This window comes from Streptomyces polyasparticus (assembly GCF_014493765.1).
Lineage (GTDB): Bacteria > Actinomycetota > Actinomycetes > Streptomycetales > Streptomycetaceae > Streptomyces > Streptomyces polyasparticus.
Genome location: NZ_JACTVJ010000018.1, coordinates 1 through 57,671 on the forward strand (window position 1 = coordinate 1; position 57,671 = coordinate 57,671).

Below are 57,671 nucleotides of genomic sequence, written 5' to 3' on the forward strand. Positions count from 1 at the left end.
GCGCCCCCCGGGGGGGGGGGGTTTGGGCGGCGCCCCCCGGGGGGGGGGGGTTTGGGCGGCGCCCCCCTGGGGGGGTGGGTATTGGCCGCGCCCCCCGGGTGGGTGGGCCGCGGGGGCTTCGCCCCCTGCACCCCCTCTGGGGCTTCGCCCCTCGCCCCCACTGGGGGCTGCGCCCCCAGACCCCGCCTGCTCAAACGCCGCAGGGGCTGAAGTTGGGCTCAGCCCTTCAGGTGATCCGGGCCGAACGCCTGCGGCAGCATCGCCGACAAGGGGAGGACGCCCTCGGGGGTCTCCACCAGGAGGTCCGGGCCGCCGAACTCGTAAAGGAGCTGGCGGCAGCGGCCGCACGGGACCAGGACCGCGCCCGTGCCGTCCACGCACGTGAAGTGCGTGAGGCGGCCGCCGCCGCCCGCGACGAGCGAGGAGACGAGGCCGCACTCGGCGCACAGGCCGAGCCCGTACGAGGCGTTCTCGACGTTGCAGCCCGTGACCACCCGGCCGTCGGAGACAAGTGCCGCCGCGCCGACCGGATAGTGCGAGTACGGGGCGTAGGCCCGGGACATCGCGTCCCGGGCCTGCGCTCGCAGGTGCTCCCAGTCGAAGGGAGCCGTCGTCACTTGCCCTGGCCCTTGTAGTAGGGCAGACCGTCCGCCTTGGGCATCCGCAGGCGCTGGGCCGACAGTGCCAGGACCACCAGCGTCACCACGTACGGCGTGGCCGTCACGAACTGGCTCGGGACCTCGTCCGTCAGGAGGTACCAGACCAGGACGAGGGCCGCGACGGCCGAGGTGATCACTGCCGGGACGTACCGCTTGCGCCAGATCTGCCAGCCGATGGCGATGACCATCAGGAAGAAGAGCAGGAGCAGCAGCGCGTGGACGTTGGTGCCGCCGCCACGCAGGTTGAGGCTGTCGGTGTAGCCGAACAGGCCCGCGCCCATCGCCAGGCCGCCCGGCATCCAGTTGCCGAAGATCATCGAGGCGAGACCGATGTAGCCGCGGCCGCCCGTCTGGCCCTCGAGGTAGAAGCTGGCCGACACGATCGAGAGGAACGCACCGCCGAGGCCCGCGAAACCGCCCGAGATGATCACGGCGAGGTACTTGTACTTGTAGACGTTGACGCCCAGGGACTCGGCCGCGACCGGGTGCTCACCGCAGGAGCGCAGACGCAGACCGAAGGACGTGCGCCACAGCGCCCACCAGGTGAAGGGCACCAGGGCGATGGCGATCACGGTCAGCGGCGACAGGTTGGTCATCGCGCCACCGAGCAGGCCCGCGATGTCCGAGACCAGGAACCAGCCCTTCTCGTTGAGCGAGTCCAGCCAGGTGGACAGGCCCGGGATCGAGAAGGTGCCGAGGGTCTCGACCGGCGGGGACTGCTTGGAGGTGCCGCCCTCGACGTTCTCGAAGGCGAAGGTCGACATGTAGCGAGTGGCACCGATCGCGAGGATGTTGATCGCGACACCGGAAACGATGTGGTTGACCTTGAAGGTGACCGTGGCGATCGCGTGGATCAGACCGCCGATCGCACCGCCGACCACGCCCATGAGGAGACCGGTCCACGGGCCCCACTGGTAGCCGGCCCAGGCACCGAACCAGGTGCCGAGGATCATCATGCCTTCGAGGCCGATGTTCACGACGCCCGCGCGCTCGGCCCACAGACCGCCGAGACCGGCGAGGCCGATCGGCACGGCGAGCTTGAGCGCGGTGGACATCTGGCCGACGGAGGTGATGCCGTCGGCGCCGGTGATCAGGCGCACGATCGAGACGAGGACCAGCAGGCCCGCGACCCCGATCATGATCTTCGCAAGCGAGAGCTTGCCGCCCGTGGGGCGCGGCTGCACCTTGGGCTTGTTGACGTCGGTTGCCGTGCTCATCGGGCAGCCACCTCCTCATTGCTCTTGGTCTTACGGGCGGCCGCGGCGAGCTCTTCGCCGACGCGCTGCTGCTGACGCTTGAGGCCCCACTGGCGCACGGCCTCGTACGAGATGACGACCGCGAGGACGATCAGGCCCTGCATGATGACCGCGATCTCCTTGTCGTAACCGCGGTAGTCGAGGTCCTGCGAGGCCTTGTCGAGCCAGGCCCACAGAAGCGCGGCGAACGCGATGCCGACCGGATGGTTGCGGCCGAGGAGTGCGATACCGATGGCGGTGAAGCCGAGGCCCGCCGGGAAGGTCAGGCCGTAGGTGTGGGAGTCGCCGAGCAGGATGGGCAGGCCCGAGAGGCCGGCCAGACCGCCGGAGATCAGCATGGCCATGAGGACCATGCGCTTGGCGTTCACACCGCTCGCCGCGGCGGCCGACTCGGAGGCGCCGGTGGCGCGCAGGTCGAAGCCGAAGCGGGTGCGGCCGAGGACCAGCCAGTAGGCGATGCCGACCAGGACCGCGAGCACGATCAGGCCGTAGATCTCGCCGCCGGCGACCTCGATGCCGGGGATCCAGCCGGATTCCTTCATCTCGCCGGTGGTGGAGTTGTTGCCGACCGCGACACCGAAGTTCTCGGTGAGGGTCAGCCAGGCGATCAGGCTGGTCGCGATCGCGTTCAGCATGATCGTGGCGACGACCTCGCTGACGCCGCGGGTGGTCTTCAGGACGCCCGCGATACCGGCCCAGAAGGCGCCGGTGAGCATCGCGACCAGGATCAGCATCGGGACCTGCAGGAAGGACGGCAGCGCGACATGCGCGCCGACCAGTGCGGTGGTCATCGCGGCGAGGCGGTACTGGCCGTCGACGCCGATGTTGAACAGGTTCATCCGGAAGCCGACCGCGACGGCGACGGCGGCCAGGTAGTACATCGTGGCCTGGTTGATGATCAGGACCTGGATGTCGGAGAACGTGGCCTGCTCGAACATGATCGTGTACGGCTCGATCGGGCTCTTGCCCGAGACGAGCAGCACGACCGAGGTCAGCGCCACGGCCACGACCAGCGCGATGGCCGGTCCGGCGAGTGCGAGCAGCACCCGCTCCTTGTCGAACTTCTTCATCGGGCCTCGTCCTCCGGGGCGTCCTGCGGGTCCGGCGCGTCCTCGCGGGCCTGCTGCTCCAGCAGCGTGGCCTCGCTCAGCTCGGCGTCCTCGTCGTGCTCAAGGTGACCGGTGACAGCACCCGTCATGGCGGAGCCGAGCTCCTCGGGCGTGATGGTCGCCGGGTCGGCGTCCGCGACGAGCTTGCCGCGGTAGATCACGCGCAGGGTGTCGGAGAGACCGATCAGCTCGTCCAGGTCCGCGGAGATCAGGAGCACCGCGAGTCCTTCGCGGCGGGCCTCGCGGATCTGGTCCCAGATCTGGGCCTGCGCGCCGACGTCCACACCACGGGTGGGGTGGGCGGCGATCAGGAAGCGCGGCTTGTGGCTCATCTCGCGGCCGACGATCAGCTTCTGCTGGTTGCCGCCGGAGAGCGAGGCCGCGGTGACGTCGATTCCGGGGGTACGGACGTCGTACTCCTGGACGATGCGCTTCGTGTCCTCCTGCGCGGCCTTGAGGTCCAGCCAGAAGCCCTTGGCGTTGGGCTTCTCGGTGACGTGGCCGAGGATGCGGTTCTCCCACAGCGGGGATTCGAGCAGCAGGCCGTGGCGGTGGCGGTCCTCGGGGATGTACCCGATGCCGTCCTCGCGGCGCTTGCGGGTCGGCCACGCGGTGATCTCGGTGCCGGCCAGCTGGATCGTGCCGGAGTCGGCGCCCTTGAGGCCGATCAGCGCGTCGATCAGCTCCGTCTGGCCGTTGCCCTCGACGCCCGCGATACCGAGGACTTCGCCCTCGTGGATCGTGAAGGAGATGTCGTCGAGCAGCGCACGGCCGCCCTCGCCCTCCAGGCGCAGGCCCTCGACCTGGATCATCGGCCGGTCGGTGACCGTCGAGTCGCTGGTCTCGGGGGTGGGCAGCGCGGAGCCGACCATCAGCTCGGCCAGCTGGCGCGGGGTGGTCTCCGAGGGGACGGCCGTGCCGACCGTCGTACCGCGGCGGATCACCGTGATGTCGTCGGCGACGGCGAGCACCTCGCCGAGCTTGTGCGAGATGAAGATGACCGAGAGGCCCTCGGCCTTGAGCTCGCGGAGGTTGGCGAAGAGCGCGTCGACCTCCTGCGGCACGAGCACCGCGGTGGGCTCGTCGAGGATCAGGGTGCGGGCGCCGCGGTAGAGGACCTTGAGGATCTCCACGCGCTGGCGGTCGGCCACGCCGAGGTTCTCGACCAGGGCGTCGGGCTTGACCCCGAGACCGTACGCGTCGGAGATCTCCTTGATCTTCTTACGGGCCTGGCCGCCGATGCCGTGCAGCTTCTCGCTGCCGAGCACCACGTTCTCCAGGACCGTGAGCTGGTCGGCCAGCATGAAGTGCTGGTGCACCATGCCGATGCCGCGGGCGATGGCGTCGGCCGGGCTGCCGAGGGACACCTGCTCGCCGTTGATCGCGATGGTGCCCTCGTCCGGCTTCTGCATGCCGTAGAGGATCTTCATCAGCGTCGACTTGCCCGCGCCGTTCTCGCCGACCAGGGCGTGCACGGTGCCCTTGCGGACGCTGAAGTGGATGTCGTGGTTGGCCACGACACCGGGGAAGCGCTTGGTGATGCCCGCCAGTTCTACGGCAGGCGCCTGGCCGTCGGCCGGAGGGCTGCTGGACGCGTTGATGGCGACTCTCCTCAGGGAAGGGGCGTCCTGCGCAACGCCCCTGGTTCAACGACAGTGTTGAAACAGTGAGGGCCGCGCGTGCAGTGGCCCTCCGGATGGAAGGAAACGGGGTACGGGAGATGATGCTCGCCGTACCCCGTTCCCGTCCCGTGTCACGACAGTGAACGTCGTGACCGTCACGGCGTGAACGCCGTGACCTTCAGATCATTACGGGGTGGTCTTGACCTTGATGGAGCCGTCCTTGATGCCCTCTTCGGCCTTCTTCACGGCCTCCTGCACCTCGGTCATCTTCATGAAGTCGGGGTTGGAGTCGGCGAGCGCGACACCACCGGACTTCAGGTCGGCGCGGATCACACCGGTCTCGGGCTTGCCGTCCTGGACCGACTTGGCCAGGTTGAAGACCGCGTCGGAGACACCCTTGGTGACCGAGGTCAGGATGTAGTCCTTGTACTTGGCAAGGGCCTTCTGGTTGTACTGGTCCGAGTCGACGCCGATCGCCCACTTCTTGGCCTCGGCGGCGGCCTCGATGGTGCCCTGACCGGCCAGGCCCGCGGCGTGGTAAACCACGTCGGCGCCACCGTCGATCATGCCCTTGGCGGCTTCCTTGCCGAGGTCGGGCTTCGAGAAGCCGTCGAAGTTCGGCGGCTGGGTCAGGTACTGCGAGCGGACCTTGACCGACGGGTCCGTGTCCTTGACGCCCTGCTCGAAGCCGGCCTGGAACTTCTTGATCAGCGGGGTCTCGACACCGCCGACGAAGCCGACGGTCTTCGACTTGGTGGTCTTGGCGGCGGCCACACCCGCGAGGTAGGAGCCCTGCTCCTCGGAGAAGACGAGGTCCGCGACGTTCTTCGCCTGGACGGTCTCGTCGTCCACGACGCCGAAGGTGGTGTCCGGGAACTTCGCGGCCACCTCCTTGACGGCCGGGGCGTAGGCGAAGCCGATGCCGATGACCGGGTTGTAGCCCTGCTTGGCCAGCGAGGTGAGGCGCTGGATCTTGTCGGCGTCCGACTCGCCGTCCGAAGGCTCGACGTCCTCGCCGCCGATGTTCAGCTCCTTCATGGCGCGCTCCATGCCCGCGTAAGCGGCATCGTTGAAGGACTGGTCGCCCTTGCCGCCGATGTCGTACGCGATGGCGACGCCCTTGCCCTTGGAGTCGTCCGAGGACGAGGAGCCGGAGTCGGTGGACTTACCGCCACAGGCGGTAAGGGAGACAGCGAGTGCGGTGGCAGCAGCGCCTGCAACCGCGAATCGGGACACCCGGTTCATGGGGAGGTTCTCCTTCGTACAGCGCCTACATGACGCATGTTTCGCCGCAGCGTAACGCGCGTAGACAAAAGTTAAAACCGCTTGGGAACACCTGTTATCTGCTTGTGCCTGGACTCACAGCTTGCGGCTTTTGTCCCATGCGCCAAAGCAATGCGCCGGACCAGCGGAAACAGCCGGTCCGGCGCAGTGAGTAATGCCGAGGTGACGAAAGGTTACGGAGCGGACTTCACCGTGATGGTCCCGTCCTCGATGGCCTTGCGCGCCTTGTCGACGGCCGCGACGAGCTCGGCCATCTCCTTGTACGCGGGGTTGGAGTCGGCCAGGCCCACTCCGTTGGCCTTGAGGTCGAAACGCTGCTCACCGGTGAGCGGCTTGCCCTCGACCACGGACTTGGTGAGGGCGTAGACCGCGCCGCCCACGTCCTTGGTCATCGAGGTGAGGATGTAGTCCTTCTGCTTGTCCAGCGCCTTCTGGTTGTACTGGTCGGAGTCGACGCCGATCGCCCACTTCTTCTCGGCGGCGACGGCCTCGATCGTGCCCTGCCCGGCGAGACCGGCGGCGTGGTAGATCACGTCGGCGCCCGCGTCGAGCTGGCCCTTGCCCGCCTCGCGGCCGAGGTCCGGCTTGGAGAAGCCGTCGAAGTTCGGCGGCTGGGTCAGGTACTGGGTCTTGACCTTGACCGACTTGTCCGTGTCGGTGACGCCCTGGACGAAGCCCGCCTCGAACTTCTTGATCAGCGGGATCTCCACACCGCCGATGAAGCCGACCGTCTTGGTCTTGGTGGCCTTCGCGGCGGCGACGCCGGCGAGATACGAGCCCTGCTCCTCGTTGAAGACGAGGGACGCGACGTTGGGCTCCTTGACGGTGGAGTCGTCGATGATCCCGAAGGTGGTCTTCGGGAACTTCTTGGAGACCTCGCCGACGGCCTTGGCGTAGACGAAGCCGACACCGATCACGGGGTTGTAGCCCTGCTTGGCCAGCGAGGTCAGGCGCTGGATCTTGTCGGCGTCCGACTCGCCGTCGGAGGGCTCGACGTCGACCCCGCCGATCTTGAACTCCGCCTTGGCCTTCTCGTACCCGGCGAACGCGGCGTCGTTGAAGGACTGGTCGCCCTGGCCGCCGATGTCGTACGCGAGCCCGATGCCCTTGCCCTTGTACGAGGAGGAGCCCGCCTTGTCGCCGCCCTTGGTCTCCTCGGGCGTGTTGCTCTCGGTGCTGGTCTTGCCACAAGCGCTCGCCGCGAGGGCCAGGGCGGAGACCGCCACAGCCACTCTGGAGAGCCTCGATATCCGCCGCTTCTGCCGCATTGGAAGCATCCCCTTCATCCCAACGACCCCCACGATCCCCAACGCGCCGCTGCGGGCGCTGATTTCAGCGCGCAGTGACGCTGGTTTCGGCGCACAGTAACGCGCGTAGAAAAGCAGGGGAACGGGGTTTCGCCGGGACGTTACCGAAACGTGGTGAGGGCGTACGACGGCGAGTCGGCGGTGTGCCGGGGGCGTTACGCGCAGGTGACGCGGGGAACGGAACGGGTGGCGCTCATTCCGTTTCGATCCGGCGCACTCGCTCCGCGTCGCAGACGCGCGGGCACGTGGCGCAGGCCCGGGCCGGTTCCGCGGTCGAGTCCGGTGCGCTACGGATGGCGTAGTAGAGACAGCATCCGGCCCGGGTGCGGGTCAGGTGGGTGCGGCCCGAACTGCCTTGCAGACGGCGGAAGTCGGCGCCGGAGGGGAAGGGCGCGATACCGGTGGGCAGGAGCGTGGTCGCGGACCGCACGGACTGCTCCTCCTGGCCGAGCATCCGGCCCAGGTACCAGACGCCGGAGACCAGGTCGTCGCCCGCCATGCCCCACAGGGCGCGCGGGCCGCGGCGGATCGCGGGGCCGATGGCGGTGAGCAGCGGGCGCATATGGTCGGCGTAGGCGGCGCGCAGTTCGGCCCGCAGAGCCTCCTCGTGCGCGACGACGCGTACGCCGGGAAGGCCGGCCGCCGGATCCCCGGGCAGGCAGGTGAACCCGCCGGGCGTGAGCGCGAGTTCGGCGGTCGCCAGGTCGATACGGATGTCGCGCGGGCGGATCCGCGGCACCCGGCGGGTCAGGTACCAGGGGCCGCTCAGGAGCAGTCCGACGCTCCACAGGTAGTGGTGGAGCAGCCGGGAGGCGGCGACCTCGCGGCGCGGAGCGGGCCCGAACTTCGCCTGGATACGGGCCACTTCACCGTCGATGGCGGCGTCGAGGAGCTCCGGGCGTGCGGCCAGGGCGGACCCGTCGGCCGACTGCTCCCCGTACGGCATCGGCGGTCGGCCGATCTCGACCTGCAGCGACTCGCAGGTCTCCAGGAGGAGTCGGTACGTGCCGGACAGCGACGAGGCGTCGTTTTCAGCCGAAATCGCCGGCAGAGTGGCCGGTCCTGTGCTCAACTGCGCCCCCTCGTCGACAACGCCATAAGGCGAGGCTTACCTTAGCCATAGCCCGAAGATCTTGACCGCAAGGGCGTGGCCGCGCGTCGACGACCGTCTCACAGCAAGTTGACAGACTTAGGTATGCCTAACCTAAAGTCCACGTCGTGTCCAAATCCGCAACGGGTGTCGCCGCCGGCGCTCCCCCCACCTCCGCCCGGCGGATACCTCTCCTCCTGGCCGGGGTGGCCTTGTTGGCGCTGTGCGCCGCGCTGAGCCTCGCCCTCGGAGCGCGGCCGGTGCCGCTGTCCACCGTGGCGGACGCCCTGTTCGGGGGCGCGCAGGGGAAGGAAGCCCTGGTCGTGACCGGTCTGCGGCTGCCCCGTACGGTCGTCGGTCTCGCCGTCGGCGCGGCGCTCGGGGTGGCGGGGGCCGTGGCCCAGGGCATCACCCGCAATCCGCTCGCCGCGCCCACCACGCTCGGCATCAACGCGGGTGCCGGGTTCGCCGTGGTGGTCGCCATCTATGCGCTCGGACTCAACCAGCCTGTCCAATATGTGTGGTTCGCGTTCGCGGGAGCGGCGGGCGCGATGTTCTTCGCGCTGCTGCTCGCCCGACGCTCCGGTGACATCGAGCCGGTGCGGCTCGCCCTCGGCGGTACGGTCCTGCAGCTCGTGCTGCTCTCCTGGACCTCCGCCGTGATGCTGGCCAGCGAACGCACCCTGGACGAGGCCCGCTTCTGGCTGGCCGGCTCCATCTCGGAGCGGCCCCTCGACGTGCTCTATCCGGTCCTTCCGACGCTGGTGCTCGGCCTGCTCGTCGCGCTCGCCGTCACCCCGGCACTCAACGCCCTTGCCCTCGGAGACGACTCGGCCCAGGCGCTCGGCGTCCCGGTGGCCCGTATCCGGCTCGCGGGCGCGGTGGCGGTGGTGCTGCTCGCCGGTTCCGCGGTCGCCGTCGCCGGGCCCATCGGCTTCATCGGACTCGCCGCGCCCCATCTCGTACGGCCGCTCCTCGGCGGCGACCACCGGCTGCTCGTGCCCGGGTGCCTGATCGCCGGGCCGCTGCTGCTGCTCGCCGCCGATGTGCTCGGGCGCGTGGTCATCCGGCCGTCCGAGCTCGAAGTGGGCATCGTCAGCGCCTTCCTGGGGGCGCCGCTGCTCGCCCTGCTCGCGCGGAGGGTGGCCCGATGACCGGCCTTCTCGAAGCTTCCGCCCCGGCGCGCGCGGTGAGCGCGCGCACCCGGGTCCGCCGTCGCGTGCTGCTGCTCGGCGCGTGCGCCGTCGCCGCGCTCGTGGCCCTGTCCGTCGTCTCGCTCACCGTCGGCCAGATGTCCATGGAGGCCTCCGTGGCGCTACGGGCGCTCGTCGGACTCGGGGACCAGGGCGATGTGTTCGTGGTGCAGGAGTTCCGCGCGCCCCGGCTCGCGGCCGCGCTGATCGCGGGCGCCGGGCTCGGTGTGGCGGGGTCGCTGCTTCAGCGGCTGTTCCGCAATCCCCTGGCATCTCCGGATGTCATGGGCATTACCGGCGGCGCGTCCTTCGGGTCCGTGGTGCTGCTCGCGACCGGTGCGTCCGCCTCGTTCATCCCGCTCGGCGCGCTCGGCGGAGGGCTGCTCGCCGCGCTGCTGCTCGGTGTCTTCGCCTGGAGCTCGGGCCTGACCGTCACACGGCTCGTGCTCGTGGGCCTCGCGGTCCAGGCGGGTCTCGCGGCGGCCGTGAACCTCATGGTGGTGCGCTTCCCCGCCGAGCTCGCCGGGGCGGCCCTGCAGTGGACGACCGGCTCGCTGTACGGGCGCACCTGGACCGAGGTCGGCGCGGCCGCCGTGGCCGGTGTCGTGGCGCTCGCCGCCGCATTCGTGCTGCACCGGCGGCTCGCGGTGCTCGACCTCGGGGACGAGTCGGCGGGTGCGCTCGGCATCAAGGTGTCCAGCGCCCGGCTCCAACTGCTGCTCACCGCCATCGCGTTGGCCTCCCTGGCCGCCGCGCTGACCGGTCCCGTCGCGTTCGTGGCCCTGGCCGTACCGCATCTGGTGCGCTTCGTCGCGGGTCCGCCCACGGCCGCGACCACCGCGCTGTCCTGCCTCGTGGGAGCCGTGCTGCTGCTCTCCTCCGACCTGGTGGTGCAGCACCTGCTTCCGGTCGAAGGACTGCCCGTCGGGGTGGTCACCGCGACGCTCGGGGCCCCCTGGCTCCTCGTCTTGATGATCCGTCAGAGCATGCCCGCCAACAGGAGCTCCGTATGACGTCCGAGCAGCTGGCCGCCACCGAGCATCGGGTTCCCCGGGACGACGCGTCCGCTCCCCGGCGCAACGAGCTCTCCACCCGCGGGCTCGATCTGCGCTACGGCGACCGCGTGATCGTGGACGGGCTCGACCTGGTCCTTCCCGGTGACGCGATCACCGCGATCGTCGGGCCCAACGCCTGTGGAAAGTCCACCCTGTTGCGCGGCCTGACCCGGCTGCTCGCCCCCGCGGGCGGCTCCGTGGCGCTGGACGGCACGGACATCCACCGGATGCCCGCCCGCGCCCTCGCGCGCCGGATGGGGCTGCTTCCGCAGCAGCCGGTGACGCCCGAGGCGATCACCGTCGAGGCCCTGGTCCGGCTCGGCCGCTATCCGCATCAGCGGCTTCTCAGCCCGTGGTCGACCGCCGACCAGGCCGCCGTGGACGCGGCCCTCGCCCGCACCGGCACCGATGTGCTGCGCGAGCAGCCCGTGGACCAGCTCTCCGGCGGTCAGCGCCAGCGCGCCTGGATCGCCCTGGCCCTGGCGCAGGACACGGATCTGCTGCTGCTCGACGAGCCCACGACCTTCCTCGATCTGCGGCACCAGCTCGATGTCCTCGATCTGGTGGCCGAGTTGCACGCCGAGGCCGGCCGCACCGTCGTGATGGTGCTGCACGACCTCGGACAGGCCGCCCGTTACGCGGACCACCTCGTGGTCCTCAAGGACGGGCAGCTCGCGGCGGCCGGCGCACCGGCCGACGTCCTCGACGCGGAGCTCGTGAAGTCCGTGTTCGACGTGGACTGCCGGGTGATCCCCGACCCGGAGTCCGGCACCCCGCTCGTCATCCCCAGACACCGGCCTGCCGGACGGCGCCCACCTGTCTGAACAGCGCCAAGTCCCCCAGCCCGTACGGCTCGTGCGCCTGCTGCCCGTACGGCTCCTGCTTCTCCTGCCGTACGGCTCCTGCTCCACCTGCCCGTACGGCAGAAACCCTCGATGACCGCTCACAACAGGAAAGAACCCTCATGTCCACCAGAACCACCCCGCGCGGCCTGCGCCGCCTCGGCACCGCTCTCGCCGCCCTCGCCATCGGCGTCACGGCGCTCACCGGCTGCGGCGGCAGCGAGGACAAGTCCACCGACTCCAAGGGCAAGGAGAACGTCGGCGCCGCGTCCGACGCCTTCCCGCGGACCGTCAAGCACGCCATGGGCGAGACCGAGATCCCCACGCAGCCCAAGAACGTGGTCGTGCTCGACACCGGTGAGCTCGACTCGGTCACGATGCTCGGCATCAAGCCGGTCGGCGCCGTCTCCCCGCACTTCAAGACCGCGGGCGGCTTCCCCGAGTACCTGGGCGACAAGGTCGAGGGCGCCAAGGACGTCGGCCCGCTCCTGGAGCCGAACCTCGAGCTGATCGCCTCGCTCAAGCCGGATCTGATCCTGTCCTCCAAGGTCCGCCACGAGAAGGTCTACGACAAGCTCAAGGGCATCGCCCCGACCGTCTTCACCGAGACCACCGGCGGCCCCTGGAAGGAGAACCTGAAGGTTCACGCCGAGGCCCTCGGTCTTGAGAAGGAGGCCGGCGACCGCCTGAAGGCGTACGAGGCCCGCGCGAAGGCGCTGGGTGAGGCCATCAAGGAGAAGTTCGACGGCAAGATGCCGTCCGCTTCGGTGGTCCGCTTCGTGGCCGGTCCGACGCGTCTCTACCAGAAGTCCTCGTACAGCGGTGTCGTCCTCGACGACATCGGCCTGCAGCGCCCCGAGTCGCAGTCCTCGACCGACCCCGAGGTCACGATGCTCGACGTCAGCCCCGAGCAGATCGACAAGGCCGAGGCCGACCTGGTGTTCGTGACGCTGGCCGACGAGCCGTCCAAGACCAAGCAGAAGGACGTCACGTCCAACCCGGTCTGGAAGTCCCTCGGCGCCGTGAAGAACGACAAGGTCTTCACCGTTCCGGACGAGACCTGGATGTCCGGCATCGGTGTCCAGGCCGCCGAGCACATGCTCGAGGACGTCGCGAAGGCCGCGGGCGTCGAGCTGCCGGAGGCGTAACGCTCCAAGGCGTAACGCCCCAAGGGTTCACGTCCCAAGGCTTCACGTTCCAAGGCTTCATGCCTCTCCCGGGCCGGGCCGCACTCCCCCATGGCGGCCCGGCCCCACCCCCTTGCTCACCCCCCACCCGGAAGGGGTTCAGCCCATGCGGCTGTTCCTGCTCGCCACCGTCCCCACCGACTCGGTCACCGAAGGCTTCCTGCCCGCGGCAGCCCGCCTCGGACTCGACGTCACCCTGCTCACCGACCGCCCCGAACTGCACCAACGCGCTTATGAGGGGCTCGACTTCGCCGCCGGGGTCGAGATCCTGGAGTGCGACGTACGGGACTTCCGCGCGGTGATCACACGGATCGCCACGCACGGCCACCGCCCCGACGCGGTGTTCACCAACAGCGACCATCTGCAGACCCAGGCCGCCCTGGCCGCCGACTACTTCGGCCTGCCCGGCAAGGACTGGCGGGCCGCGCTGCGCGCCAAGGACAAGGCCGGGATGCGCCGTCATCTGGCGGCCGAAGGCGTCGATACGGTCTGGTCGGCCGAGCTGCCCGCGGGCCAGGACCCGGCCTCGCTCACCTCGCTGCCCGTGCCGTACCCGTGCGTGGTCAAGCCGCGCGAAGGGGTGGCCAGCGAGGACGTCGTGCTCGTCGACGGACCGGCCGAACTCGTGCTGCGCTGCAAGGAGATCCAGGAGCGCAGGACCGGTGCCGCCCTCGTCGTCGAGGAGTACCTGCCCGGCGAGCTGTACACCCTGGAGACGCTCGGGGACGGTACGCGCCGCCATGTGCTCGGCGGGTTCCACACCGAAGTGTCCGCTCCCCCGGTCTTCATCGAGGAGCGCCTCACGTTCGTGCCGGCGCACCCTCCGGAGATCGTGGCGCAGGTGCTCACCCAGCTCGACGCGCTCGGGGTCGGCTTCGGCGCCTGCCACACCGAGTTCGTGGTGCACGAGGGCCGCGCGCGGATCATCGAGGTCAACTACCGCGCGATCGGCGACCAGTGCGATCTGCTGCTCGCGCAGCTTCTGGACATCCCGCTCTTCGAGCACATCCTCCGGACGCATCTCGGGACCCCGCTGCCCGATGACCTGGGCGCGCGCGATGACGGCCGTGCTCGCCTGGAGTACCCGTGCGCCACGTCGGCGGGCACGCTGCTCGCCGCGCCCCGGGCGCAGGATCTGGACGCCGACGGCGTACGCATGACGTACCGGCCGCTGCGTGAGGTCGGCGAGCGCCATGAGCTGTACGGCACCAACCGGGACTATCTGGGGGTGCTGCGGGCCATCGGTACCTCGCAGGAGGCCGTGGACCGGGTCGTGGCGGACTTCCTGGCCGCGCAGCGGTGGGAGATCGCGCCGTGAGCGCTGCATCCCGGGTGCGCCTGCCGGAGGGTGCGGCTTCGGTTGCGGCTTCGGTCGCGGCTTCGGACTGCGCCTCCGTCGAGGACGAGCTGATGCTGCGGGTCCTCGGCGCGCTGCTGCGTGAGGACGTGGTGGGGCTGCGGACCCGTGGCGCGGTGGTGCGGCGTGCGGACGGACCGTGGCTGCGCCTGGCCGCGAGGCGTGCGGTGGTCCCGGCGCAGGGCGAACGTTCCGACGCGCTCCTCCTTGCGCTCGCCGAGGACGGCTTCCAGAGCGAGTACGCCGCTCGGCTTCCGTATCTCGTACGGGAATCCGACAGCGCACATCTGACGGACACGGACAGTGTCCTGGCCGCCCTGAGCGCCCTGGCCGACCCCGTCGACCGGCCCGGCTTCGACGCCTTCGCCGCCGAGTGCCGGCAGACCCTGGCCACCATGCGGCTGCACGCGCGCGTACAGCCCGAGGTGCTCGGCGCGCTGAGCGCGCGGCACGGCACGGATCCGGCGCGCTGGAGCGGCCTCGGCTCCTCGCTCGCGTACGACACCCTCGCCGCCCATCTCGACCACCCCGTCTATCCCACCGCACGGGGCCGCTCCGGCCTGAGCGACGCACAACTGCACGCGTACGCCCCGGAGTTCCACCCGACGTTCGCGCTGCGCTGGATCGCCCTGCCCAAGGACGCGGTCACCGCGCGCGGGGGCCTGCCCGCCTTCTGGCCCTCCCCCGCCGACCTCGGCCTGCCCGGGCTCGCACAGTCCCATCTGGCCCTGCCCGTCCACCCGCTCACCGCAGGCGAACCGCTGCGCGAGGCCCTGCGCGCCACGGGCCTCGACGCGGACGCCGTGCTCGCCGAAGATCCGTATCTGAATGTCGTCCCGACCCTCTCGATGCGTACGGTCGCCCTCGCCGACGACCCGGCGGCCCACCTCAAACTGCCGCTCGCCACTGCCACGTTGGGCCTGCGCAACCGCCGCACCATCAAGCCCGGCACGCTCGTCGACGGCGCCGCGGGACAGCGGCTCATCGAGACGGTCCTGGACCGTGAGCCCCGCTTCCGGGGCGTGATCCTGCACGCCGACGAGAGCACCTACGCCCACGCCGGTCACGAGCTGCTCGCCGTGCTGCCGCGCACCTACCCGGCCGGTCTCGACGACTGCGTGGTGCTGCCGATGGCCGCACTCCTGAGCCGGGCGCCCGGGGACCGGCTGGTGATCGACCACCTCGCGGCCCGCTTCCACGGCGGCGATCCGCTCGCGCTGCTCGACGCCTGTCTCACGCTGCTCTTCGACTGGCAGACCACGCTCTTCTCGTACGGCATCGCCCTCGAATCGCATCAGCAGAACATCTCGCTCGTCCTCGACGAGGGCGCGGGCGGGGGCCGCACCCGGCTGCGGCTGCTGTTCAAGGACAACGACGGGCCGCGCATCAACACCGTCCGGCTGCGGCAGATGCTCGGTGAAGACGCCCCGGATCCCTGCGAGTTCGACGACGGGCGGATCTTCGGCGAGGACGACGAGGCCGTCACGGACCTCTTCACCACGATCACGCTGCACCTGTGCGCGGGCGCCTACGCCTTCGGGCTCGCCCGGCACGGCCGTGCCCCGCTGGACGAGCTGCTCGCCCTGGTGCGGGCCCGGCTCGCGCAGGCCGTGGCGCGGATGGATCCCGGGCCGGGCGCGGTGCTCCGCAAGCACGTACTGGACGCGGGGCAGCTGCCTGTCAAGGCGATGGTCACCGCGGGCAGTCTGCTCAGCAAGGAGCGTTCGGGCGCCGCGGACATCAACAAGCACTACACGAGCGGGCCCAACTACCTGCTCCGAGGAGTGTGAGCGGCGATGACCGCGACCACCCCGTCGGTGCGGCGGCAGAAGGAGCCCGACCGTCCTGCGGCCCTGGGCCGGCGGCAGGTGCACGCCGTGGCCGGCTGCTACTTCGTGGCCTCGTTCGCGGCGCTCGGACTGCCGCCGTATCTCACCGAGATCCTGCCGGAGCTGGGCGACAGGACCGCCCGCTGGGCCGGTCTGCTGTATGTCGTCCCGACGGTGTTCGGTGCGCTCGGCGCCCCGCTGTGGGGCCGGCTCGCGGACCGCTTCGGACGCAAACGGCTGCTTCTTCGCGCCCAGTTGGGCCTCGCGCTCGCCTTCGTGCTCGCCGGGTGGGCCGACTCGCTCGGCACGTTCACGGCGGCGCTCGTGCTCCAGGGCATCCTCGGCGGCACCTTCGCGGCCTCCAACGGCTATCTCGCCGCGTCCCTCGAAGGCCCCGGCCTGTCCAGGGCGCTCACCTTGATGCAGGGCAGCGCACGCGCCGCGCTGGTCGTGGCGCCCATCGTGGTCGGCGCGCTGTCTCCGTGGCTCTCGCCGCACCGGCAGTACGCGCTGCTCGCGGTGCTTCCGCTGGCCGCCGCGGTGATGCTGTGCCTGCTGCCGGAGCCGGGGAGGCCGCAGGTCCGTGCGGCCGAGCCCGTCGACGTCCCGCTTCCCACGGCGACACCCCTGCGCGCCCTGTACGTCTACGAGTTCACCTTCGTGTTCTCGACCGTCATCTCCTTCCCGTATCTGATCGCGCTCATAGAGGACCGAATACCCGGCATCTCACCGGCCGTCTCCGGAGTGCTCTTCGCCCTGCCGCACCTGTGCTACCTGCTGTGTGCGATGCAGGTGCACGGGCGCTTCGTGGAGCGTCCGCGCCTGGGCATCGCGCTCGGCTTCGGCTTCATCGCGCTCGGTCTCGCCGGGCACGGTCTCGCCCATTCGCTCGCCGCGTTCACCGCCGTACGGCTGCTGCTCGGCGTCGGGCTCACGCTCGGCCTGGTGTGTCTGTCCGTGCTCGCCGCCGACTGCGCCAAAGGGCGCCCGCCCGGCGGGATGTTCGGCTCACTTGAATTCGTCTCCAAGGGCGGCGCCGTGGCCGCCGGTCTGGCGGCCGCCGCGGGCAACAGCCTGCTCGGGCCCGCCGCCCCCGTCCTGACCGGCACGGCCGTCGCCCTGGGCACCGCCTGTGCCGTCGGTCTGCCCGCCCTGTTCCGCCGCTCGACTCGCATCCGCATCCGCGTCCGCGACCGCATCCGCTGGAGCCCCTGATGTCGCTGCCCACGGGCACCGTCCCCGCCGTACCGACCACGCCGCCCGAACTGCCCCGCGCCGACTGGGCCGTGGCACACACCCTCCTCAACTGCCTGCTCCGCGAAGTCTCCGCCCCCGAGCACCAGACCGCCGTCTGTGACGACCACCTCCTCCTTCGCCTGCCCCGCGCCGGCGTCCTGCTCCGCGTCGCGCTGCGCCGCACCTCGCTGCTCGGTGCGCACCGCTACACCGGCCCCGTGTACGTCCAGCGGGGCGACACCTGGGCGGAGGCGGACTGGCGGCTGCTCGCCGAATACACGCAGGCCGAGCTGTCGCTGCGGACCGGGGTGCGCAACGAGGAGTTCCTGGAGCAGATCGCGTCCAGCCACCAGGGGGTGCGGGCCGCGCTCGCCGGCGCCCGCTCCCGGGAGCTCACCGCGGACCCGTATCTGGCCTCCGAGCAGTCGCTGCTGTTCGGGCACCGCTTCCACCCCGCGCCGAAGGCCCGCAGCGGTGACGCCGCGTCCTGGGCCGCGTATGCCCCCGAGGCGGGTGCCTCGTTCCCGCTGCGGCTGTTCGCCGTACGGGAGCACCTCGTCGCCGAGGAGCTGGCGCGGCCCGACGCGGCGGCCGCCCTGGACCGCCTGCACCCGTCCGTGCCCGCCGGCCACCGGCTGCTTCCCGCCCACCCCTGGCAGCTCTCGCTCCTGGAGGACCACCCGGCGCTGCGCGCGGCGCTGGCGAGCGGCGACATGATCGACCTCGGGACCACCGCGCGGCCCTTCGCCGCCACGGCGTCGGTGCGCACGCTGTACGACGGCGACACGTTCCTGAAGTTCAGCCTGAACGTGCGGATCACCAACTGCCTGCGCAAGAACGCCAGTTACGAGCTGTCGGGCGCGGTGGCCCTGACCCGCTTCCTGGACGGGGCGCTCGCCGATCTGGCCGCCCGCTTCCCGGGCAGCGCGATGCTGCGCGAGCCCGCGTACCGCAGCCTGGCGCTGCCGGGACCGGACGGGAAGCCCGATGTGGCGCTCCTGGAGGGCTTCGGTGTGATCGTCCGCGAGGGGCTCTCGCGGCGTCTGCTCCCGGGGACGACTCCGCTGCTCGCGGGCGCGGTGGCCGACGAGTATCCGACCGGGCCCGGGCACATCTCGCGGCTCCTGGACGGTGCGGGCCCGCACGAGACTCTCGCGTGGTGGCGGGCGTATCTGAAGCTGCTCGTGCCGCCGGTGATGGCCGCGTACTTCGACCATGGGCTCGTCCTCGAACCGCATCTGCAGAATGTCCTGGTCTGCGTCGGCGAGGACGGGATGCCCGCCCAGGTCCTGTTCCGCGACCTCGAGGGCACCAAGCTGCTGCCCGAGCACCACGCCGAGACGCTGGCCGGCCTGCCGCCCGAGGTCGCGGGCCCGATGACCTATGACGCGCAGCGCGGCTGGGACCGGGTCGTGTACTGCCTGCTCGTCAACCACGTCAGCGAGCTGCTCGCCGCGCTCGCCGATCTGCACCCCTCGCTCGAAGCCGCGCTGTGGGCCGAGGTCCGCGCCGTACTGCAGGAGCACGCCGACGCGTACGGCTGCCCGCCGCGGCTCGCGGCGCTGCTCGCGGGGGTGCCGCTGCCCGCGAAGGCCAATCTGCTCACGCGCTGGGAGCGGAAGGCGGACCGCGCCGCGGGCTATGTCCCTCTGCCGTCGCCGCTCGCGGAGTCCGTCCTGAACGGAGCGTCCGCCCCACTCGACCCCTGGAGCACCCGATGACCGCCCCACTCGCCCCTTGGAGCGCCCGATGACCGCCCCGACCCCCGCCGTCCGCGAGCGGATCGACTCCCTGTCCGGCGAGGAACTGCCCGCTTACGTCTACGACTTGGACGCGCTGCGCACCCACGCCCGCGCCGTACGGGCTGCGCTGCCGCGCCAGGTCGAGCTGTACTACGCGGCGAAGGCGAACCCGGAGCCGGAGATCCTGTCCGCGCTCGGCCCGTACGTGGACGGCTACGAGGTCTCCTCGGGCGGCGAGCTGACGCATGTCGCCAAGGCGGCGCCAGGCCGTGCGCTGGCGTTCGGCGGGCCCGGCAAGACGCCCGCCGAGATCGCCACGGCGCTGGAACTCGGCGTCCGGCGCTTCCACGTGGAGAGCGCGTACGAGCTCCGCATGCTGGCGTCGCTGACCGCACGGCACGCCCCGTCCGAGCGGCCGGGCGTGCTCCTGCGCTTCAACCTCCCGCTGCCCGAAGCTTCCCTGGAGAGCAGCTCCCTGGCGATGGGCGGGCACCCGACCCCGTTCGGCCTCGACCCCACCGAGGCCGACACACTCGTCGGGCTCCTGACGGACGGCACGTATCCGCAGCTGGAACTCCTGGGCGTGCACGCCCACTTGGCCAGCGGCCTCGACGCGCCGGCGCTGCTCGCCCTGGCCCAGTCGGTCGTGACGTGGTCCCTCGACCTGGCCGGACGCCACGGCGTCCGCTTCGGGGAGATCAATGTGGGCGGCGGCATGAACGTGGACTACGCCCACCCCGCGTCCCGCTTCGACTGGACCGCGTATGGCGAGGGACTTGGCGAACTCCTGGCTCCTCACCCTGACTTGACCCTGCGCATCGAACCCGGCCGGGCCCTGACCGCGTACTGCGGCTGGTACGCGACCGAGGTCCTCGACGTGAAGCGGAGCCACGGCAAGGAGTTCGCCGTGGTCCGCGGCGGCACCCACCATCTGCGCACCCCGGCCACGAAGGGCCACGACCAGCCCTGCACGGTGCTGCCCGCGTCCGCGCCGTGGCCCCACCCGTGGCCGCGGCCTTGCGCGCAGGGCGCCCAGGTCACGTTCGCCGGTCAGCTCTGCACCCCGAAGGACGTCCTCTCCCGCGACGTCCCGGCACCCGGCCTACGGGCCGGCGACCGCGCGGCCTTCGCCCTGGCGGGCGCGTACGCCTGGAACATCTCGCACCACGATTTCCTGATGCATCCGCGGCCGACGTTCCACTTCCTGGGGAGGGACTGAGCAGTCCGGCCGCCGGTACCCTCGCGGCGGGGAGATCACCTGGGGGGGATCATGAGGATGCGACGGGCTGCTCCGGCCTGCTTCGGCGGGACGGTACTTGCGGCACTGCTGGCCGCCTGCACCGTGCCGGTGGCGGGCAGCTCCGGGATCTCGGTGACCGAGCACGGGCAGCCGCTCGGGGTCCTGGCCGTCTGCCACGACCACATCGACGGCGCGACGCTCTACACCGACCGCGAGGAAGCCGCGTCTCAGGGGAGGGCAAGGAGGACACCACGCAGACCGTCGCCTCCTGGTCCCGCGGCACCGAACCCGCGACCGGCCTGGTGACCTGGCCTCTCGCGGGCCGGCACACGGACTGGCGGGCCGAGAAGCCGCTGCCGTCCGCCCTTGATCCCCTGCGCAGTTACACGCTCTACGGGTGGACCGAGGGCAACTCCTGGTCGGCGTCCGGTGTGTCGTTCACGACCGCGCACCTCGCCGGGCTGAAGCCGGGCGAGGTGCGCTACGAAGCGGGCGAGACGGAGGGCGCGGACGCGGAGGGCTACCGGACGGTGAGCCTCGGCGAGTTCCGCGCCGCGGTCTGCGAGGACCGCTGACGCGGGACTCAGCCCGCCAGCGGCGCGGCCCCGTCCAGGAGCGCCGCCGCCGTGAAGAGTTCGACGCCCACCGCGATGGCGGACTCGTCCGCGTCGAAGTCGCCCTGGTGGAGGTCGCACGAGGTGCGTTCGCCCGGGGTGCGGACGCCCAAGCGGGCCATCGCGCCCGGGACGTGCTCCAGGTACCAGGAGAAGTCCTCGCCGCCCAGGCTCTGTTCGGTGTCCTCCACCGAGCCCGGGCCGCGGCGGGCCACCATCGCGTCGCGCAGGAGCTCGCTGACCACCGGGTCGTTGACGACCGGCGGGACACCGCGGATGTAGTTGATGGCTGATTTCGCTCGGTGCAGGTCGGCCACTTCCTGCACCGCCGCGTGCACCAGGTCCGGGGCGGAGCGCCACGCGTCGAGGTCCAGGCAGCGGACCGTGCCGGAGAGTTCGGCGTGCTGCGGGATCACATTGCAGGCGTGGCCCGCCTCGATACGGCCCCAGGTCACGGCGAGACCGGCCCGCGCGTCGACGCGGCGGGCCACCAGCGCGGGCACGTCCGTGGCCACCCGGGCCGCGGCCGTGACCAGGTCGGTGGTCAGGTGCGGGCGGGCCGTGTGCCCGCCGGCGCCGTCGAGGGCGATCTCCAGGCGGTCGCAGGCCGAGGTGATGGGGCCGTGCCGCAGCCCGATCTTCCCGGCGTCCACCTTCGGGTCGCAGTGCACCGCGATGATCTTTCCGACGCCGTCCAGTGCACCGCAGGCGATGGCGTCCGCCGCACCGCCCGGCAGCACCTCCTCGGCCGGCTGGAAGAGCAGCCGTACGGCATGCGGCAGTTGACCTGCGGCGGCGAGCTCGGCGAGCACCAGGCCCGCGCCCAGGACCGCCGTGGTGTGGACGTCATGGCCGCAGGCGTGCGCGCGGTCGGGGACCGTGGAGCGGTACGGCGCCTCGGTCTTGGTGTCCGGGATGGGGAGCGCGTCGATGTCCGCACGGATCGCGAGCATCGGACGGACGCCGTCCCAAGTGCCGATGTCACATACGAGGCCGGTGCCCGTGTCGAGCACCCTGGGCGCGAGGCCCGCCGCCTCGAGGCGCTTCTTGAGCGCGGCCGTGGTCCGGAACTCCTGGTTGCCGAGCTCCGGGTGCATGTGCATATCGCGCCGGAAGGCGATGAGCTCGGCGCGCAGCCGCTCGGGGAGCGCACCGGGCAGAGCTTCCGCGGCTGCGGGCTCGCCCTCTGAGCCCTCCGCGGGGTCGGTCGTACGGGACATCAGTTGGTTCACCCTCGCAAGCGTAAGGCGATGCAAGGGCCAACTAAGCCTCGATCAACAAAACTTCAGCCAGATTGGGGTAAGAAAATCTGGACGCTTGTGCATACCTGCACCGTATGAGGGGTAAGAAATTTTGCTTCACTCCGGCGGTGTGGCCCTGTCGTCACACCTGCCCGTGTACCCACCCGTGTCGGATCCATTGACAGGGCGCTGCGCCGCCCCGACGCTACCGACCAGTCAGTATTGGAATCGGTTGCGTACGGGGAGTGGAGGCAGGCGTGGGGGAGCAGGCGCACACGGCGGTACGTGGCGGCGGACCGCTGCGGAGCGGCAGAACGCGGCGAGGGGCGCTCGGCGCGCTGGCGGCCGGCGGAGCGGCGGCGCTGCTCGTCGCGGGTACGGCGGTCCCGGCGCAGGCCGGCCAGAGCGGGGCCGACGGCCGGCACGGACAGCACCGCGGCGAGCGCTATGTCGCGCTCGGCGACTCGTACACCTCGGGCCCCGGCATCCCGGACCAGGTGGACGCCAACTGCGCGCGTTCCAATCGCAATTACCCCTCGGTGGCGTCCTGGGTGCTGCGGCCCGCGTCGTTCAAGGACGTGAGCTGCGGCGGTGCGACCACCGTGCACATGTGGCAGCAGCAGGGCACCAACCCGCCGCAGCTGGACGCGCTCGACAAGCGGACCACGCTCGTGACGGTCGGGATCGGCGGCAACGACATCGGCTTCGGCGAGATCGTCGGCACCTGCACCCGGCTCAGCTTCACGGACCCGTACGGCAACCCGTGCACCAAGCAGTACACGGCGGGCGGCACCGACCAGTTGGCGGCGCGGATCGCGGACACCGCGCCCAAGATCGAGAAGGTCATCGACGCGATCCACGACCGCGCGCCGCGGGCCCGGGTGTACGTCGTCGGCTACCCGGTCATCGTCCCGGAGAGCGGCAAGGGCTGCTGGCCGTACGTCCAGCTGGCCGAGGGCGACGTCCCGTACATGCGCGACACCGGCAAGCGCCTGAACGCGATGCTGCGCGACGTGGCCCGCGACAACCGCGCCCGCTTCGTGGACACGTACACCCCGACGATCGGCCACGACGTCTGCCAGGCCCCCGACACGCGCTGGGTCGAGCCCTTGCAGCCGACCAGCCCGGCGGCCCCGTACCACCCGAACGCGAAGGGTGAGGCGGCGATGGCGGGGGCGCTGCTTCGGACCATCTGGCGGCACGGTCACGGCCACTGAGGCCCGCGGGGCGGCGATACGGGCGGTCACGTGAAGTGACCGCCCGTATACGGAAGTTGATGTACGGCAAGCGCTGAACGGCCCCCGAGCCGGCTGGCACCAGCGGCGAGGGCCTTCACTTCGAGACGCGCCAGAGCGACGAGGTGCTCAGGGCACAGCGGGCGCAGAAGCTGTGCGAATCCGAGCACCCTCCTGCCGGCGACCACCACGTCCACAGTGGACCCAGGAGGGCTCATGAGCCGCGGTTACCACACCAGCTGGAAGGTCCCGCCCGAGCGCCGCGAGGACCCCGCCTACCGGGCCGCAGGGCGCCGTATGGACTTCGCGCGGGCGGTGTACGAGCGGCGGGCGGCGCTGGGGTGGGATGTGGCGGAGCTCGCTCGGCGGGCCGGGATGGCCGACGCGGACATCGAGGCCATCGAGGAGAGCGCCGTGGAGCCGACGCTCGAGCTCATCGAGCGGCCGGCTGCCGCGCTGGAGTCGGGTGCCAGCAACGATCCCGGCCGCACGCCGGAGTTCCGGTTCGGGGAACGGGCTGCCTGACCGCTGGTGACCGAGCCCGAGTCAGTCGTCCGTGGATCGGCGCGTTGACCTCACGACGCAGGCCGGTCCATCGCGGTCACCCACCCCCGGGCCTGTGCGTCATCAAGGGTGCGGGCGGTCGTGAGGGCGCGGTCGAGGAGGGCGTGCAGGTGCGGCGGGCAGTGGCTCCGGGGCCGCGGGAGCTCGTGCATCAGCCGCCGCTGCAGCCGCACGTTCTCCGTCGTGGCGAAGAGTGTCAGGGCCGCCTCCAGCCAGGCCGCCACGGCGTCGCGTGACGCGTCGAGTGCGGGGTCGCGTACGCCGTCGGGGCCGTAGGCCGGGGAGCGGTCCCGCCGCACCGGCACCCCCGCGCAGTACCAGGCGCGCATGGCCCCCATGCGTTCCGCGTCCGTGCCGGTCCGCAGGTACGCGACCAGCGCCCACAGAACGCGCCGCCGCCCGAAGGCGTACACGGCAGGCTCGACGAACCAGAGGCAGAAGCTCGGGTCCGGGTCGTACACGGCCGCCGCCATCAAGGGTTCGAACAACTCCTCGGGCAGAGCGGCCCGTTCGAGCAGCGGCTTGCGCGCGGCGCCGGCGAGGCGGCGTGCCCCGCCGGCGTTCGTCCGACTCGGGGGCCGGCTCCTCGATCCCCAGCAGCCGTACCACTTCAGTGGCGCACGACAGGAAGGTGCGTGCCTCGGAGGGGAGTTCGTGCTCAGCGGTCACCCCGGCATTCTGGCCGGATGACCCGGCGGATGGTACGGGCGAGTGCGGCTACGCCGTGCCCACCGACCGCAACCGGTGCACATCGCGGGCCGTACCCGTCACCCCCGAGAGGAAGCCCTGCGCCCGGGGTGAGGCGTGCGAGGTGAGCCAGGACGGGTCGATGTCGCAGACGGCGACCTCCACACCCGTGCCCGCCAGAGCGAGCGGCAGGGTGTGGACGACCGTGGAGGGGAAGCTCAGGATGCGGTGGCCGATGGGGCCTCTGCGGGCGATGAGTTCCAGGGGCAGGTCGGGGCGGACGATCTCCAGGCCAGTCTCCACCGCGAGGCGGTGCAGCTTGGCCGTGGACTCGCGGCGGTGCGCGAAGTAGCGGGTCGCTCCGTGGGCGGCGGCGAGTGCGGCGACCGCGGTGAGGTAGTGGTCCGCGTCGACCACGCCCGTCTCGACGAGCGAGGTGCCCACCAGGTCGGCGCCCTTGGTGATGCGGGGCGGTCCGAAGCGGGTGCGGGTCCAGGTGAAGTTGTTCTCGACGAGCTCGATGCCCTCGGGCGCGGCCTGCACCGGCATGGAGGAGAACACCGAGACCGTACGGGAGGACGAGCCCGGTGTGAGACGGCGGCGCGCGGCCGCCGAGAACGGTGCGAAGGCGAGGTCGCGCGGCCCGGGCCGGCCGCCACGCCGATGCCAGCGCACCAGCCGTTCGCCGCCCGCCAGTTGGGACAGGAACTCCATCGTGGCGGTGCCGTCGTCGACCACCACGATGTCCCGTGCGCGGGTCAGGGTGAGCAGCAGCTGTACGTAGCGGCTGAACGGGTCGCCGATCACGACGCGCCCCGCCTTGCGCAGCAGCCGGCTGAGGCCGCCGATCGTCTGGAGCGGCGCCAGCGGGCCCTCGCGGGCCTCCTCCCAGCGCACGATGTGGCCCTCGCCGCGGGCGAGTTCGGCCATGCGGCGCAGCTGGCCGCGGGTCATCGGGTCCGTCGGGGACAGGACGACGACCGTCGTCCGGGCACCGCCGCCGGCCCCGTGCGCCCACTCCAGGATGTTGAGCAGCTGTACGGGGCTCTCGACGAAGGCGAGGACCGGGGCGGCGGACCCGGCGCGATCCCGCCCGGGCGCCGGGGCCCCCGCATCCGCCGGCCGTGCGGCGGCGGATGCGGCGGACCCGTCTGTGGACGTCATGACGTCACCGTCGAAGGAGGCGGCCGTCAGACCGCGACCGGCTCGCGGTCACCGGCGTCGGCGACGACACCCTGGACGCGGCGCAGCTTCTTCATCGGGCCGAGCTCCGACTCGTAGACCTTCTTGACGCCGTCACCGAGCGAGGCCTCGATCGTGCGGATGTCGCGCACCAGGCGCGTGAGGCCCCCCGGCTCCACGGACGCGGCCTGGTCCGAGCCCCACATGGCGCGGTCGAGGGTGATGTGACGCTCGACGAAGGTGGCGCCGAGCGCGACCGCGGCGAGCGTGGTCTGCAGACCGGTCTCGTGGCCGGAGTAGCCGATCGGGACGTTCGGGTACTCGGCCTGCAGGGTGTTGATGACGCGCAGGTTCAGCTCCTCCGCCTTCGCCGGGTAGGTCGACGTGGCGTGGCAGAGAAGGATGTTGTCCGAGCCGAGGACCTCGACGGCGTGACGGATCTGGCGCGGGGTCGACATGCCGGTGGAGAGGATGATCGTGCGGCCGGTGGCGCGCAGCGAGCGGAGCAGCTCGTCGTCCGTGAGGGAGGCGGAGGCGACCTTGTGGGCCGGCAGGTCGAACTTCTCCAGGAACGCGACGGCCTCGGTGTCCCACGGCGAGGCGAACCAGTCGATGCCGCGCTTCTTGCAGTGCTCGTCGATGGCGCGGTACTCGGACTCGCCGAACTCGACGCGGTGGCGGTAGTCGATGTAGGTCATCCGGCCCCAGGGGGTGTCGCGCTCGATGTCCCACTGGTCGCGCGGGGTGCAGATCTCCGGGGTGCGCTTCTGGAACTTCACCGCGTCGCAGCCGGCGTCGGCGGCCGCGTCGATCAGGGCGAAGGCGTTCTCGAGGTCGCCGTTGTGGTTGATGCCGATCTCACCGGTGACGTAGACGGGGCGGCCGGGGCCCGCGGTCTTCTTGCCGAGGGTGCGCAGACGGGACGTGCTGGTCATGGCAGGTGTTTCCTAACTGGGTTACCGGAACGGGGAGTTCAGTGGGAAGGGGTGGAGAGGGAGGGACCGAGCATCCACGTGGCGATCTCCCGGATCGCGCCGTCGCCCCCGTCCTGGGTGGTGATGGCGCGTGCGGCGCCGCGTACGACGTCATGGGCGCTCGCGACCGCCACGGGCCAGCCGACGAGGCCGAAGCACGGGAGGTCGTTGACGTCGTTGCCGACGTAGAGCACGCGCTCGGGCGCGATGCCCTGTTCCTCGCACCACTGCTTGAGCGCGAGGTCCTTGCGGTCGATGCCGTGCAGCACGGGGAGCCTGAGCTTCCGGGCGCGGGCGGTGACCACAGGGTTCTGTTCCGTGGAGAGGATCAGCATCTTCAGGCCGCTGTCGCGCAGGGCCGCGATGCCGAGTCCGTCGCCGCGGTGCACGGTGACGAACTCCTTTCCCTCCGCGTCGATCAGCACCCGGTCGTCGGTCTGGGTGCCGTCGAAGTCGAGGACGATGGCGTCCACGTCCGCGCGCCCCGGCCGCGCCCCGGGACGCTCGGCGTCCAGGAGCGTGGCGAGTGCGCGGGCGCGGGCGAGGTCGTGCGGGTCGTCGATCTCCAGGACCCGCGCGGGGTCGGTGCGCACGAGGTCCGTACGCCCGAAGAAGCGGTGGTTGTGCTCACGGAAGCCGGCCGCGTTCATCGCGTAGACCGCGCCGGTCTCCAGGAGGTCCTGGGGGCGGTCCTGGCGGCGGGGCCGAAAGGACTTGTCGTGGTTGACGCCGTAGCCGCCGGCGGTGACGGACGGGGCCTCGACCGTCGTCGTGCCGCCCTCGGCCGCCGTCCGCCGGTTCTCGACGACCTGCGGCTCGTCCCCCGCGTCCCGCCATACGAAGCCGTGGAAGGGCGCGACCGTCAGAGCACTGTCGGCGCCGCCGTCGACGACCGCGGCGGCCGCCTTGTCGACGTCCTCGCGGACCAGGAACGGGCTGGTGCACTGCACGAGCAGGACCACGTCCACGACCGAGCCGTGCAGCGCCTCATGGGCGTCGAGCGCGTGCAGTACGGCGGCCTCGGAGGTCGCGGTGTCCCCGGCGATCGCGGCCGGCCTGAGCACCACCTCGGCGCCCGCGGTACGGGCCGCGGCGGCGATGGCCTCGTCGTCGGTGGAGACGACCACATCCGTCACGTACCGGGAGGCCAGGCACTCGTGCACGGCGCGGGCGACGAGCGGCACGCCGCCGACGGGGCTGAGGTTCTTGGCGGGCACGCCCTTGGATCCGCCGCGTGCGGGGATCACGGCGAGCACCCTGCGTACCGCCGCGGCGGTGTCGTTCGTCATGGACAGATCTCCTTGAAGAGCACGGGAGGTGGTCACAGCTCCCCCATCCGCCGGATCACCGGCGCGACGCGCTGCACGCCGTGCCGGTAGGCGCCGCGCGCGGCCTGCCGCACGATCTGCCGCACGGGCCCCGGCTCCTTGGCCGCGGCCTGCGCCCCGGGCAGGGGCCGGCCGTCGGGCGCGAGGTGGTGGCGGGCGAGGATGCCGGGCAGATAGCCGGGCGCGGTGGTGAGCGTGTAGTACGGGGCGAGCGACGGGAGTTGAGATCGCCCGGTGAGCTCGGCGATGCGGGCGCGGGCCTCGTCGAAGGCCGTCTCGTACGCACCGTCGGCGGCCACGCCTTGGCGCGCGAGCCACTGTTCGTCGGGCGCGGGGACGTACCCCTCGTCGAGCTCGGTCCAGGAGGCGAGGCAGCCGGAGCCGGTGAAGTGGTGGTTTCCGAGCGCCTCGCGCACGCCGAGGTCGGTGAGGACCGCGGTGGGGATGCGCCGGTGCAGGGCTTCGAGCGCAGCCGTGGAGCTCACGGTCACGAGCAGGTCGGTGCGGTCGAGCACCTCGCCCATGTGCCCGTACACGAGACGGCAGTTGGGCGGCAGCTCATGCCGCTGCGCGAGCTTCTGGTACGGAAGCTCCTCGATGTGCGTGGTGTGCTCGCCCGGCTTGGAGCGGAGCTTGATGAGGACCTCGCGCTCCGGGTGGAGCTCGGCGTGCCGGATCATGCGCCGCAGGAGGTACGTACGGTCCGCGCGGCTCTCCGGTACGGAGGGCTGGGCGGCGAAGCACACTGTGTAGGTGGCCTGGTCCTTGGGCGCGTACGGCGCACCGCCGAGGAACGGCAGCGCGCACTCGGTGACCGCGCCGGCGTCCGCGCCCACTCCCTCGTACACGGCGCGGAAACGCCCCGCGTCCTGGCGGGAGTTGGCGAGCACCACGTCGGCGCCGTGCCGCAGGAGCAGTCCGTCGGCGAGCTTCTCGTAGACGACGCCGACATAACCGGTGACGACGACGGGGCGCTTCGCGCGCCCCTCCCATACGCGGGAGAGGCCGTGCAGCATGGCCTGCACCGCGCCGCCGACGAGCGCGAGGACGACCACGTCGTAGTCGCCCAACTCGTCGTCAGCCGTGCCGAGTTCCATGGCGCACAGGAACTCGGCCGCCGTGACCTCACGGAGGACGTCCGCCCGCACACCCACTTCGCTCAGCTGACGCGCGGTGGGGGTCGCACGTCCGCGCAGGAGGTAGCCGTCGAGCCGGATGTCCGTTTCCTCACCCTCGCCGAAAGCTACGATGCGCTGAGCGGTAAGGGCACCCCATTTCCAGCGGGTGTCGGAATCGGCGAGTACGGCAACTCGCTGCGTCTGCTTCTTGCTTGGCACGTCCCAGACGCTAGGAAGTCATTCGGGACTCGGGCCTAATCGAAAAACAACAGACGGTTAACAGCGCACCGACGAATGGCGAATCAGCCCAGGCCGAGGGCGGGTTCACATGATTGCCACGCTTCGTTCATCCCCCATTTCCACGCGGTCAAGTCCTCATGAGATCCGGACACCTAATGTCCCCCGTGTGGTTAAGTTCTCCGTCATCGTGCCGTTCTACAACGTCCAGCAATACGCGCCAGAGACACTCAGGAGCCTGTCTGCGAACGCGCGTTCCGATTTTGAATTCCTTCTCGTGGACGATTGTTCAAGAGATGGAACACCCGAGCTATTGGAGCGCGCGGCCAAGGAGATCCCCGGTGTCGTCCACATCCGGCACGAGCAGAACGGGGGCCTGGCCACCGCGCGCAACACCGGTCTCGACGCGGCACGCGGCGAGTATCTGACCTTCCTCGACGGCGACGACTGGGTCGCGCCCGGCTACTTCGCCCAGCTCGTCGACGCCATGGACCACCACGGCTGCGACTTCCTGCGCACGGACCATGTCCAGTTCACCGGTCGCAACCGCACCATCCACCGCGTCCCGCACGGGCTGCGCGATGTCGTGCTGCCCTCGCGCGAGGCGATCCTGCCCGCGCACCGCTCCACGTCCGTCGACTACGCGTACGCCTGGGCGGGGATCTACCACCGCCGGCTGCTCGACCAGGGCGTGCTGCACTTCATGGACGGGCTGCGCACGGCCGAGGACCGGCCGTGGATCTGGAAGCTGCACCGCGAGGCCGAGTCCTTCGCGGTCACGAGTCTGCTGGGGGTCTTCTACCGGCGCGGGGTCTCCAACTCCCTGACCCAGATCGGCGATGTACGCCAGCTCGACTTCATCCGTTCGTTCGACCGTGTCCTCGCGGACACCGCCAAGGACCCGGAGGCCGACAGGTTTCTGCCCAAGGCCGTCCGTACGTACTGCGCGATCATCGCCCACCATCTCGGCACCATCGACAAGTTCGAACCCCAGGTGGCGAAGCGGCTGCGCACGCTCGCTGCCGCGGCGCTCAAGCGGATGCCGCAGGAGCTGCTCGGCGACGTGCTCGACTCCATGGACCACGAGCGGTCCACTCAACTTCGCCGGCTGCGCAGGCGGCCGGTGCCCGCCGGGGAGGCAGCCGCCTGATGTCCACATATGCACGGGAGTCCAGAACCACCCAGCTCTTCTGCGCCTCCACGCTGTACGGCGCCGCCACCCTGGCCGCCGCGCTCGACGCGGACTGCTTCGCCCCGGCCGGCCGCCGCGTGCTCGTCGTCTTCAACAACACGATGACGCCGGAGACCTCGACCCCGCTGGACGCGATGCCCGGCTTCGAGCTCCTGCGGACGCGCTTCGACGAGGTGGTCTCGTACAACGAGGCGATCCGCCCCTTCCACCCGGGCGACTGGGCGCCGCGCCCGGACGATGTCCCCCTGTGGGAGCGGTACTTCCGGATGCTGTGGCAGCTCGGCGACGACCGTGTGGAGCTCGCCGTGGAGTCGATCCAGGTCAACCCGGCGCTCGCCTTCTGCCAGATCTTCCATGGCGCGCCCGTGCATGTGTACGCGGACGGCCTGATGTCCTACGGCCCCACCCGCAACAAGCTGGACCCGCTGACCGGCACCCGGGTGCGGCGGCTGCTCCATCTCGACCTGGTCGCCGGTCTGAAGCCGCTGCTCCTGAGCGAGTTCGAGGTCGAGCCGGAGATCATCCCGTCCGAGCACTTCCTGAAGGTGCTCGCCGAACTCGGCGCTGCCCAGGGCGACTTCCCGCTCCCCGAGGGCAACCCGGCCCTGCTGCTCGGCCAGTACCTCTCGGCGCTGAAGATCCTCTCCCCCGAGGAGGAGGAGAGACTGCACGTCCAGATGGTCAAGGGCGCGTACGAGCGGGGGCACCGGCGGATCGTCTTCAAGCCGCATCCGTCCGCGCCCGAACGCCAGGTCCAGCTCCTGGAGGCCGAGGCGGAGAAGCTCGGCGTGGAACTGACCGTCCTCGACGTCCCCGTACTCGCGGAAGTGGTCTATCAGCGGATGCGGCCCGCGCTGGTCGTCGGCTGCTTCTCGACCGCGCTGCTCACGGCCAGTGCGCTGTACGGGATCCCGGTGGCGCGCGTGGGCACCGAGCGGCTGCTCGACCGGCTCGCGCCGTTCCAGAACAGCAACCGCATCCCGCTGTCCATCGTTCACGCCCTGCTTCCGGACGTGACGGACGCGGCCGGGGTCGAGGCGCAGCAGCCGGCCGCCCCCGACGCCGAGGAGCTGTCCGGGCTCCTGACCGCGATCGGGTTCGCGATGCAGCCGCAGATCTATCCGGACCTGCGGCCGGCCGCGGAGACCTATCTGGCCGCGCACCTGGGCGACGACACCTGGAAGTACTTCAAGCGCAAGCGGCTCACCTCGCTCGGCCTGCCGGGCGGGCTGCCGTCCAAGCTGACCTCGCTGTCCCGCAATCCGGCCGCGCGCCGGGTGGTGCGGCAGGCGCGGGCGCTGCGGCGGGCGATGTCGAAGTAGCGGCCGCAGGAGCAGGAGAGGGTGGCGGGGTCCGTGGAGACCCCGCCACCCTCTTTTGTGCGTCTCAGCCGCCGGATCCTGTACGTCTCAGCCGCCGGATCCTGTACGCCTCAGCCGCCGAACAGCACCCGCAGCTCGGCCGCGTTCGCCTCGGTGATCTTCCACAGCTCCTGCTGTCGCCCGTGCACATCGGCGACGCTCGCCGCATGGTCGGCGAGCAGGGCGCCGGCCTTCTCGACGAGCCGGGCCGCGAGATCGCGGTCGTGGACGGAGACACCCCACTCGGGCCGCTCGATGTCGCGCAGAAAGTACGCCATCTTCGGGTGCGAGATCAGGCTCAGGACGGGGGTGCCGCAGCCGAACGGAATCATGCCCGCATGGCCGCGCATCCCGATGACCAGCTTCGTGCGCGCGTACAGATCGAGGATCTGCGGGTTGTCGAAGTCGTACATCGGGATCACCGGCAGCGAGATGCCGTGCTCGCGCCGCAGGTCGAAGGCGAGCTTCTCGTCGTCGAGCGAGTGCGCCACGCACTTGACCTCGGCGAGCCTGCCCAATTCCCGTACAGCAGCGGCCATTTGATCCAGGAAGAACCCGTAGTCATGACCGAAGCGCAGGCCCGCCCGGTCGTAGGCGGCGTTGAGGAGAATGGTGTCCTCGCGGGCCGCCGGGTCCTGCCAGCCGGGCACCAGCTGCCGTGTGACGGTGGTGGGGCAGGGCTGGAAGCGCACCTTGTCGTGCAGGTGCGCGGGCAGCATCGCGCGGACCTTCTCGATCGAGCCGTGGTTGCGCAGCCCGAAGAACGCGGACTTCTCGACGAGCAGCCGCAGCGAGGAACGGAACCGCTCGGCGCGGTAGGACTGCCCGTCGAAGGCGTTGAAGCCCACCGCGAAGACGGCGACGGGGACGTCGATACGGCGCATCAGGTCGTCCGGGACGTTCCACTGCCAGGCGCTGTTGCCGTTCGGCATGGTGTCCGGGATGAACAGGCCACCGCCGCCGATCACCAGGCCGCGCCGCGCGTTGACCCGCTCCAGGGCGGCCTCGTCGAACAGCCGGTGCGCGTGCACGGAATGCCAGCGGCGCCCGCCCGTCTCCGCGCCGCCGACCGCAAGGCGGACGCTCTCGGGCAGCAGCTTGTCGCCTGCGTTGCCCTGGCGGTCCATGTAGAAGGCCACATGGGCGAGTTGGTCCCCGGGGGATCCGGTCTGCTGCTGCGGAACGCCCGTGGTGCGCTGGTGCCACAGCCGGCTCGCGCGGTGTGTCGGATCGACCGTCAGACCTTCGAGCGCGTACGTACGGGCCGTCGCGTCCTCGCCGTGCACCCAGGCGATCTGGGCGAGCCGGGCGAACGCGGTCGCGGCCCGGTTGGGTGCCGCGGTCGCGAGCAGCAGCTGGGCGCGGGCCTCGTCGTAGCGCGAGACGCTCATCAGGGCGTGCCCGTAGACCTCGTGCACCCAGGCCTCGTCGACCGGCAGATCGGCCTGTTCGAGGACGTCGACGGCGGCCTGGTAGTCGCCGCGGCCGATCTGGGCGAGGGCCACCTTGCGGGCGGTGCCGGCGTCGCGGGTGCGGCGGACGTGCGCGGTGCCGTAGTGGATGAGGAGGTCGCGGTGGAGCTCGCCCTCCGACTCCAGGTAGGCGGCGTGCAGTTCGGCGTCGGTGAGCTCGTACTCGGCCCAGCGCTCCTGCGCCTGCGCATAGCCGGTCTCGCCGCCCTGCCAGGGCTTGTGGCGGCCGGTGAAGTGCAGCACGGCGGTGTCCTCGGGGACCGGCAGATCGCCGCTGAGCCGCCGCTTGACGAAGTTGTACTTCGCGTCGAGGTCGAGGAAGTCCCCGTCCAGGACGGCGTTGAGGATCCCCTGGTCGTGCTTGTCCAGCTCGTACGCGCCGCTGCGGCCGGTCTCGTCGATCCGGGCGCAGAACTCGTCGGTGAGGAACTCCTGCTGGATCACGAGGAGTCCGCTGTTGAGCAGCCGGGTCGTGTCCCCGTAGAAGAACTGCGGGACGGCGCCGAGGCCGCGGCGCAGCGTGAGGAGCTCGTCGATGGGGCCCAGGACCACCATGTCGGTGTCGAGGGTGATCACCGTGTCGTAGTCCCGTATCCGGAACACGTCGAGGATGAAGTACGCCTTGCGGACCAGGTAGTTGTCCTGGTCGCCCTTCGCGTACGTGTCGTAGTGGGCGGCGTTCACACGGCGGAAGCTCACGCGCGGGTGCAGGGCGCGGATCCGCGCCACGGAGGCCGGGCGCAGTTCGTCGTGCAGGACGAGGAAGTCCTCGCAGACTCCCGGGTTGGACAGGGCGAGCGATCTCAGCAGGGTCAGGAAGCCCGGCAGATAGTTCTCGTCCACGAAGCTCGCGAAGGCGACTCTGCGTTTCATCTCAGGGAGATCCTCATGCCGTTGCCGGAGACGCTCTGGGCCCGGTCCATGACCCATGCCTTCTCGCTGCCGTATGCGTGCACATTGGTGATCGCGAGCTTCATCGCCTCGGCGATGCGGTAGGCACCGCTCTCGTAGAAGTCGAAGCCGATCAGGTCGAGCGTGGGGCTGACGTCGAGGAAGTCGAGCAGCCAGGCCATGTTGAAGCCGGAGGTCGGGATGCCCGGGAAGTGCGCGGTGCTCGCGCCGCCGATGCCGCGTACGGGCCAGCGCAGCGACTCGTCGTTCACACAGGTCTGCGCACCCGGAAGGAGCTTGTTGCGCACCGACCACTTCCAGTCGGCCGAGTTGCCGCCGAAGACCAGACGGGTGTCGACCTTCTTGTCCCAGTTGTAGTGGTGCTTGTGGATGGTGACGTGCAGATCCGTCCTGCGGCCGGTGTGCGCCGGGTCGATCCGGTACGAGTTGAAGCGGACCACGAGGTCGTAGCCGTCGATCTCGTCGCCCATCCGGCTCTCGCCGACCTTGCCCGAATTGGCAATCAGGCAGACCGACTTGCCCGCGATGCGGTTGCGGAACTCGCCGAGGCTCAGCCACTGCACCCCGCCGAAGAGCGGGTCGGGGACCGGGCCCCGCATCCGGCCGCGGCGCGCGTCCGCGTACAGGGCGAGGGCCTCGATGTGGTCGGGCGTGGGCGCGGCGCCCGATCCCGTGGTCAGGCCCAGGTAGTGGCCGAGCGCCTCCTGGACCTCGTGGTCCGGGGCGCCCGCGCGGTCCATCGCGAGCAGCGCGCCGACCATCCGGGCCCGGCCGCCCTCGCGGTCGCCGGCGTCGTGCGCGGCGAGGCCGTCGGCCCAGACGGTGGTGGCGTCCTCGGCGGTGAACCGCTCGGCTCCGGGGACGGAGCGCCCGAGCAGGGCGAGGAGTCCGGCGCGCGCCGTGGTGGCCGTGCGCATGCCGGCGACGCGGGCGCGCACCCCGTAGCCGTCCTCGTCGACCAGCTCCAGATGCCGCTCGTACGCCTCGACGGCCTCGGCCGGCCGGCCCTGCGCCTCCAGGACACGGCCGCGGAGGCGCCAGCCCGCGCGGGAGTTCCTGCGGTGCTCGAGGACCGTGTCCGCGATGATCTCGGCGAGCCCGAGCTCGTCGTCGTATCCGCAGCGCAGCGCACGGTCGGCGACCGCGAGCAGGGCGTCGAGCAGTTCGTTGTCCAGCGGCGCTGCCGGGGTGGTGGCGCCGCGGACGGCGCGCTTGAGCTTGGCGGTGGCTCCTGGCGCCGGTTCGGCCACCGGCGCGGTGCTCCACAGGACGAGCAACTTGCGCAGCTGCTCCGCCAGTTCGATCCGTCTGCGGTCTTCGGTGGCGACCAGCTTGCCGCTGTGCGCGGCGCAGGCGCGCAGACAGTCGTCCAGCTCCCCGCCACGTGCGCGCACCCGCTTGGTGAGGACCCTCGTCATGGTGCTCCCGGTGTCGTCATGGTGTGACTTCGCTGTGGGTCTGTAGGTGGGGGGCTACGGCACTGCATGTGGGGGGCTGAGGCACCGCATGTGGGGGTGCCGAGAAAATTAGGAAGCGAAAGCGACACCCAGATGAACTGGCCGCGGACAGCGGGACAATCGTTGCCCCGTCTGCGGAGTCGGCCCCGGATTCGTGTTTACGGTGCAGGTGCACGTGTAGCGAAAAGCCGAGGGGAACTCCGTGACCAGCCTTGCCGTCCGTACGGCGTCCGACACCGTCCGGCCGGATCAGGGCCTGGAGCAAGGACCGCAGCAGTCGCCCGGGCAGCAGCCAAAACAGCAGGGTTCACGCCTGCGCGCCCTCGACGGACTGCGGCTGCTCGCCGCGCTGATGGTGGCCGGGTACCACTACGGCGGCCGGGGCGGCGCGATCTCCGACGCGTGGGGCAGCTCGCCGGAGATCCAGTTCCCAACCGCACACCAGTGGTTGGCCCTTGGTTGTCTGGGCGTGCAGATCTTCTTCGTGATCAGCGGATTCGTGATCTGCATGAGCGGCTGGGGCCGCACGCTGCGGTCCTTCTTCGCCTCACGCGCCTCGCGGCTGCTGCCCTCGTACTGGGCGGCCGTCATCCTCGTCACGGCCGTCTTCGCGCTGCCGCCCGTGGTCTATCACGCGGTGTCGCCCAGCGACTTCCTGGTCAATCTGTCGATGCTGCAGATGCCGCTCGGCGTGGACCGGGTGCTCGGGGTCTGCTGGACGCTGTGGGCGGAGGTCCGCTTCTACGCGCTGTTCGCGCTGTGCATCGTGCTGCCGGGGGCGACCCGGCAGCGGGTGGTGCTCTTCTGCGCGGTGTGGACGCTGGGCGCGGCGATCGCGGACGCGGCGGACTCGGCGCTGCTCGATCTGGTCCTGATGCCCCAGTACGCGCCGTTCTTCATCGGCGGCATCGGGCTCTACCTGGTCCACCGCGACCGGCGCGACCTCACGGCCTGGGGCATCGTCGCCGTGAGCTGGCTGACCGGACAGCACTACGCGGTACGGGAGTTGTACCAGCCCCCGTCGGACGAGCTGTTCGCGTACCGGCCCTCGCTCGCCATCATCGCCGTGATCACCCTCGGCTTCGCGGCGATCGCGGCGATCGCGCTCGGTCGGCTGCAGTGGGCCGACTGGCGCTGGCTGACGACGGCCGGGGCGCTCACGTACCCCTTCTATCTGGTGCACGAGCACCTGGGCTGGGTCGCGGTGCGCTTCCTGCACCGGGGCTTCGGCGTCCCGTCGTGGGCGACGTTCGCGCTGACGGTCACGGGCATGCTGCTGCTCGCCTGGCTTCTGCACCGCTACGTGGAGAGGTGGGCCACGCCGCTGCTGCGGACCCACCTCGGCCGGCCGTTCGGCTCGCGCTGACGGCCGTCTGCGCCCGGGGCGCGAAGCCTCAGCCCCGCAGTGTGACGCCGATGCCCGCGACGACCGCGGCCAGGCCTTCCTCGAACCCGGTGTCGTGGTCGCGGAACATCGCGTCACCGGCCGCGGACGCGTTCGGGTAGGCGGCGAGCCGCTCGGCGCGGGCCTCCAGGTCGTAGCCCTCGCCGTCCTGGGCCGGGTCCGGCCCCATGGACTGCTCCTCGATCACGTACCCGATGGTGTAGCTGTACGCGGTGAGCCAGGCGCGTGCGGCGGTCCGCGGCGTGAAGCCGGACGCCACGAGCGCGGCGAGCATCCGCTCCATCGGCTCGGCGTACGAGGTGTCCGTGAAGCGGGTGCCGCTGTAGACCTTGGCGCCGTCGCGGTAACGCAGGAGATGGGTGCGCAGGCCGCGCATCGCGCCGGTGAGGATCGCGCTCCAGTCGCCCGAGGTCGTCGCGGCCGTCATGTCGGCCGTCATCCTGCGCAGCATCTCGGTCGCCATCTCGTCGAGCAGCGCCTGCTTGTCCTTGAAGTGCCAGTACAGCGCGGGCGCCTTGACGTCCAGCTCCTTGGCGATGGCGCGCAGCGACAGGCCGTCGAGTCCGACGTCGTTCAGAAGACGCAGCGCGGTGTCGGCGACGCGGTGGCGGTCGATCTTCGCGGGGGGCACGGGCCCATTCTGCTCCATCCGCCTCCTCGCCATCTAACGCCGTTAAGGGTTGACACCTTAACGGCGTTAAGGGCACCCTCGGAGCATCGAACTTAACGACGTTAAGGAGCGGGTGATGGGCATCAAGGAGCGGGAGATGCTGGACGTACTGATCGTGGGAGCAGGCCCGACCGGCCTTGCCCTTGCCGTCGATCTGGTCCGGCGCGGGGTCGAGGCGCGCGTCGCGGAGAAGGCGCAGGGTCTGTTCCCCGGGTCTCGGGGCAAGGGTCTGCAGCCGCGCACCCTGGAGGTCTTCCACGACCTCGGCGTCCTCGACGAGGTGCTCGCGGCCGGCGGCCCCGCACCCGTCGGCATGGTGTGGGACGACGGCGTACGCCAGGGCGAGCACGACATGTTCGCGGGCGAGACCGTCGAGTCGACACCTGCGGAGCCGTACGCCGGGCGGCCCTGCATGCTGCCGCAGTGGCGCACTCAGGAGATCCTCCTGGCGCGACTGCGGGAGCTCGGCGGTGACGTCGCGTTCGGACGTGAGGTGAGCGGACTCGCGCAGGACGCGGACGGTGTGCGCGCGACCTTCGAGGACGGCTCGACGATCCGGGCCCGGTACGCCGTCGCCGCCGACGGCGGCCGCTCGACCGTGCGCCGGCTCCTCGGCATCGGCATGACGGGCGAGGAGCTCGACCCCGCGCCGACGCTCGTCGCGGATGTCCGCATCCCGGAGCTCGACCGGGACAACTGGCACTTCTTCCCCGCGTCCCCGGACGGCCTGCTCGCTCTGTGCCCGCTGCCCGGTACGGCCGACTTCCAGCTGATGGCCCCGTTCAAGGAGGGCACCCCGGACATCTCACCGGACGGCGTGCGCAAGCTGATCGCCGCCCGTACGCATCTGCCGGCGGAGGCCGTCACCGAGGTCCGCTGGTCCTCCGACTTCCGCCCCCGCGCCGCCCTCGCCGACCGCTTCCGCGTAGGCCGGGTCTTCCTGGCCGGCGACGCCGCCCACGTCCACTCACCGGCCGGCGGCCAGGGCCTCAACACCAGCGTGCAGGACGCGTACAACCTGGGCTGGAAGCTGGGCGGGGTGCTGAGCGGCCGGGCGCCCGAGGCGCTGCTCGACACCTACGAGGAGGAGCGCCGCCCCGTGGCGGCCGAGATGCTCGGCCTGTCCACGCGGGTCCACCGCGGCGAGCAGTCCCGCGGCCGCGCCACCCAGCAACTGGGCCTCGGCTACCGGGAGTCCTCCCTGTCCGTGGGCGTTGCGGGCGCGCTGCGCGCCGGCGACCGCGCGCCGGACGGAGTGGTCGACGGGGTGCGGCTCTTCGACCTGTTCCGGGGCCCCCACTTCACGCTGCTCGCAGTGGGAGTGGAGCTGCCGGACGTCGAGGGCGAGGACCTGCGCACGGCGCGGATCAGCGCGTACGAGGCGTACGGAGAGGGCTGCTTCCTCATACGCCCCGATGGCTATGTCGGGTGGGCCGACTCGGCCCCGCCGGCGTTCGAGGCGATCCGCACGAAGTTCGGATGCTGAGGCCCCGATCGCAGACAGACCTCACACGCTGCTCAGCGAAAGCTTCACCGCGAAGCCGATGAACAGGGCGCCCGCCGCCGAGGTCGCCCCCGCGGAGAGGGCGCGACGGCGCTGGAAGGCCGCCGCCAGTTTCGTACCGCTGAAGATCAGCGCCGAGAGATAGAGGAAGCTCGCGAGCTGGGCGAAGGCGCCGAGGACCACGAAGGACAGGGCCGGGTGCGCGTACGCGGGGTCGACGAACTGCACGAAGAAGGCGATGAAGAAGAGGATCGCCTTCGGGTTGAGCAGGCTCACCACGAAGGCGCGGCGGAAGGGGTTCTCCGCCTTTACGGGAGCTTCTTCCGCCGCCGTCTGCGCGGCCCGCTCGCGCCGCGTGCGCCACATCGACCATGCCGCCCGCAGCATCCCGATCGCGAGCCAGGTCAGATAGCCGGCGCCGGCGAATTTGACGATCGAGAAGAGCAGCGCGTTGGCCTGCAGCAGGGAGGCCACGCCCATCGCCGAGAGCGTCATGAGCACCGTGTCGCCGCACCACACACCGGCCGCCGCCGTGTACCCCGAGCGGACACCGCGGCGGGCGGCGACCGAGAGGACGTACAGCGAGTTCGGACCAGGGAGCAGGACGATGACTATGAGCCCCGCGAGGTACGTCGGCAGATCTATGACACCCAGCATGGGCGAAGTGTCGCATGGGGTCCGGAATCGGTGTACGGGCCATCCACAAAGTGGAATGCCTCAGGCCGCTCGTACGTCGCCCTCAATACGCATCCGCCGGCACATACGTCCCCCACACCTCCCGCAGCGCCCCGCACACCTCCCCCACCGTGGCCCGCGCGGCCAGTGCGTCCTTCATCGGGTAGAGGACGTTCGCGTCCCCCGCCGCCGCCTCCCGCAGAGCGGCCAGCGCACGGTCGACCGCGTCCTGGTCGCGCTCGGCGCGCAGCCGCCCGAGCCGTGCCACCTGCGCGGCCTCGATCGCCGGGTCCACCCGCAGCGGCTCGTACGGCTCCTCCGCGTCGAGCCCGAAGCGGTTGACCCCGACCACCACGCGCTCCCCCGCCTCGGTCTCGCGGGCGATCCGGTACGCGTTCCGCTCGATCTCCGCCTTCTGGAAGCCCTGCTCGATGGCCGCCTCCGCGCCGCCCAGATCCTCGATCCGGACCATGAGCTCCCCTACCGCCGTCTCCATGTCGTCGGTCATCTTCTCCACGGCGTACGAGCCCGCGAAGGGGTCCACGGTCGCCGTCACATCCGTCTCGTACGCGAGAACCTGCTGGGTGCGCAGCGCGAGGCGGGCCGCCTTCTCCGTGGGCAGCCCGATCGCCTCGTCGAAGGAGTTGGTGTGCAGGGATTGCGTGCCGCCGAGCACCGCGGCAAGGCCCTGGACGGCCACCCGTACGAGATTCACCTCGGGCTGCTGCGCGGTCAGCTGCACCCCGGCCGTCTGCGTGTGGAAGCGCAGCATCAGGGACTTGGGGTCCTGCGCGCCGAACTCGTCCCGCATGATCCGGGCCCAGATCCTGCGCGCCGCACGGAACTTGGCGACCTCTTCGAGCAGCGTCGTGCGCGCCACGAAGAAGAAGGAGAGCCGGGGCGCGAACTCGTCCACGTCCATCCCGGCCGCGAGCGCCGTGCGTACGTACGCGATGCCGTCCGCGAGCGTGAACGCGATCTCCTGCGCGGGCGAGGCCCCGGCCTCCGCCATGTGGTAGCCGGAGATCGAGATGGTGTTCCAGCGCGGCAGCTCCGCGCGGCAGTAGCGGAAGGTGTCCGCGACCAGGCGCAGGGAGGGCTGCGGCGGGAAGATGTACGTGCCGCGGGCGATGTACTCCTTGAGCACGTCGTTCTGGATCGTGCCCGTCAACTCGGCAGCAGGGACGCCCTGTTCCTCGGCCACGAGCTGGTAGAGGAGCAGCAGGACGGCCGCCGGTGCGTTGATCGTCATCGAGGTCGAGACCTTGCCGAGCGGGATCGCGTCGAAGAGCACCCGCATGTCGTCGAGCGAGTCGATCGCCACCCCGACCTTGCCGACCTCGCCGTGCGCGAGCGCGGCATCGCTGTCGTGGCCCATCTGGGTGGGCAGGTCGAAGGCGACGGACAGACCCGTGGTGCCGCTCCCGATCAGCTGCCGGTAGCGCGCGTTGGACTCGGCGGCCGTGCCGAAGCCCGCGTACTGGCGCATGGTCCAGGGGCGTCCCGTGTACATCGACGGGTAGACGCCCCTCGTGTACGGATATGCGCCCGGCTCACCCAGGCTCGCCGCGGGATCCCAGCCCGCCAGCGCCTCGGGCCCGTACACCGGATCGATGGGCAGTCCCGACTCCGACTCCCGCCCCGGCGTGCCCTTTTTCGACTGCCGTGCCATGGCCGTGTCTCCCTTCGGTAACGCATCGGAGATCCCGTAGGGCGTTCGCAACCAATCATGCGCGGGAATCATCTACAGGGACACGCGGCAGGTACGGGGCCTGGCGTGGTCTGACCTTGGGGGACGAGATGCAGCGGAATTCCGGCATACGGAGAGTTCTTGCCGCGGCCGCGGTGGTGGCGGTGGCCGCGGGGTGCACGGTGTCGGGTTCGGCCGGATCCGCGCCCACGAAACCGCCGGCCTCCTCGAAGCCCGCGGACGACAAGCCCTCGTCCACCCCGTCCGGCACCGCCGAGCCCGACGGTCCCGAGGCGCAGAGCGCGCTGTTCAGCAAGGGCGACAAGGGCAAGAAGGTGCGCGAACTGCAGGCCCGGCTGCGGCAGGTGGCCTGGCTCTTCGAGTACCCGGACGGCGTCTACGGGGACTCGACCGTCAAGGCGGTCGAGGGTTTCCAGGGCAAGCGGGGGCTGCCGAAGACCGGTGAGGTCGACGCGGTCACCTGGGAGCGGCTGCTCAAGATGACCTCGAAGCCGGGGTACTTCGAGCTGTACGCGGGCGGCGACCAGCCGGCCGCCAAGCCGGACGAGCGGTGCATGACGGGCCGCGTCCTGTGCATCAGCAAGACCAGCCGCACCCTGGTGTGGATGATCGACGGCAAGGCGCAGCTCACGGTGGACGTCCGCTTCGGCTCGGATCAGACACCCACGCGCGAGGGCGTGTTCCAGGTCGACTCCAAGAGCCGCTACCACCACTCGACGCTCTACGACACCCCGATGCCGTACGCGATGTTCTTCAGCCGGGGCCAGGCGGTGCACTACTCCTCGGACTTCAAGGCCCGCGGCTACACGGGCGCCTCGCACGGCTGCGTGAACGTGCGCGACGAGGCGAAGATCGCGTCCCTGTTCGGGCAGGTGCAGACCGGGGACAAGGTGGTTGTGTACTGGTGAGGTTGAGGGGCGCGGGCGGGTCCGGGGGAACGTGACCCGCCCGCGCCAACTGCACTGAGCCATGGGGTACGGGGGGAACCCCGGCTCGTGCACGCCGATGACCAGTCGGCTCACTTGTATCTGCGCCAAGGGCTCGAAAAGTGTCACACCTCGGCGGGAAGTTTTCCGCGCGTACCGCACACGTGGAGGAAAGCGCAGGTCAGACCGGGTCGGACGAGAGCCGGGCCGGACGCGCTCAGGCAGCCGCGCCGCTGGCGCCCGGTGTGGGGGCCACGCTCGCGGACGGGCTCGGGGCGGGCACAGCGGGAGCGACCGGGGGGACGGGAGCGCCGCCTATTTCTCCCTCACCGCCCTCGCCGTCCGAGCCGTCGCCCGAGGACGGTCCGCCGCCCTCGTCCCCGCCGGCCGTGCCGGGGCCCGTGTAGCCGCCCTCACCGCTCAGGCCGCCCTCGCCGTCCGTGTCCTGCCGTCCGGTCTGCCCCTTGAGCAGTTGCCTGCAGAACCGGTCGATCTCCGCGGTCCCCCTGGTCCCCTGGGCTTCCTTGGCCGCCGCCTCCAGGCGCCTGCGGCGGTCGCCGTCGAGCGGCCGGCCCGCCATATGGTCGCGGCAGGCCTGGACGACGCGGTCCTCCCACTCGTCCTTGGACCAGTCGTGCCGCTCGCCCTGGTCCGGGTCCTCGCCGCCCGTGCCGTCGCGGTCCTCGCCGCCGGTGCCCTGCGAGGTGCCGGGCGCCCCCGGCTGCGTCGGATCCGGCTCATCCCCGCCCGGTGTCGCGGACGGATCCTCGACGACGCCCGGCGTCGTGGCATCGGGTGCGGAGGAGTCCGGCGTGGGCGTGGCCGCGGCGGAAACAGAGGCGGCGGGCGAGGGATCGCTGTCTCCGAAAGGGGACGGCAGCACCCCTGTACCGGCCGCGACCGCCACCCCGCCGATCGTGCAGGCCGCGAACGCGGCGGCCAGGCCGAACCGCAGCGGGCGGCCCCAGAGCGTACGGCCGGGAGCGGCATGCGCGCCCCGGCCCGCGGCTGCGCCTCGTCCTGCGAGTGCGCCGCTTCCCACGCGTGCGCCGGCGCCGATCCGTACGGGAGAAGGGGACGCGGTCTCCCCCGCGCCGTGGCCGGCGGCCCGGAACGCCGCCAACGCGGCGGATTCACCGGGGAGTTCACCCGGCGCGTGACCGGTACTCGGGCGCACGGAGTCGAGGGCCTTCGCGAGCCGCTCGGCCCGCGCCGCCCCTTCGCCGTCATGGCGGCCGTCGCCGAAGGCGTCGACGGGCTCGCCGCGCAGCAACCGCTCCGCGGCATCCTTCGTCAACCACCGGTAGTGCTCGTCCGCCATCACATGTCCTTCTGCGTCCGCATCCGCGAATGCGTCACACCGCCGGGCCGGCCGTGCTCCGCATCGTCGGGACGTTCGTGCGTCACCCCGTCGTGCCCGCGCGGGCCCCGGGAGGAGGAGCCGGCGCGCTGCCCCGGGACGGCGCCGAGCCCGCCGTCGCCGGATCCGGAGCCGGGGCCGTGGCCCGTGTCCGGGCCGGAGTCCGGGTCGGCGCCGAGCAGTTCGGCGAGCCGTTTCAGACCGCGGTGCGCGGCCGTGCGGACGGCGCCGGGGCGTTTACCGAGGGCCTTCGCCGCGCTCTTGGCGTCGAGACCGACCACCACGCGCAGCACCACGGCCTCGGCCTGGTCCTGCGGGAGCTGGGCGATCAGCGCGAGGGTGTTGCCGGTCGCGAGGGCCTCCATGGCCTCGCCGGCGGTGTCCGACTCGCCCGGTTTGCCGGTGAGTTCGCTTTCGTCGCCGCCGATCAGCGGCCGGCGCCCGCGCATCCGCAGATGGTCGAGCGCGCGATTGCGCGCTATCCGCGCGGTCCAGCCGCGGAAGCGGTCCGCGTCGCCCTCGAAGCGGTCCAGATCGCGGGCGATCTGCAGCCATGCCTCGGAGGCTATGTCCTCCGCGTCCAGTTCGCCGACCAGTGTGCGGACATAGCCGAGCAGCCGCGGATGCACGGCGCGGTACACGGCGCGGAACGCGGTCTCGTCCCCACCCTGTGCCGCGAGTACCGCGGCGGTCAGCTCCGCGTCGTCCCCCAGCAATGCCTCATCCTGCCCGTGTCGCAGCCCGGTGCGATCCAGCACGCTACGGCGTCAACTGGTGTCGCGTCCATGTTTGTACAACGTGCAACTAGTGAGTCACACAGCGGGGTGTGATCCGGGTCGCAGGGGGTGTGACACAAACCGCAGCCGCGGCGCTGTACTTAGTGCGGGCGGCTCCCCCCAAGGACCGCCCGCACCCGGCGACAGCCGGAGGCCTCTCCTGTGGGGGGTGGCGGCCTCCGGCTGTTCGCTCGGGTACGCGCCTCACGCGTCGAGCAGACCGCCCGCCATGTCATCGGCCTCGACCACGAGATGGGCGGGCGGCGCCTGGACGCGCACGGGCGTGCCGTAGTCGGTGAAGCTCAGTTCGTCGCCGGACGCGCGCGTCGCGTAGCGCAGTTGCGGCGGACCTTCGGCGGCGACGTACAGCGTGCCGTCCGCCGCGTCCCTGCCGGTCAGCGGGATGACCCGGACCCCGTGCCGTACGGTCGGCGCCCCCGCCTCGACAGCCTCCGCCTCGAAGGGCAGGGACCGCGCGCCCGCCTCGAGGTTGCACTGTCTGCCGAACGTCCCGTCCGGATCGGACATCTTGAGGTACTTGCCGCGGATCAGCTCCACCCTGGGCTTCACCTCCGCCTCGGTGGCGGGCCCGCGCCGCTCGGCCTCGTCGAGGATCTCGGCGAGCGCCTGGGCCGTGTAGCGGATGTACGCGTCGCTCGCACCGCCCGGCCCGGTGACCACCAGGACTTCTGCGCGCTTCATGGGCCCCGCGTCGTACGTGCCGGTGCAGTTGCCCTTGCGGTCCATGAGCATGGCCTGCTCACGGGCGCCGCTCGTACGGGTCATCCGTACCGACGTGGCCTCCCTGAACAGCCGGAAGGACTCCGCGGCCAGCTTCTCGCCGCGCTCCTCGCCCCGCCCCTGCTTCTCGCCCTGCCCCTGCTTCGCCGCGCTGTCGCCCCGCGACCAGGTCCGCTCGCCGTCGGCCCCCGACTCGCCCGTACACCCCACGAGCAGGGCCGCGGCCAAAGCCACCCCCGCGGCCTGCCGTCCCCACATTCCGGCCTGCCGTCCCCGCATTCCGGCCTGCCCTTCCATCGGCCCGCGCCCGGCCGGCCGGCGCCTCGTCGCTCGCCGCGTCATCGTCCGCTCCCCTTCGGGTCCGGGCCCTGTGCGGCCCCCTCGTTCTGCGCCGAGCGGTGCGGCGGCACGTCATCGGGACCGATGCCGCCCCTGTGCCCCTGCCCGTCGGACGCCGCGGCGCCCCGCCCCCGGTCGGCTTCCGCCAACAGGCGCGCGCAGTACGCCTGTACGTGGCCCCGACCGCCCGCGGCTTCGGCGAGCCGCTGCCGCGCGGGGGCGTCGAGCGCCTTGCCGCCCACCCTGCCGGCGCTGCGGCACAAGGCCTCGTCGCTGCGCGCCTGGTCCGGGGTGCGCCCCGGTGCCGTCGAGGCATGTCGGCCGTTCCCGGCCCCGTCCTCGCCCTCGCCCTCGCCGCCGTCGGACTGCCGGTCGGGGGCGGCCGGGGTCGTGGGAGGCGTCGGCTCGGGCGCGGGGTCCGGGCGGCCGCCGGTCACCGCGAAGGCCGCGCCGCCCAGCGTCAGACCCGCGAGCAGGGCGCCGAGCGCCACCCGCCAGCTGTGCCGACGGGCCGCGGTACGCGGCCGCCAGTCGTCACGGCGCCGCGTCCGTACCGCACGGTGCGCACCGGCGTCCCGCGCTCCGCGGAACGCGGCCACCGCGGCGGCCTGCGCCGCCGGATCGATCGCGAGACCGGATACGGCACGGTGCAGGGCAGCCTCGGCAAGGTCCGCCCGGTCCTCCCCCGCACGCCCGCCCGGCGGGCACGCCGCACCCCCGGCTGCGCTCCCGCGCACCCGCTCGCCTTCGTCCACGCCCCGGCCCTCGCCCTCGCGTTCTCGCCCGCGCATCCCGTCACCGCTCATCTCGCACCCCCCAGCGTTCGCGGAGTCCCATCCGTCACACCTTGCTCCGCGAGCCGGGTGCCCAGACGCTTCAGTCCCCGGTACGCGGCCGTCCGAACCGCCCCTTGCCGTTTGCCGAGCACCCGCGCCACCGACGGCCCGTCGAGCCCGACCACCACCCGCAGGAGCACCGCCTCCGCCTGGTCACGGGGCAGTTCCGCGATCAGCGCGAGAGCCCGCTCGGTCGCCAGGGTCTCCAGCGCCTCGGCCGAGGTGTCGCCCGCGCCCGGGAGTTCGAGGAGTTCACTTCCGTACGGACTCTGCTGGGGCCGCACCTTGCGGCGGCGCAGCAGATCGAGGGCGCGATGGCGGGCTATGACGGCGGACCAGCCGCGAAAGCCGGTGCCGTCGCCCTTGAACCGGCCGAGGTCACGGGAGATCTCCAGCCAGGCATCACCGGCCACGTCCTCGGCGTCATCGCCCACGAGCCCACGCAGATACCCGAGCAGACCCGGCTGCACCATCCGGTACACCGTCTCGAAGGCCTGCTCGTCCCCGCCCTGCGCCCGGAGAACCGCAGCCCCCAGCTGCTCGTCCGCGGCGCGCGCCGACTGCCCCACCTATGTTCCCAACCCGCCCCTGCGGCACTGTGCACCGTGCCCGTGCTCCCCGGGGTACTGCGCCGACCGGCACAGAAATGTCACAGCTCTCTGACAGGAACCCCGTTTGCGGAGGCTATCGCGCACGCGACGACGCCCCTTCACCCGATGGCGATCCGCGGATGCGCACCGGGCTTGATCCACGTCATGATCGCGTCCATCGTCGTGCGCGGCACCGACACACAGCCGGCCGTCGCGCCCTTGCCGTTCACATGCAGAAAGATCCCGGCGCCGCGGCCGGGCGTCGCGGGCCACCGGTTGAAGTCGATGACCAGCGCCTTCGCGTACTGCGTCGGGTAGTTGACCAGGTGCTCGCTGCCCCGCTCGCCGCTCTCGGTGAGCGGGAAGTCGGCGCCGGCCTCGGTGTGCATCTGGTTGTAGAACTTCGACTCGGGGTCCTGCACCCACCAGTGCGTGGAGTTCACCCGCGTGTAGGGCATCGACGTGCCGCCCGCCTCGACTCCGAAGCCCTCGGTGAGCGTGTACGTGCCGCCGGGCGTCGTGTACGTGTTCTGCCGCCGCGTCGCACCGGGCACGACCCCGTTGGAGCCGACCCGGCCCGCGGTGGTGCTCAGGACGGACTTCCAGCCGGCCTCGCCCTTGGCCCAGGCGGTGACGGTCGCGTACGAGCCGGCGGACTTCACGGTGATGAGCTGGGTGGCGTTGCCGACCTCGACCGGGACGGGGAAGTCCGGTGCAGCGGGGGCCTGTTGGGCCGGCTTGTCGGGCGTGGCCGCGGCGCTCTTCGACGGTGAGGGCTTGGCGCTCGGGCTCGCGGAGGCGCTCTTCGACGGCGAGGCGTCGGTGGGCGAGGGAGAGGCCGGCTCGCTCGCCGCCTCGTCCGGCGTCGCACCCGCGCTCTCCAGCGCGTCTGCCTGCGCGACGGGATCCTCCCGTACGCCGCCGGCGGCCTTGTCCTCCATCAGCCGGTAACCGGAGACCGAGGCGAGCACGAGCACGCCCGCGGTCGCCGCGATGCGCAGCCGGGCCTTGCGGGCCCCGTCCTGCCGGCGCCGGCCCGCGCCGCCCTCATCCCGTCGCTTCACGCTCGCCCTTCCTGTCGCTCGGTTCTCGCGGTGCGTTCGGTTCTCGCGGTGCGTTCGCTTCTCGCGGTTCGCTCGATGATCAAGCCCGTACGGGATGTAAGGGATGTATGCCGCGGACAGGTCACGCGACTGCCTTACGGGATCGCCCGTGCAGCGTCAGATAGAAGGTCTGCAGCGATTCCTCGGCCCCGGCCTCGAACCGGTTCACGACCTTGCCCAGCGGATTCCACACCCGTCCGTCGGGCATCCGCACACCGACGGCCTGACCGAAGTACGCGCGCTGCGCCGCATCGAACTCGACCCACACGGCACCGGCCTGCCGCACGAGCACTTCCCCCACGTACGCGCCGAGCCCTGCCAACGCCCGTTCCGGTAAACGGACTTCGCCCGCACCCTTGCGCAGCCCGTCCACCATGAAGTCCACGACGCGCAGACTTGCCACCGAGTAGTCCAGCGGCAGCGGATTGCGCCGCGTCACGTGCGCGACGAAGGCCCGCGCGCGTGCGCGCATCCGAACCTCCACCGCGACCTGTCCGGAATCGCGCCCCTCGCCGGCCTTGCTCATCCCCGCCCCTTCGCCGTGCCACCGGGAAGCCCCTCGGCTTCCCACCGGACCCAGCGCGGCGGCTTGCACGATCGTCACGGGTTTCGGGCGTGCCCCTTCTCACGCCCCGACTTTCCGGAACCCGTACAACCGTTTCCGCTTCTCGGGTGTCTGCGGCGCCCGCCGCTCGACGGAGTCCGCCCTACTCGGGGTCCAAGTCCCCGCAGAAACCCACCGCGGCGATCCCGTGCCCTGGTGACGGTCCGCCAGAACTCCTCATCGGTGTGGACGAGGACCCAACCGTCGTGCGCGGCACCGATGTTCAGCGAATCCCCAGGAAGCCCCTTGCCCCGCCACAGCGAAATCCCGGGCATGCGTCACTGGTCACCCCGCCACGACGCAGCAGCAGTTCGGCGTCCGGCTCCCGGCCTGCCTCCCGTACCTGCTCCGGGTTCATACGGCGGGCCAAGGTCAGGGCCGCGTGAATTCCATCGCTCCGCACGCACCTCCAATTCCCTCGCGCCAATCCCTTCCGGGTATCTGCGCCATTCATCCTGCCGAGGCATTCAGCATCCCGCTTCCCACACTGGATCCCGATCTCGAGCGCTACCGAGCTCGGGGTGGCCGCACGACTGCCCGCGGCCGGGGTCCGCTTGCCCGTGAGCTCCTTGACCCGCCGCCGGACGTTCACGCCCAATGCCCTTTCCTTTCATGGGGAGTTCCCGGCGATTCATCCGATTCGTCCACCTAGTGGAATCCGCCGTTCCTCGTGCGGTATAACCGCCCGGCTCTCCCCACGAATACTTCGCGTGAGAAACGCACGCCCGACGAAAGCAAGGCCGATGTCATCGACGGAAAAGACGGAGCCGAGCGAGCAGGAAGCCCCTGCGAAGAAGGCTCGGGGAACCGAAAGGCCGGGGCTCATCGCCGCCGCCGCGGTGCTCGCCGCCTGCACCGGGCTCGTGCTCTACGGCGTGCTCAGCGGCCAGGAGGAGAAGCCGGAGCGGAAGGTGCCGACCGCCGCGGTGACGTACGAAGTCAGCGGCAAGGGCAAGGTCGAGATCACCTATCTCGCCCGCAGCGAGGCAGGCAGGGCGAGCATCGCGAAGGACGTCGAGCTGCCGTGGAAGAAGACCGTGCAGGTGCCGCTCGGCAAGCCGCCCACGGTCTACATCGTGCTCGACGAGCAGGGCGGCCAGGTCCGCTGTGCGCTCGCGATCCGCGGCAAGCACGTCCAGAGCGCCACCGCCTCCGGCACGTACGGCAGGGCCACCTGCCGTGGCGAGCTGCCGGCCCCGGCACCGACGGAAGAGGTCGCCAACTGATGGCCGGTACAAGGAAGTCGATGATCGCTCCGGCCCTGGTGTGCGGGCTCGCGCTCGGGGCGTCCGCGCTCGCCGCACCCGCCGCGGCGGCCCCCGGCCAGGCCGACGCGCACCGTCGGGCCGCTGCGGCCGACGCACACAGCGGCGAGGTGCACACCCTCGACATCCCCGGCGGCGACCCGCAGAAGCGCGCACTGAGCGCCCGCTCCACCCGGCCGTTCAGCATGCTCGGGCTCACCTGGGACGACCCGGACGCCCGGCTGACCGGTACCGCGGAGGTCCGTACGCGCTCGGCGCGGAACGGCAGTTGGTCCGGCTGGCGCGCGCTCGACACCGATGTACGCACCCCCGAGTCCGGGCCCGAGCACTCCGACTCCCGTGTACGGGGCGGCACTCAGCCGCTGTGGACCGGCGATTCCGACGGTGTGCAGGTCCGCACCGCGGGCAGCAGGCTGCCCGACGGCCTGCGGGTCGAGCTGGTGGACCCCGACGGCGGCGCGGAAGTCACCGCCGCCCCGCGCACTGCCGCCCCGGACACCGCCGCCCCGCGCACCGCCGCCCCGCTCCCCGAGGTCACCCCGCGCTCCGGCTGGGGCGCCGATGAGTCACTGGTCGCCGATCCGCCGACGTACATGACGGACACGAAGGCGATGTTCGTCCACCACACGGCGGGCACCAACTCCTACACGTGCGCCGAGTCCGCCGAGATCGTGCGCGGGATCTTCCTCTACCACGTGAAGTCCAACGGCTGGAACGACATCGGCTACCACTTCCTCGTCGACAAGTGCGGCACGGTCTTCGAGGGCCGCGCGGGCGGCATCGACAAGCCGGTCCAGGGCGCGCACACCTACGGTTTCAACACGGACACCAGCAGCATCTCGGTGCTCGGCGACTACAACACCGCGACCACCAACACGGCAGTACGGGACGCCATCGCGAAGGTCGCCGCCTGGAAGCTGGGCCTGTACGGGATCAACCCCTCCGGCACCGTCGTCCTGACCGCGGCCGCCGCCAACGGCAAGTTCACGGCCGGGCAGAAGGTCACGATGGGCCGGATCTCGGGTCACCGCGACGGCTATCCGACCGAGTGCCCGGGCCAGAATTTGTACGACGACCTTCCTGCGCTCCGTACCGCCGCGGCCGCGGCCAACTCGCCTGCCGGGCACGGCGATGCGAACGGTGACGGACACGCGGACCTCGCGGCGGGCGTGCCGAAGGCCACCTCGGGCGCCGGGCAGGTGACCCTCGTCCCGGGCGGGCGCTCCGGCCCGTACGCCCCCAACCGCTCCGTGATCACCCAGGAGTCCGAGGGAGTCCCGGGAGAGTCCGAGGCCGGCGACGGTTTCGGTGCGGCGGCCGCGTACGGCGATCTCGACCAGGACGGATACGAGGACCTCGTCGTCGGCTCCCCCGGTGAAGAGGTCACCGCGGGCGCGAGCGACGAAGGCGGTGTGAGCGTGCTGCGCGGCGGCCCGAACGGGCTGACCGGACAGGCCGGGATGCTCAACGAGCCGGCCGCGCAGCGCACGAGCGCCGCCGGGTTCGGCTCCGCGCTCGCGACCGGGGACTTCGACGGGGACGGCGGCGACGACATCCTCGCTCTCGCGCCCGGCGCAGGGCGTGCGTGGGCCGTCGACGGCGCCGACCGGGCGTTCTCCGCGCCCGCGCCGCTCGGGAGCGGCGGCCCGGTCACCGAACCGGCCGTGGCGGCAGGGGACTTCGACCACGACGGATACGAGGACGCCGCCCTCTCCTTCCGTACGGAAGGAGGTGAGCGTCCGCTGACACTGCTGCGCGGCTCCGCCACCGGTCTGCGCACGGACGAGCCCGTCACGCTGTCCGGCGCGGGCGGCCGTGCCCTCGCCGCCGGGGATCTGAACGGGGACGGGTACGACGATCTCGCGGTCGGACGGCCGGACGCGGGGGAGATCGCCACGTTCCACGGGTCCGCCGGCGGACTCACCACCACGGGCGCTCCCGTCGTCGCCGAACCGCTCGCCGGCGCCTCGCTCGCCGTGGGCGACAGCGACGGCGACGGCTACGCCGATGTGCTGGCCGGGGCGCCGGCGGCCGACGACGCGGCCGGGCGGGCGGTGCTGCTGCACGGCAGTGCGGACGGGATCGGCTCTCCGGCCGCGTACGCCCAGGGCGCGGGCGGGCTCCCCGGCAGTGCCGAGGCGGGCGACCGGTTCGGATCCGCTGTCGCGCTCGCCGACTTCACCGGCGACGGGATCGCCGAGCCGGCCTTCGGGGCCGGCGGTGAGGACTCCGGAGACGGTGCGGTCCTCACGGCGGGCGGTGTGCTGGCACCCGCCGCGCTGGGAGCGTCCGCGGCGAGCGGGGTGGGTGAGGTGTTCGGCCACTGAGACACCACACGTGCCGGCGTGGTCCGAGCCGTATCCGTACAACCTGAGCCGCCCTTCGGGAGTCGTAGCCCCGCAGGTCTGCGACCTGAGGGACGGCAGTGACAGTTGTGCCGGTCCGCGCGCTGGACAGCATGAGCCCTCGATACGTCGGGGGCGGATGAGCCCTCCCTACGTCGGGGGCAGTTGAAGCAGTCCGAAGGAACTTGCGAGGGGTGGGGCATTGAGCCCGCGGAACACTGAACGTTCGAGACACGCGCGGTCCGCGCCGACGAGCCATGCGTACAAGCCGCTGAGCCTGAAGCGGCGGGCCTGGCTGACGGTGGCGGCGGTCGTCGCGGGCGGGGCCGGCATCGCCACGTACGCGGTGGCGGGACCGACCGACGCCAAGTCGGGCCACTCCGGCCCGAAGGTGCGCGCCGCGACGGTGCGCACCATGGACCTCGAGGCGCAGGGCGCCGGTCGCGAGGGCGTGGACAAGCAGGACACCAAGCAGTTCAGCAGCCTGATGCTCACGTGGGACAGCGCCAAGGCCAAGCTCAACGGCAAGGCCGAGGCGCGGGTCCGCTCCATCGAGACGGGCGCCTGGTCCGCCTGGCAGGCCCTGGAGGTGGACAACGCCGCGGACGGCAAGGAGGCCAAGGGCATCCTCGGCGGCACCGAGCCGATGTGGACCGGTGGTTCCGACGCCGTCGAGGTGCGCGTGACCGCGGCCGACGGCACATCCACGGCCGGGCTCCCCGAGGGCATCGAGCTCAAGCTCATCGACCCGGGTGTCACGCCCAAGGAAGCGGCGGCCCCGCAGCTGGAGCCGGCCGCGTTCGCGCTGCCGGCCGAGGAGACCACGCCCGCCGCGGAGACCACGCCCGCCGCCACGGAGTCGTCCTCCGCGAGCGCCTCCCCGTCCCCGTCGGAGTCCGCCTCGCAGAGCCCGGCCCCCTCGGCCTCGGCGAGCGCCTCCCCGTCGCAGTCGGCCTCGCCCTCGGCGACCACGTCGCCCTCGCCCACGCCGACGGTCCCGGCCCCGCTGCCGTCCAAGGTGGTCCGGCCGCCGATCATCCCGCAGAGCCAGTGGGCCGACCCTGACGTCGAGCACAACGGGACGCCTGAGTACAACGCGGAGCTCAAGGCCGTCGTCGTCCACCACACCGGTGTGGACCTCGACAACAGCACCACCTGCAAGGACTCCGCCGTCCAGATCCGTGCCCACCAGGAAGCCCATCTGGCCAAGGGCTACTTCGACATCGGCTACAACTTCCTCGTCGACAAGTGCGGCCAGATCTTCGAGGGCCGCAGCGGCGGAGTCGACCTGCCGGTGCGCGGCGCCCACGACTACGGCTTCAACACGGACACGCTCGGCATCGCCTACCTGGGCAACACCGAGACGGTGCCGCCCACCCGGGCCGCACTCGACTCCATCGCGCGGATCGCGGCCTGGCGCCTGGGCCAGTACAACGTCAGCCCGACGAGCACCGTGACGCTGACCTCCGCGGGTGACCTCAACGCCCAGGGCAACAAGATCGCCAAGGGTCAGACGATCACCCTGCCGCGGGTCTTCGGCCACCGCGACACCAACGCGACGGCCTGCCCCGGCAAGGGCCTGTACGCCAAGCTCGGCCAGATCCGCTCCTTCGCGGCCCGGCCCGGCATCTCGCACGCCCTGCCCAGCACCGACATCCGCCCGGCCGCGGGCACCGTGCGCGACGGTCTCGCCGACCTCGTCGTCGGTGTGCCGAAGGCCTCCGGCGGCGGTTCGGTGGTCGTGGCCCCGGGGACGTCCGCCGGCGCCTCGAGCACGTACGACAAGACGTACCACCAGAACAGCACGGGTGTGCCGGGCGGCGGCGAGTCCGGTGACCAGTTCGGCGCGGCCACCGCGGTCGGCGACCTGAACGGCGACGGTTACGCGGACCTGGCGATCGGCGCCCCGGGCGAGGACGACTCCAGCAACGCCGACCGTGGTGCGATCACCGTCCTGTACGGTCCGCAACTGGCCTCCGGTACGCAGTACTTCAGCCCGACGGGCCGGACGCTCGCCCGGGCGCGCTACGGCGCCGCCGTGGCGGTCGGGGACTTCAACGCCGACGGCAAAGCCGATGTGTTCGGCGTCGGCGAGGGTGTGGGCGCCAAGGGCCTGTGGTCCGCGCAGTACACCGGCAAGGGTGCGGGCACCGGCGACCTGTCCACGGCCGCGATCCGCTACCCGGACGCCGCCTCCGGCGACTTCAACGCCGACGGCTACGCCGATGTCGCGGTGACCTTCACCGACTCCGGCGGCAAGGCCCGGGTGCGCTGGCTCAAGGGCGGCGCGACCGGTCTGACGATGGTCGGCCAGCTGTCCGTGCCGGGCGGCCGCTCCATCGCCGCGGCCGACTTCAACAACAACGGCAGCGACGACATCGTCATCGGCCAGCCGTACACCGCCGAGTCCGGCGCCAAGGCGGGCGGCCAGGTCACGATGCTCCTGACCAGCGGCGGCTCGTTCACCACGACCGGGATGCGGGTCCTGCACCAGGACAGCACGAGCGTGCCGGGCGGCGCCGAGGCGGGCGACGCCCTCGGCAAGTCGGTCGCGGCCGGCGACTACGACGCCGACGGCTGGATCGACGTCCTGGCGGGCGGGCCCGGCGAGGACCTGAAGTACACGGACGGCGGCTCCGTCTGGATGTTCAAGGGCACCTCGACCGGTATCTCCGGCACGGGCAGCGTCAGTTACAACCAGGACACCTCCGGTGTCGCGGGCGGCGTGGAGAAGAGCGACCGGATGGGCTCCGCGGTCTCGCTCACCGACTTCACCGGTGACGGCAAGGCCGATCTGATGGTCGGCGCGGACGGCGAGAACAGCGGCGACGGCACGCTGATGTACCTGCCGGGCCGCTCCCCGCTGGCTCCGTCGCAGACGGTCTACCTGGGCCGCTCGCAGTTCGGCACCGCGGCTGCCATGAACCTGGGTGGATATCTGGCGCCGTAGTCCCGGATGTTCCGACCACTCGCCGTGCCGCGCTTGTCCAGGCGGCACGGCGAGTGTCGTTTTTACGGGGAGCGGATCGGCGGCCGTTCAAGTGGGCCTGAGGGGCTCACGCCCTCCGTACGTCGGAGGGCTCACACCCTCCCGCGCTCCCGCCGCGACACCACCGCCCGCAGCACACGGCGCCCTTCCGTCGACAGGTCGAGCGCGCGCCGCAGCCCGCCCGCGCCCTCCTGCGTCAGGAGCTCCAACACGGCTGTCTGGCGCCGCAGTTCACCGGCCGCGAGCGGTCCGTCCCCGGACGGGTCAAGGGTGCGGTGGATCTGCAGCGCGGCCACCGAGCAGGCGTCCGCCCAGGTCCGCAGGCCCGGCTCCGAGCGCTCGGCCGGCACGCCGTCCAGCATCGCGAGCGTGAGCTCCGCGGCCTCACCGGTGCGCTCACGCGGCACCGATTCCCGTACGGAACCGAGGAGCGGCCCCCAGGGCGCGCCCTCCGCGAGGCCGGCCCACAGCGGTCGCAGGGTGTCGTCGGACGCACCGAGCACCGGCAGGCACCGGTCGAGGCACGCGAGACCGCTCGCGGCCAGACTCCGCTCATCGCTCTGCGCGATCAGCTCCACCAGACTCATGACGCTCTCCGTTCCGGACGCTGCACCTCCCCTTTCAGCGCCACCCGGTCCGGAAACGTCACCCGGCCAGGTCGCCTTCGAGCGTGGTCCAGGTGATCGGGGGGCGGCCCCACAGGGCGAGAATCTCGTTGGAGAGCTCCGTGATCTCCAGCGGATGGTGGTGCTGACGGGTCTCCACGGCGCAGGCCTTCAGGCTCGGCGGCACGGCCTTCGCGTCGAGCAGCACGCGCCAGTCCTCCGGTGCGAGCTCAAGGAACTCCAGGTGCTCCAACTGCCCGATCTCCAGCGGGTCGGCGAGCGTTCCCGGGTACGCGGACAGCGTGCGCAACCGAGGCAGTCCGAGGACCGGGGCGAGGCGGAACGGTTCACCGCTCCAGACGCCGAGGCTCAGGACCTCGAGGCCGGGGTGGGCGGCGGCTTCGATGCTCTGCAGGCAGGCACGGTTGACGTGCGCCACGGGGGACGGGCCCTCGGTGCCGCCTCCGCCACGGGACGTGCGGCGGCACACCAGGTCGGTGAGGGACGCGGCGACCAGGCCCGCGCCGGCGTTCTGCTCATGGTCGATGACGATGACCTGCCCGATGTGCCCGCCGGGCCCCGGCGTCAGGTCGAGCGCGATCCGGTCCCCGCCGCCGGTGTCACCGAACACGATCCAGCCCGGCGACCCCACGAGCTGCTGCACGGCCGCGTCGGGCGCGGTGTGCACCGCCGCCGTCGCCCCGTGCTGCCAGGGGGCGGGACGGCTCGCGGCATCGGCCACGTACACCCTGTCCAGCGGGAAGAGCTCACAGCCGACGGCCATGGCCTGCTGCTCCAGGTCCTCGTACCGCTGCTCCGGCCCCGACGCCCTGCGTGGCGCACCCGTGACCCGGTACAACGCCATGAGTTCCGCCGGCAGTTCGACCCCGAGCCGCGCCTCGGCCGCCGCGATCTCCGCCTCGCTCGCCCCGACGTCCCGCGGCAGCCGCTCCCGCAGCAGCCGCTCCAGCTCGACCGGGTCGGCGGACGGCGCGGGAACAGCACCCGGTGAGGGCTCCGGCAGCCGCCGCCACGGCTCGGGCACCGCGCCCTCGACCAGGATCAGCGCACCGGGATGCGCGCTGCCGATCCCCGCCGACACCGCCGTGTTCGGCTCCATGAGCCGCAGCACGGCCCGTCCCCCGGCCGAGATCTCCGCCATGAGGGCGATCTCCTCGACGCCGGCGTCCGCCACCAGACCGCTCAGCTCGCGCATCACATCGAACTTGTCGGGGCGGTCCTTGACCTGGGCCGCGCGCCCGGGCCTGGGGCGGGAGGGCGACAGCGGAAGGCTGAAGCCCCATCGCCCCGCCTGCCCCGCCACGAACCCGCCGGGCTCGGCCAACCGCTCCCAGTTGGCCTCCCACAGAAGCCCCAACACCGGCTCCCACGTGGCGAATTCACGTATCCGCGCAAGCGACAAGAGACAACCTCAGCTCTCAGGAACGCCGAGCCGCTCCAGGAACCGGAAGAACAACAGCTCGGCGGAGGGCTCGGCGGGTGCGTTCAGTACGGCCACGACATCAGCCGTCTGCACCGTATAACCCGCCTCCGACGCCCAGGCCGCCGCCCGCTCCGCCGCATCCTGCGCCGGCAGGAACAGATCGTCGGGCTCCTTGCCGTCCGCGGCGAGGAACTCGGCCAT

49 protein-coding genes (1 of these 49 running past the window's edge) are annotated in these 57,671 nt (G+C 71.5%); 21 read left to right on the top strand and 28 right to left on the bottom strand.

The features are described from left to right. Positions 1-218: 218 nt before the first annotated feature. From H9Y04_RS46995 to H9Y04_RS31810, 7 genes are all read right to left on the bottom strand, one after another. Positions 219-617 (bottom strand): cytidine deaminase, encoded by a 399-nt coding sequence (locus H9Y04_RS46995; protein WP_187817577.1) that lies wholly within the window; start codon positions 615-617, stop codon positions 219-221. Next, entirely contained in the window at positions 614-1,876 is a 1,263-nt protein-coding gene (locus H9Y04_RS47000) for an ABC transporter permease (RefSeq protein ID WP_187817578.1), read from the bottom strand. Before H9Y04_RS47000 ends, H9Y04_RS46995 begins: the two co-directional genes overlap by 4 nt. Continuing rightward, the gene (locus H9Y04_RS31790) at positions 1,873-2,985 is read right to left on the bottom strand and encodes an ABC transporter permease (protein WP_187817579.1); all 1,113 of its coding nucleotides are present in this window, start codon (positions 2,983-2,985) and stop codon (positions 1,873-1,875) included. The genes H9Y04_RS47000 and H9Y04_RS31790 overlap by 4 nt, the downstream gene beginning before the upstream one ends. Continuing rightward, positions 2,982-4,625: an ABC transporter ATP-binding protein gene (locus tag H9Y04_RS31795; protein WP_187817753.1), complete on the bottom strand. Its 1,644-nt coding sequence runs from the start codon at positions 4,623-4,625 to the stop codon at positions 2,982-2,984. The genes H9Y04_RS31790 and H9Y04_RS31795 overlap by 4 nt, the downstream gene beginning before the upstream one ends. Positions 4,626-4,832: 207 nt before the next feature. Then, the gene (locus H9Y04_RS31800) at positions 4,833-5,891 is read right to left on the bottom strand and encodes a BMP family lipoprotein (RefSeq protein ID WP_187817580.1); all 1,059 of its coding nucleotides are present in this window, start codon (positions 5,889-5,891) and stop codon (positions 4,833-4,835) included. A gap of 212 nt (positions 5,892-6,103) precedes the next feature. Beyond that, positions 6,104-7,198, bottom strand: a complete 1,095-nt coding sequence (locus H9Y04_RS31805; RefSeq protein ID WP_187817581.1) for a BMP family lipoprotein — start codon at positions 7,196-7,198, stop codon at positions 6,104-6,106. A gap of 232 nt (positions 7,199-7,430) precedes the next feature. Continuing rightward, entirely contained in the window at positions 7,431-8,309 is an 879-nt protein-coding gene (locus H9Y04_RS31810) for an iron-sulfur protein (RefSeq protein ID WP_187817582.1), read from the bottom strand. 146 nt (positions 8,310-8,455) lie between these two features. Between H9Y04_RS31810 and H9Y04_RS31815 the strand changes: the two genes are divergently transcribed. The 11 genes from H9Y04_RS31815 (at position 8,456) to H9Y04_RS47010 (ending at position 20,583) form a co-directional block, all read left to right on the top strand. Further along, the gene (locus tag H9Y04_RS31815; RefSeq protein WP_308801302.1) at positions 8,456-9,481 is read left to right on the top strand and encodes a FecCD family ABC transporter permease; all 1,026 of its coding nucleotides are present in this window, start codon (positions 8,456-8,458) and stop codon (positions 9,479-9,481) included. Then, a complete protein-coding gene (locus H9Y04_RS31820; protein WP_187817583.1) occupies positions 9,478-10,533 on the top strand; it encodes a FecCD family ABC transporter permease in 1,056 nt (351 codons plus the stop codon). The genes H9Y04_RS31815 and H9Y04_RS31820 overlap by 4 nt, the downstream gene beginning before the upstream one ends. After that, entirely contained in the window at positions 10,530-11,399 is an 870-nt protein-coding gene (locus tag H9Y04_RS31825; RefSeq protein WP_236071734.1) for an ABC transporter ATP-binding protein, read from the top strand. Before H9Y04_RS31820 ends, H9Y04_RS31825 begins: the two co-directional genes overlap by 4 nt. Before the next feature lie 140 nt (positions 11,400-11,539). Next, positions 11,540-12,565, top strand: a complete 1,026-nt coding sequence (locus tag H9Y04_RS31830) for an ABC transporter substrate-binding protein (protein WP_187817584.1) — start codon at positions 11,540-11,542, stop codon at positions 12,563-12,565. Between the two features lie 145 nt (positions 12,566-12,710). Continuing rightward, a complete protein-coding gene (locus H9Y04_RS31835) occupies positions 12,711-13,922 on the top strand; it encodes an ATP-grasp domain-containing protein (RefSeq protein ID WP_187817585.1) in 1,212 nt (403 codons plus the stop codon). A 92-nt stretch (positions 13,923-14,014) separates the two neighbouring features. Continuing rightward, positions 14,015-15,751, top strand: coding sequence for an IucA/IucC family protein (locus tag H9Y04_RS31840; RefSeq protein ID WP_187817756.1), 1,737 nt, complete (start codon positions 14,015-14,017; stop codon positions 15,749-15,751). Positions 15,752-15,757: 6 nt separating this feature from the next. Continuing rightward, positions 15,758-17,005, top strand: coding sequence for an MFS transporter (locus tag H9Y04_RS31845; protein WP_187817586.1), 1,248 nt, complete (start codon positions 15,758-15,760; stop codon positions 17,003-17,005). After that, positions 17,005-18,747, top strand: a complete 1,743-nt coding sequence (locus H9Y04_RS31850; RefSeq protein WP_187817587.1) for an IucA/IucC family protein — start codon at positions 17,005-17,007, stop codon at positions 18,745-18,747. The genes H9Y04_RS31845 and H9Y04_RS31850 overlap by 1 nt, the downstream gene beginning before the upstream one ends. Positions 18,748-18,775: 28 nt before the next feature. Further along, positions 18,776-19,987: a type III PLP-dependent enzyme gene (locus tag H9Y04_RS31855; RefSeq protein WP_187817588.1), complete on the top strand. Its 1,212-nt coding sequence runs from the start codon at positions 18,776-18,778 to the stop codon at positions 19,985-19,987. Between the two features lie 57 nt (positions 19,988-20,044). After that, a complete protein-coding gene (locus H9Y04_RS47005; RefSeq protein ID WP_236071736.1) occupies positions 20,045-20,314 on the top strand; it encodes a hypothetical protein in 270 nt (89 codons plus the stop codon). After that, positions 20,311-20,583, top strand: coding sequence for a hypothetical protein (locus H9Y04_RS47010; protein ID WP_236071738.1), 273 nt, complete (start codon positions 20,311-20,313; stop codon positions 20,581-20,583). Before H9Y04_RS47005 ends, H9Y04_RS47010 begins: the two co-directional genes overlap by 4 nt. Before the next feature lie 8 nt (positions 20,584-20,591). Here the strand turns inward: H9Y04_RS47010 and H9Y04_RS31865 are convergent, their stop codons facing one another. After that, complete coding sequence (locus H9Y04_RS31865) at positions 20,592-21,842, bottom strand: amidohydrolase (protein WP_187817757.1); 1,251 nt, start codon at positions 21,840-21,842, stop codon at positions 20,592-20,594. A 278-nt stretch (positions 21,843-22,120) separates the two neighbouring features. On the opposite strand from H9Y04_RS31865, the gene H9Y04_RS31870 reads away from it, so the two are divergent. Together H9Y04_RS31870 and H9Y04_RS31875 are read left to right on the top strand one after the other, a co-directional pair. Then, complete coding sequence (locus H9Y04_RS31870; protein ID WP_438818176.1) at positions 22,121-23,080, top strand: SGNH/GDSL hydrolase family protein; 960 nt, start codon at positions 22,121-22,123, stop codon at positions 23,078-23,080. 234 nt (positions 23,081-23,314) lie between these two features. Further along, positions 23,315-23,623, top strand: a complete 309-nt coding sequence (locus tag H9Y04_RS31875) for a helix-turn-helix domain-containing protein (RefSeq protein ID WP_187817589.1) — start codon at positions 23,315-23,317, stop codon at positions 23,621-23,623. Positions 23,624-23,673: 50 nt separating this feature from the next. On the opposite strand, the gene H9Y04_RS31880 is transcribed toward H9Y04_RS31875, so the two are convergent. From H9Y04_RS31880 to H9Y04_RS31900, 5 genes are all read right to left on the bottom strand, one after another. Then, positions 23,674-24,150, bottom strand: coding sequence for a hypothetical protein (locus H9Y04_RS31880; RefSeq protein WP_187817590.1), 477 nt, complete (start codon positions 24,148-24,150; stop codon positions 23,674-23,676). Positions 24,151-24,379: 229 nt separating this feature from the next. After that, complete coding sequence (locus H9Y04_RS31885; RefSeq protein WP_236071740.1) at positions 24,380-25,513, bottom strand: hypothetical protein; 1,134 nt, start codon at positions 25,511-25,513, stop codon at positions 24,380-24,382. Positions 25,514-25,539: 26 nt separating this feature from the next. Further along, complete coding sequence (locus H9Y04_RS31890; RefSeq protein WP_187817591.1) at positions 25,540-26,466, bottom strand: N-acetylneuraminate synthase family protein; 927 nt, start codon at positions 26,464-26,466, stop codon at positions 25,540-25,542. A 38-nt stretch (positions 26,467-26,504) separates the two neighbouring features. Next, positions 26,505-27,794 (bottom strand): acylneuraminate cytidylyltransferase, encoded by a 1,290-nt coding sequence (locus tag H9Y04_RS31895; RefSeq protein WP_187817592.1) that lies wholly within the window; start codon positions 27,792-27,794, stop codon positions 26,505-26,507. A gap of 32 nt (positions 27,795-27,826) precedes the next feature. Beyond that, positions 27,827-29,170, bottom strand: a complete 1,344-nt coding sequence (locus H9Y04_RS31900) for a DUF6716 putative glycosyltransferase (RefSeq protein WP_187817593.1) — start codon at positions 29,168-29,170, stop codon at positions 27,827-27,829. 187 nt (positions 29,171-29,357) lie between these two features. Between H9Y04_RS31900 and H9Y04_RS31905 the strand changes: the two genes are divergently transcribed. Together H9Y04_RS31905 and H9Y04_RS31910 are read left to right on the top strand one after the other, a co-directional pair. Then, entirely contained in the window at positions 29,358-30,338 is a 981-nt protein-coding gene (locus tag H9Y04_RS31905; protein WP_187817594.1) for a glycosyltransferase family 2 protein, read from the top strand. After that, positions 30,338-31,702 (top strand): alpha-2,8-polysialyltransferase family protein, encoded by a 1,365-nt coding sequence (locus tag H9Y04_RS31910; protein WP_187817595.1) that lies wholly within the window; start codon positions 30,338-30,340, stop codon positions 31,700-31,702. The genes H9Y04_RS31905 and H9Y04_RS31910 overlap by 1 nt, the downstream gene beginning before the upstream one ends. A 110-nt stretch (positions 31,703-31,812) precedes the next feature. Here the strand turns inward: H9Y04_RS31910 and H9Y04_RS31915 are convergent, their stop codons facing one another. Then, entirely contained in the window at positions 31,813-34,086 is a 2,274-nt protein-coding gene (locus H9Y04_RS31915) for a glycosyltransferase (protein ID WP_306660197.1), read from the bottom strand. Continuing rightward, on the bottom strand, positions 34,083-35,543 hold the full coding sequence (locus H9Y04_RS31920; protein WP_187817597.1) for a glycosyltransferase family 29 protein: 1,461 nt from the start codon (positions 35,541-35,543) through the stop codon (positions 34,083-34,085). Before H9Y04_RS31920 ends, H9Y04_RS31915 begins: the two co-directional genes overlap by 4 nt. A 295-nt stretch (positions 35,544-35,838) precedes the next feature. Between H9Y04_RS31920 and H9Y04_RS31925 the strand changes: the two genes are divergently transcribed. Then, on the top strand, positions 35,839-36,948 hold the full coding sequence (locus tag H9Y04_RS31925) for an acyltransferase family protein (RefSeq protein WP_236071769.1): 1,110 nt from the start codon (positions 35,839-35,841) through the stop codon (positions 36,946-36,948). A gap of 28 nt (positions 36,949-36,976) precedes the next feature. Here the strand turns inward: H9Y04_RS31925 and H9Y04_RS31930 are convergent, their stop codons facing one another. After that, positions 36,977-37,618: a TetR/AcrR family transcriptional regulator C-terminal domain-containing protein gene (locus H9Y04_RS31930; protein ID WP_308801311.1), complete on the bottom strand. Its 642-nt coding sequence runs from the start codon at positions 37,616-37,618 to the stop codon at positions 36,977-36,979. Positions 37,619-37,733: 115 nt separating this feature from the next. Here H9Y04_RS31930 and H9Y04_RS31935 point away from each other — a divergent pair, with 115 nt between their 5' ends. Further along, the gene (locus H9Y04_RS31935) at positions 37,734-39,143 is read left to right on the top strand and encodes an FAD-dependent monooxygenase (protein ID WP_236071741.1); all 1,410 of its coding nucleotides are present in this window, start codon (positions 37,734-37,736) and stop codon (positions 39,141-39,143) included. Between the two features lie 21 nt (positions 39,144-39,164). Here the strand turns inward: H9Y04_RS31935 and leuE are convergent, their stop codons facing one another. Together leuE and H9Y04_RS31945 are read right to left on the bottom strand one after the other, a co-directional pair. Continuing rightward, entirely contained in the window at positions 39,165-39,818 is a 654-nt protein-coding gene (gene leuE, locus H9Y04_RS31940; RefSeq protein WP_187817599.1) for a leucine efflux protein LeuE, read from the bottom strand. Positions 39,819-39,900: 82 nt separating this feature from the next. Further along, on the bottom strand, positions 39,901-41,508 hold the full coding sequence (locus H9Y04_RS31945) for an acyl-CoA mutase large subunit family protein (protein WP_187817600.1): 1,608 nt from the start codon (positions 41,506-41,508) through the stop codon (positions 39,901-39,903). A gap of 128 nt (positions 41,509-41,636) precedes the next feature. Between H9Y04_RS31945 and H9Y04_RS31950 the strand changes: the two genes are divergently transcribed. Next, positions 41,637-42,455 (top strand): L,D-transpeptidase family protein, encoded by an 819-nt coding sequence (locus H9Y04_RS31950; protein WP_187817601.1) that lies wholly within the window; start codon positions 41,637-41,639, stop codon positions 42,453-42,455. A gap of 235 nt (positions 42,456-42,690) precedes the next feature. On the opposite strand, the gene H9Y04_RS31955 is transcribed toward H9Y04_RS31950, so the two are convergent. The 7 genes from H9Y04_RS31955 to H9Y04_RS31985 all read right to left on the bottom strand — a co-directional run bounded on the left by H9Y04_RS31955 (position 42,691) and on the right by H9Y04_RS31985 (position 48,744). Further along, the gene (locus tag H9Y04_RS31955) at positions 42,691-43,794 is read right to left on the bottom strand and encodes a hypothetical protein (protein ID WP_187817602.1); all 1,104 of its coding nucleotides are present in this window, start codon (positions 43,792-43,794) and stop codon (positions 42,691-42,693) included. Then, entirely contained in the window at positions 43,794-44,549 is a 756-nt protein-coding gene (locus tag H9Y04_RS31960; protein WP_187817603.1) for an RNA polymerase sigma factor, read from the bottom strand. The genes H9Y04_RS31955 and H9Y04_RS31960 overlap by 1 nt, the downstream gene beginning before the upstream one ends. Positions 44,550-44,813: 264 nt before the next feature. After that, complete coding sequence (locus H9Y04_RS31965; protein ID WP_187817604.1) at positions 44,814-45,584, bottom strand: hypothetical protein; 771 nt, start codon at positions 45,582-45,584, stop codon at positions 44,814-44,816. A 104-nt stretch (positions 45,585-45,688) separates the two neighbouring features. Continuing rightward, positions 45,689-46,495, bottom strand: a complete 807-nt coding sequence (locus H9Y04_RS31970; protein ID WP_187817605.1) for a hypothetical protein — start codon at positions 46,493-46,495, stop codon at positions 45,689-45,691. After that, positions 46,492-47,094 carry an RNA polymerase sigma factor gene (locus H9Y04_RS31975; protein ID WP_308801315.1) on the bottom strand — a complete coding sequence of 201 codons (603 nt, stop codon included), beginning with the start codon at positions 47,092-47,094 and terminating at the stop codon, positions 46,492-46,494. The genes H9Y04_RS31970 and H9Y04_RS31975 overlap by 4 nt, the downstream gene beginning before the upstream one ends. Before the next feature lie 140 nt (positions 47,095-47,234). Then, positions 47,235-48,179, bottom strand: coding sequence for a L,D-transpeptidase family protein (locus H9Y04_RS31980; protein ID WP_308801317.1), 945 nt, complete (start codon positions 48,177-48,179; stop codon positions 47,235-47,237). A gap of 121 nt (positions 48,180-48,300) precedes the next feature. Then, positions 48,301-48,744, bottom strand: a complete 444-nt coding sequence (locus H9Y04_RS31985) for a hypothetical protein (RefSeq protein ID WP_438818177.1) — start codon at positions 48,742-48,744, stop codon at positions 48,301-48,303. 821 nt (positions 48,745-49,565) lie between these two features. Here H9Y04_RS31985 and H9Y04_RS31990 point away from each other — a divergent pair. The 3 genes from H9Y04_RS31990 (at position 49,566) to H9Y04_RS32000 (ending at position 55,382) form a co-directional block, all read left to right on the top strand. Next, positions 49,566-50,048, top strand: coding sequence for a hypothetical protein (locus H9Y04_RS31990; RefSeq protein WP_214661842.1), 483 nt, complete (start codon positions 49,566-49,568; stop codon positions 50,046-50,048). A gap of 20 nt (positions 50,049-50,068) precedes the next feature. After that, on the top strand, positions 50,069-52,414 hold the full coding sequence (locus H9Y04_RS31995; protein WP_236071743.1) for an FG-GAP-like repeat-containing protein: 2,346 nt from the start codon (positions 50,069-50,071) through the stop codon (positions 52,412-52,414). A gap of 220 nt (positions 52,415-52,634) precedes the next feature. Further along, entirely contained in the window at positions 52,635-55,382 is a 2,748-nt protein-coding gene (locus H9Y04_RS32000; protein ID WP_187817607.1) for an FG-GAP-like repeat-containing protein, read from the top strand. 131 nt (positions 55,383-55,513) lie between these two features. On the opposite strand, the gene H9Y04_RS32005 is transcribed toward H9Y04_RS32000, so the two are convergent. The 3 genes in view from H9Y04_RS32005 to H9Y04_RS32015 are tightly spaced (at most 58 nt apart) and all read right to left on the bottom strand, a layout consistent with a single transcriptional unit that may run on beyond the window. Beyond that, positions 55,514-56,008, bottom strand: coding sequence for a hypothetical protein (locus H9Y04_RS32005; RefSeq protein ID WP_187817608.1), 495 nt, complete (start codon positions 56,006-56,008; stop codon positions 55,514-55,516). A gap of 58 nt (positions 56,009-56,066) precedes the next feature. Continuing rightward, positions 56,067-57,404, bottom strand: coding sequence for an SMI1/KNR4 family protein (locus tag H9Y04_RS32010; protein ID WP_236071745.1), 1,338 nt, complete (start codon positions 57,402-57,404; stop codon positions 56,067-56,069). 54 nt (positions 57,405-57,458) lie between these two features. Further along, positions 57,459-57,671 carry the end of a hypothetical protein gene (locus H9Y04_RS32015; RefSeq protein ID WP_187817610.1) on the bottom strand. The gene runs 282 nt beyond the window's last position, so 213 of the gene's 495 nt are visible here — the last part of the coding sequence; its start codon lies off the right edge, out of view — the gene reads right to left on this strand; the stop codon is at positions 57,459-57,461.

Coding starts and splice junctions, on each gene's coding strand:
- H9Y04_RS31885 (WP_236071740.1), bottom strand. CDS start 25,513: ATGACGTCCACAGACGGGTCCGCCGCATCCGCCGCCGCACGGCCGGCG.
- H9Y04_RS31820 (WP_187817583.1), top strand. CDS start 9,478: ATGACCGGCCTTCTCGAAGCTTCCGCCCCGGCGCGCGCGGTGAGCGCG.
- H9Y04_RS31800 (WP_187817580.1), bottom strand. CDS start 5,891: ATGAACCGGGTGTCCCGATTCGCGGTTGCAGGCGCTGCTGCCACCGCA.
- H9Y04_RS31935 (WP_236071741.1), top strand. CDS start 37,734: ATGGGCATCAAGGAGCGGGAGATGCTGGACGTACTGATCGTGGGAGCA.
- H9Y04_RS31840 (WP_187817756.1), top strand. CDS start 14,015: ATGCTGCGGGTCCTCGGCGCGCTGCTGCGTGAGGACGTGGTGGGGCTG.
- H9Y04_RS31910 (WP_187817595.1), top strand. CDS start 30,338: ATGTCCACATATGCACGGGAGTCCAGAACCACCCAGCTCTTCTGCGCC.
- H9Y04_RS31835 (WP_187817585.1), top strand. CDS start 12,711: ATGCGGCTGTTCCTGCTCGCCACCGTCCCCACCGACTCGGTCACCGAA.
- H9Y04_RS32005 (WP_187817608.1), bottom strand. CDS start 56,008: ATGAGTCTGGTGGAGCTGATCGCGCAGAGCGATGAGCGGAGTCTGGCC.
- H9Y04_RS31890 (WP_187817591.1), bottom strand. CDS start 26,466: ATGACCAGCACGTCCCGTCTGCGCACCCTCGGCAAGAAGACCGCGGGC.
- H9Y04_RS31985 (WP_438818177.1), bottom strand. CDS start 48,744: ATGAGCAAGGCCGGCGAGGGGCGCGATTCCGGACAGGTCGCGGTGGAG.
- H9Y04_RS31790 (WP_187817579.1), bottom strand. CDS start 2,985: ATGAAGAAGTTCGACAAGGAGCGGGTGCTGCTCGCACTCGCCGGACCG.
- H9Y04_RS31995 (WP_236071743.1), top strand. CDS start 50,069: ATGATCGCTCCGGCCCTGGTGTGCGGGCTCGCGCTCGGGGCGTCCGCG.
- H9Y04_RS31950 (WP_187817601.1), top strand. CDS start 41,637: ATGCAGCGGAATTCCGGCATACGGAGAGTTCTTGCCGCGGCCGCGGTG.
- H9Y04_RS31945 (WP_187817600.1), bottom strand. CDS start 41,508: ATGGCACGGCAGTCGAAAAAGGGCACGCCGGGGCGGGAGTCGGAGTCG.
- H9Y04_RS31915 (WP_306660197.1), bottom strand. CDS start 34,086: ATGAAACGCAGAGTCGCCTTCGCGAGCTTCGTGGACGAGAACTATCTG.
- H9Y04_RS31920 (WP_187817597.1), bottom strand. CDS start 35,543: ATGACGAGGGTCCTCACCAAGCGGGTGCGCGCACGTGGCGGGGAGCTG.
- H9Y04_RS31855 (WP_187817588.1), top strand. CDS start 18,776: ATGACCGCCCCGACCCCCGCCGTCCGCGAGCGGATCGACTCCCTGTCC.
- H9Y04_RS31895 (WP_187817592.1), bottom strand. CDS start 27,794: ATGACGAACGACACCGCCGCGGCGGTACGCAGGGTGCTCGCCGTGATC.
- H9Y04_RS31990 (WP_214661842.1), top strand. CDS start 49,566: ATGTCATCGACGGAAAAGACGGAGCCGAGCGAGCAGGAAGCCCCTGCG.
- H9Y04_RS31955 (WP_187817602.1), bottom strand. CDS start 43,794: ATGGCGGACGAGCACTACCGGTGGTTGACGAAGGATGCCGCGGAGCGG.
- H9Y04_RS31875 (WP_187817589.1), top strand. CDS start 23,315: ATGAGCCGCGGTTACCACACCAGCTGGAAGGTCCCGCCCGAGCGCCGC.
- leuE (WP_187817599.1), bottom strand. CDS start 39,818: ATGCTGGGTGTCATAGATCTGCCGACGTACCTCGCGGGGCTCATAGTC.
- H9Y04_RS31970 (WP_187817605.1), bottom strand. CDS start 46,495: ATGAGCGGTGACGGGATGCGCGGGCGAGAACGCGAGGGCGAGGGCCGG.
- H9Y04_RS31805 (WP_187817581.1), bottom strand. CDS start 7,198: ATGCGGCAGAAGCGGCGGATATCGAGGCTCTCCAGAGTGGCTGTGGCG.
- H9Y04_RS31850 (WP_187817587.1), top strand. CDS start 17,005: ATGTCGCTGCCCACGGGCACCGTCCCCGCCGTACCGACCACGCCGCCC.
- H9Y04_RS31845 (WP_187817586.1), top strand. CDS start 15,758: ATGACCGCGACCACCCCGTCGGTGCGGCGGCAGAAGGAGCCCGACCGT.
- H9Y04_RS31865 (WP_187817757.1), bottom strand. CDS start 21,842: ATGTCCCGTACGACCGACCCCGCGGAGGGCTCAGAGGGCGAGCCCGCA.
- H9Y04_RS47000 (WP_187817578.1), bottom strand. CDS start 1,876: ATGAGCACGGCAACCGACGTCAACAAGCCCAAGGTGCAGCCGCGCCCC.
- H9Y04_RS47005 (WP_236071736.1), top strand. CDS start 20,045: ATGCGACGGGCTGCTCCGGCCTGCTTCGGCGGGACGGTACTTGCGGCA.
- H9Y04_RS31830 (WP_187817584.1), top strand. CDS start 11,540: ATGTCCACCAGAACCACCCCGCGCGGCCTGCGCCGCCTCGGCACCGCT.
- H9Y04_RS31825 (WP_236071734.1), top strand. CDS start 10,530: ATGACGTCCGAGCAGCTGGCCGCCACCGAGCATCGGGTTCCCCGGGAC.